The 54,971-nt window shown below is 65.4% G+C and carries 58 protein-coding genes and 1 tRNA gene; 25 read left to right on the forward strand and 34 right to left on the reverse strand.

Features of this window, described 5'->3' with window-relative positions; translation table 11 throughout:
• Positions 1-4,301 (forward strand): response regulator (locus AABA84_RS24030; RefSeq protein ID WP_338313418.1); only part of this gene is annotated, 4,301 nt, incomplete at its 5' end.
• 14 nt (positions 4,302-4,315) lie between these two features.
• Positions 4,316-5,803, forward strand: coding sequence for an HWE histidine kinase domain-containing protein (locus tag AABA84_RS24035; RefSeq protein ID WP_212247639.1), 1,488 nt, complete (start codon positions 4,316-4,318; stop codon positions 5,801-5,803).
• Here AABA84_RS24035 and AABA84_RS24040 read toward each other — a convergent pair.
• Complete coding sequence (locus tag AABA84_RS24040; RefSeq protein ID WP_028144049.1) at positions 5,800-6,021, reverse strand: hypothetical protein; 222 nt, start codon at positions 6,019-6,021, stop codon at positions 5,800-5,802. The genes AABA84_RS24035 and AABA84_RS24040 overlap by 4 nt on opposite strands.
• Before the next feature lie 142 nt (positions 6,022-6,163).
• Between AABA84_RS24040 and AABA84_RS24045 the strand changes: the two genes are divergently transcribed.
• Together AABA84_RS24045 and AABA84_RS24050 are read left to right on the forward strand one after the other, a co-directional pair.
• Entirely contained in the window at positions 6,164-6,421 is a 258-nt protein-coding gene (locus AABA84_RS24045) for a hypothetical protein (protein WP_212247637.1), read from the forward strand.
• A 97-nt stretch (positions 6,422-6,518) separates the two neighbouring features.
• Positions 6,519-6,767, forward strand: coding sequence for a hypothetical protein (locus AABA84_RS24050; RefSeq protein ID WP_212247636.1), 249 nt, complete (start codon positions 6,519-6,521; stop codon positions 6,765-6,767).
• 155 nt (positions 6,768-6,922) lie between these two features.
• On the opposite strand, the gene AABA84_RS24055 is transcribed toward AABA84_RS24050, so the two are convergent.
• From AABA84_RS24055 to AABA84_RS24065, 3 genes are read right to left on the reverse strand one after another with little or no spacing between them, the layout of a single operon-like run.
• Entirely contained in the window at positions 6,923-7,108 is a 186-nt protein-coding gene (locus AABA84_RS24055; protein ID WP_338313421.1) for a hypothetical protein, read from the reverse strand.
• A 45-nt stretch (positions 7,109-7,153) separates the two neighbouring features.
• Positions 7,154-7,363, reverse strand: a complete 210-nt coding sequence (locus AABA84_RS24060; RefSeq protein ID WP_212247634.1) for a hypothetical protein — start codon at positions 7,361-7,363, stop codon at positions 7,154-7,156.
• An 18-nt stretch (positions 7,364-7,381) separates the two neighbouring features.
• Positions 7,382-7,603, reverse strand: coding sequence for a hypothetical protein (locus AABA84_RS24065; protein ID WP_212247633.1), 222 nt, complete (start codon positions 7,601-7,603; stop codon positions 7,382-7,384).
• A 115-nt stretch (positions 7,604-7,718) separates the two neighbouring features.
• Between AABA84_RS24065 and AABA84_RS24070 the strand changes: the two genes are divergently transcribed.
• Both AABA84_RS24070 and AABA84_RS24075 read left to right on the forward strand, forming a co-directional pair.
• The gene (locus tag AABA84_RS24070; protein WP_212247632.1) at positions 7,719-7,913 is read left to right on the forward strand and encodes a DUF3072 domain-containing protein; all 195 of its coding nucleotides are present in this window, start codon (positions 7,719-7,721) and stop codon (positions 7,911-7,913) included.
• Positions 7,914-7,992: 79 nt separating this feature from the next.
• Positions 7,993-8,283 carry a DUF6496 domain-containing protein gene (locus AABA84_RS24075; protein WP_338308474.1) on the forward strand — a complete coding sequence of 97 codons (291 nt, stop codon included), beginning with the start codon at positions 7,993-7,995 and terminating at the stop codon, positions 8,281-8,283.
• A 14-nt stretch (positions 8,284-8,297) separates the two neighbouring features.
• Here AABA84_RS24075 and AABA84_RS24080 read toward each other — a convergent pair whose 3' ends face one another.
• Together AABA84_RS24080 and AABA84_RS24085 are read right to left on the reverse strand one after the other, a co-directional pair.
• Positions 8,298-8,660, reverse strand: a complete 363-nt coding sequence (locus AABA84_RS24080; RefSeq protein WP_212247630.1) for a hypothetical protein — start codon at positions 8,658-8,660, stop codon at positions 8,298-8,300.
• Positions 8,661-8,936: 276 nt separating this feature from the next.
• Positions 8,937-10,481, reverse strand: coding sequence for a Do family serine endopeptidase (locus AABA84_RS24085; RefSeq protein WP_338313424.1), 1,545 nt, complete (start codon positions 10,479-10,481; stop codon positions 8,937-8,939).
• A gap of 210 nt (positions 10,482-10,691) precedes the next feature.
• Between AABA84_RS24085 and AABA84_RS24090 the strand changes: the two genes are divergently transcribed.
• A complete protein-coding gene (locus AABA84_RS24090) occupies positions 10,692-11,528 on the forward strand; it encodes a universal stress protein (protein ID WP_212247627.1) in 837 nt (278 codons plus the stop codon).
• Positions 11,529-11,549: 21 nt separating this feature from the next.
• Here the strand turns inward: AABA84_RS24090 and AABA84_RS24095 are convergent, their stop codons facing one another.
• The 11 genes from AABA84_RS24095 to AABA84_RS24145 form a co-directional block, all read right to left on the reverse strand.
• Positions 11,550-11,762, reverse strand: a complete 213-nt coding sequence (locus AABA84_RS24095) for a hypothetical protein (RefSeq protein WP_063203548.1) — start codon at positions 11,760-11,762, stop codon at positions 11,550-11,552.
• A gap of 187 nt (positions 11,763-11,949) precedes the next feature.
• A complete protein-coding gene (locus tag AABA84_RS24100; RefSeq protein ID WP_338313491.1) occupies positions 11,950-13,821 on the reverse strand; it encodes a putative bifunctional diguanylate cyclase/phosphodiesterase in 1,872 nt (623 codons plus the stop codon).
• Positions 13,822-13,823: 2 nt separating this feature from the next.
• Positions 13,824-14,897 carry an FIST signal transduction protein gene (locus AABA84_RS24105; RefSeq protein ID WP_338313427.1) on the reverse strand — a complete coding sequence of 358 codons (1,074 nt, stop codon included), beginning with the start codon at positions 14,895-14,897 and terminating at the stop codon, positions 13,824-13,826.
• A 287-nt stretch (positions 14,898-15,184) separates the two neighbouring features.
• Positions 15,185-15,922, reverse strand: a complete 738-nt coding sequence (gene rpe, locus AABA84_RS24110; protein WP_338313429.1) for a ribulose-phosphate 3-epimerase — start codon at positions 15,920-15,922, stop codon at positions 15,185-15,187.
• A complete protein-coding gene (cbbX, locus tag AABA84_RS24115) occupies positions 15,919-16,851 on the reverse strand; it encodes a CbbX protein (RefSeq protein WP_338313431.1) in 933 nt (310 codons plus the stop codon). The genes rpe and cbbX overlap by 4 nt, the downstream gene beginning before the upstream one ends.
• 97 nt (positions 16,852-16,948) lie before the next feature.
• Positions 16,949-17,356, reverse strand: a complete 408-nt coding sequence (locus tag AABA84_RS24120) for a ribulose bisphosphate carboxylase small subunit (protein WP_212247617.1) — start codon at positions 17,354-17,356, stop codon at positions 16,949-16,951.
• 11 nt (positions 17,357-17,367) lie between these two features.
• Complete coding sequence (locus AABA84_RS24125; protein WP_028144065.1) at positions 17,368-18,828, reverse strand: form I ribulose bisphosphate carboxylase large subunit; 1,461 nt, start codon at positions 18,826-18,828, stop codon at positions 17,368-17,370.
• A gap of 38 nt (positions 18,829-18,866) precedes the next feature.
• Positions 18,867-19,952: a class II fructose-bisphosphate aldolase gene (fba, locus tag AABA84_RS24130; RefSeq protein WP_028144066.1), complete on the reverse strand. Its 1,086-nt coding sequence runs from the start codon at positions 19,950-19,952 to the stop codon at positions 18,867-18,869.
• Positions 19,953-19,964: 12 nt separating this feature from the next.
• A complete protein-coding gene (tkt, locus tag AABA84_RS24135) occupies positions 19,965-21,983 on the reverse strand; it encodes a transketolase (protein ID WP_338313433.1) in 2,019 nt (672 codons plus the stop codon).
• A gap of 16 nt (positions 21,984-21,999) precedes the next feature.
• Positions 22,000-22,875: a phosphoribulokinase gene (locus AABA84_RS24140; protein WP_212247613.1), complete on the reverse strand. Its 876-nt coding sequence runs from the start codon at positions 22,873-22,875 to the stop codon at positions 22,000-22,002.
• Positions 22,876-22,887: 12 nt separating this feature from the next.
• A complete protein-coding gene (locus AABA84_RS24145) occupies positions 22,888-23,925 on the reverse strand; it encodes a class 1 fructose-bisphosphatase (RefSeq protein WP_212247611.1) in 1,038 nt (345 codons plus the stop codon).
• A 118-nt stretch (positions 23,926-24,043) separates the two neighbouring features.
• On the opposite strand from AABA84_RS24145, the gene AABA84_RS24150 reads away from it, so the two are divergent.
• Positions 24,044-25,021: a LysR family transcriptional regulator gene (locus AABA84_RS24150; protein WP_212247609.1), complete on the forward strand. Its 978-nt coding sequence runs from the start codon at positions 24,044-24,046 to the stop codon at positions 25,019-25,021.
• A gap of 229 nt (positions 25,022-25,250) precedes the next feature.
• On the opposite strand, the gene AABA84_RS24155 is transcribed toward AABA84_RS24150, so the two are convergent.
• Positions 25,251-26,147, reverse strand: coding sequence for an NAD-dependent epimerase/dehydratase family protein (locus tag AABA84_RS24155; RefSeq protein ID WP_212247607.1), 897 nt, complete (start codon positions 26,145-26,147; stop codon positions 25,251-25,253).
• Positions 26,144-26,668 (reverse strand): dTDP-4-dehydrorhamnose 3,5-epimerase, encoded by a 525-nt coding sequence (gene rfbC / locus AABA84_RS24160; protein ID WP_338313436.1) that lies wholly within the window; start codon positions 26,666-26,668, stop codon positions 26,144-26,146. The genes AABA84_RS24155 and rfbC overlap by 4 nt, the downstream gene beginning before the upstream one ends.
• 152 nt (positions 26,669-26,820) lie before the next feature.
• On the opposite strand from rfbC, the gene AABA84_RS24165 reads away from it, so the two are divergent.
• A complete protein-coding gene (locus tag AABA84_RS24165) occupies positions 26,821-28,053 on the forward strand; it encodes a class I SAM-dependent methyltransferase (RefSeq protein WP_338313438.1) in 1,233 nt (410 codons plus the stop codon).
• Positions 28,054-28,067: 14 nt separating this feature from the next.
• Here AABA84_RS24165 and AABA84_RS24170 read toward each other — a convergent pair whose 3' ends face one another.
• The 5 genes from AABA84_RS24170 to AABA84_RS24190 form a co-directional block, all read right to left on the reverse strand.
• Positions 28,068-28,265, reverse strand: coding sequence for a hypothetical protein (locus tag AABA84_RS24170; protein ID WP_338313440.1), 198 nt, complete (start codon positions 28,263-28,265; stop codon positions 28,068-28,070).
• Positions 28,266-28,415: 150 nt separating this feature from the next.
• On the reverse strand, positions 28,416-28,835 hold the full coding sequence (locus tag AABA84_RS24175; RefSeq protein ID WP_338308482.1) for a DUF4118 domain-containing protein: 420 nt from the start codon (positions 28,833-28,835) through the stop codon (positions 28,416-28,418).
• Between the two features lie 146 nt (positions 28,836-28,981).
• A complete protein-coding gene (locus AABA84_RS24180) occupies positions 28,982-30,169 on the reverse strand; it encodes an MFS transporter (protein ID WP_338313442.1) in 1,188 nt (395 codons plus the stop codon).
• A gap of 49 nt (positions 30,170-30,218) precedes the next feature.
• Entirely contained in the window at positions 30,219-30,773 is a 555-nt protein-coding gene (locus tag AABA84_RS24185; protein ID WP_338313444.1) for a TetR/AcrR family transcriptional regulator, read from the reverse strand.
• Between the two features lie 1,165 nt (positions 30,774-31,938).
• A complete protein-coding gene (locus AABA84_RS24190) occupies positions 31,939-32,892 on the reverse strand; it encodes an N-carbamoyl-D-amino-acid hydrolase (protein ID WP_338313446.1) in 954 nt (317 codons plus the stop codon).
• 276 nt (positions 32,893-33,168) lie between these two features.
• Between AABA84_RS24190 and AABA84_RS24195 the strand changes: the two genes are divergently transcribed.
• The gene (locus tag AABA84_RS24195; RefSeq protein ID WP_028141616.1) at positions 33,169-33,393 is read left to right on the forward strand and encodes a hypothetical protein; all 225 of its coding nucleotides are present in this window, start codon (positions 33,169-33,171) and stop codon (positions 33,391-33,393) included.
• A 249-nt stretch (positions 33,394-33,642) separates the two neighbouring features.
• Entirely contained in the window at positions 33,643-33,969 is a 327-nt protein-coding gene (locus AABA84_RS24200; protein ID WP_212249366.1) for a hypothetical protein, read from the forward strand.
• Positions 33,970-34,000: 31 nt separating this feature from the next.
• On the opposite strand, the gene AABA84_RS24205 is transcribed toward AABA84_RS24200, so the two are convergent.
• The 4 genes from AABA84_RS24205 to AABA84_RS24220 form a co-directional block, all read right to left on the reverse strand.
• Positions 34,001-35,272 (reverse strand): MFS transporter, encoded by a 1,272-nt coding sequence (locus tag AABA84_RS24205; RefSeq protein WP_212249378.1) that lies wholly within the window; start codon positions 35,270-35,272, stop codon positions 34,001-34,003.
• A gap of 284 nt (positions 35,273-35,556) precedes the next feature.
• Entirely contained in the window at positions 35,557-36,915 is a 1,359-nt protein-coding gene (locus tag AABA84_RS24210) for a sigma-54-dependent transcriptional regulator (RefSeq protein ID WP_028141619.1), read from the reverse strand.
• Positions 36,912-38,699, reverse strand: coding sequence for an ATP-binding protein (locus AABA84_RS24215; protein WP_338313448.1), 1,788 nt, complete (start codon positions 38,697-38,699; stop codon positions 36,912-36,914). Before AABA84_RS24215 ends, AABA84_RS24210 begins: the two co-directional genes overlap by 4 nt.
• 295 nt (positions 38,700-38,994) lie before the next feature.
• Positions 38,995-39,071 (reverse strand) — tRNA-Pro (locus tag AABA84_RS24220).
• Positions 39,072-39,139: 68 nt separating this feature from the next.
• On the opposite strand from AABA84_RS24220, the gene AABA84_RS24225 reads away from it, so the two are divergent.
• The 6 genes from AABA84_RS24225 to AABA84_RS24250 all read left to right on the forward strand — a co-directional run bounded on the left by AABA84_RS24225 (position 39,140) and on the right by AABA84_RS24250 (position 44,932).
• The gene (locus tag AABA84_RS24225; protein WP_338313450.1) at positions 39,140-40,129 is read left to right on the forward strand and encodes an L-threonylcarbamoyladenylate synthase; all 990 of its coding nucleotides are present in this window, start codon (positions 39,140-39,142) and stop codon (positions 40,127-40,129) included.
• Between the two features lie 21 nt (positions 40,130-40,150).
• Positions 40,151-41,578, forward strand: coding sequence for an FAD-binding oxidoreductase (locus AABA84_RS24230; RefSeq protein WP_338313452.1), 1,428 nt, complete (start codon positions 40,151-40,153; stop codon positions 41,576-41,578).
• Entirely contained in the window at positions 41,575-42,036 is a 462-nt protein-coding gene (locus AABA84_RS24235) for a GNAT family acetyltransferase (RefSeq protein ID WP_212249362.1), read from the forward strand. Before AABA84_RS24230 ends, AABA84_RS24235 begins: the two co-directional genes overlap by 4 nt.
• A gap of 8 nt (positions 42,037-42,044) precedes the next feature.
• On the forward strand, positions 42,045-42,626 hold the full coding sequence (locus AABA84_RS24240) for an NUDIX domain-containing protein (RefSeq protein ID WP_212249361.1): 582 nt from the start codon (positions 42,045-42,047) through the stop codon (positions 42,624-42,626).
• 145 nt (positions 42,627-42,771) lie between these two features.
• Entirely contained in the window at positions 42,772-43,701 is a 930-nt protein-coding gene (locus AABA84_RS24245; protein ID WP_338313455.1) for a glycine reductase, read from the forward strand.
• 37 nt (positions 43,702-43,738) lie between these two features.
• Positions 43,739-44,932, forward strand: coding sequence for a CaiB/BaiF CoA transferase family protein (locus AABA84_RS24250; protein ID WP_338313457.1), 1,194 nt, complete (start codon positions 43,739-43,741; stop codon positions 44,930-44,932).
• Positions 44,933-44,953: 21 nt separating this feature from the next.
• Here the strand turns inward: AABA84_RS24250 and AABA84_RS24255 are convergent, their stop codons facing one another.
• A complete protein-coding gene (locus AABA84_RS24255) occupies positions 44,954-45,715 on the reverse strand; it encodes an SOS response-associated peptidase (protein ID WP_271593025.1) in 762 nt (253 codons plus the stop codon).
• Positions 45,716-45,778: 63 nt separating this feature from the next.
• Here AABA84_RS24255 and AABA84_RS24260 point away from each other — a divergent pair, with 63 nt between their 5' ends.
• The 4 genes from AABA84_RS24260 (at position 45,779) to AABA84_RS24275 (ending at position 47,735) form a co-directional block, all read left to right on the forward strand.
• Positions 45,779-46,279, forward strand: coding sequence for a hypothetical protein (locus tag AABA84_RS24260; protein ID WP_212249357.1), 501 nt, complete (start codon positions 45,779-45,781; stop codon positions 46,277-46,279).
• Between the two features lie 3 nt (positions 46,280-46,282).
• Complete coding sequence (locus AABA84_RS24265) at positions 46,283-46,717, forward strand: NUDIX hydrolase (RefSeq protein WP_338313461.1); 435 nt, start codon at positions 46,283-46,285, stop codon at positions 46,715-46,717.
• Between the two features lie 108 nt (positions 46,718-46,825).
• Positions 46,826-47,203, forward strand: coding sequence for a TIGR02301 family protein (locus AABA84_RS24270; protein WP_014497304.1), 378 nt, complete (start codon positions 46,826-46,828; stop codon positions 47,201-47,203).
• A gap of 265 nt (positions 47,204-47,468) precedes the next feature.
• A complete protein-coding gene (locus AABA84_RS24275; protein WP_018323382.1) occupies positions 47,469-47,735 on the forward strand; it encodes a hypothetical protein in 267 nt (88 codons plus the stop codon).
• Between the two features lie 191 nt (positions 47,736-47,926).
• Here AABA84_RS24275 and AABA84_RS24280 read toward each other — a convergent pair whose 3' ends face one another.
• The 5 genes from AABA84_RS24280 to AABA84_RS24300 all read right to left on the reverse strand — a co-directional run bounded on the left by AABA84_RS24280 (position 47,927) and on the right by AABA84_RS24300 (position 52,020).
• A complete protein-coding gene (locus tag AABA84_RS24280) occupies positions 47,927-48,247 on the reverse strand; it encodes a cupredoxin domain-containing protein (protein WP_212249355.1) in 321 nt (106 codons plus the stop codon).
• A gap of 8 nt (positions 48,248-48,255) precedes the next feature.
• Entirely contained in the window at positions 48,256-48,789 is a 534-nt protein-coding gene (locus AABA84_RS24285) for a DUF4142 domain-containing protein (RefSeq protein ID WP_212249354.1), read from the reverse strand.
• An 88-nt stretch (positions 48,790-48,877) separates the two neighbouring features.
• The gene (locus AABA84_RS24290; RefSeq protein ID WP_212249353.1) at positions 48,878-49,570 is read right to left on the reverse strand and encodes an RNA polymerase sigma factor; all 693 of its coding nucleotides are present in this window, start codon (positions 49,568-49,570) and stop codon (positions 48,878-48,880) included.
• A gap of 75 nt (positions 49,571-49,645) precedes the next feature.
• Positions 49,646-50,515, reverse strand: coding sequence for a sulfurtransferase (locus AABA84_RS24295; protein WP_338313463.1), 870 nt, complete (start codon positions 50,513-50,515; stop codon positions 49,646-49,648).
• A gap of 170 nt (positions 50,516-50,685) precedes the next feature.
• Complete coding sequence (locus AABA84_RS24300) at positions 50,686-52,020, reverse strand: dihydroorotase (protein WP_338313465.1); 1,335 nt, start codon at positions 52,018-52,020, stop codon at positions 50,686-50,688.
• Between the two features lie 101 nt (positions 52,021-52,121).
• Here AABA84_RS24300 and ygfZ point away from each other — a divergent pair, with 101 nt between their 5' ends.
• The 4 genes from ygfZ to AABA84_RS24320 all read left to right on the forward strand — a co-directional run bounded on the left by ygfZ (position 52,122) and on the right by AABA84_RS24320 (position 54,901).
• Complete coding sequence (gene ygfZ, locus AABA84_RS24305; protein WP_212249350.1) at positions 52,122-52,997, forward strand: CAF17-like 4Fe-4S cluster assembly/insertion protein YgfZ; 876 nt, start codon at positions 52,122-52,124, stop codon at positions 52,995-52,997.
• Positions 52,994-53,620: a DNA-3-methyladenine glycosylase I gene (locus tag AABA84_RS24310; RefSeq protein ID WP_338313467.1), complete on the forward strand. Its 627-nt coding sequence runs from the start codon at positions 52,994-52,996 to the stop codon at positions 53,618-53,620. Before ygfZ ends, AABA84_RS24310 begins: the two co-directional genes overlap by 4 nt.
• Positions 53,617-54,231, forward strand: coding sequence for an HD family hydrolase (locus tag AABA84_RS24315; protein WP_338313468.1), 615 nt, complete (start codon positions 53,617-53,619; stop codon positions 54,229-54,231). Before AABA84_RS24310 ends, AABA84_RS24315 begins: the two co-directional genes overlap by 4 nt.
• A 163-nt stretch (positions 54,232-54,394) precedes the next feature.
• Positions 54,395-54,901 carry a tyrosine phosphatase family protein gene (locus AABA84_RS24320; protein ID WP_212249347.1) on the forward strand — a complete coding sequence of 169 codons (507 nt, stop codon included), beginning with the start codon at positions 54,395-54,397 and terminating at the stop codon, positions 54,899-54,901.
• Positions 54,902-54,971 lie beyond the last annotated feature (70 nt).

Below are 54,971 nucleotides of genomic sequence, written 5' to 3' on the forward strand. Positions count from 1 at the left end.
ACAGCGTGAACTCGATGGCGGGCAACCTCACCGACCAGGTCCGCAACATCGCAGAGGTCGCGACCGCGATCGCGGGCGGCGACCTGTTGCACACGATCACCGTGGAAGTGGGCGACGAGATACTGCAGCTCAAGGACACGCTGAACACGATGGTCGACCAGCTCAACCGCTTCGCCGGCGAGGTGACGCGTGTGGCGCGCGAGGTCGGTACCGAAGGCCGCCTCGGCGGTCAGGCCAACGTGCCGGGCGTCGCCGGCACCTGGAAGGATCTCACCGACAGCGTGAACTCGATGGCGGGCAACCTCACCGCCCAGGTCCGCAACATCGCCGAAGTGACCACCGCCGTCGCGCGCGGCGACTTGTCGCGCAAGATCACCGTCGACGTGAAGGGCGAAATCCTCGAGCTCAAGAACACCATCAACACCATGGTGGACCAGCTCAACGGCTTTGCGGGCGAAGTGACGCGCGTCGCGCGCGAGGTCGGCACCGAAGGCAAGCTCGGCGGCCAGGCCGAGGTGCCGGGCGTTGCCGGCACCTGGAAGGACCTCACCGACAACGTCAACTTCATGGCCTCGAACCTGACGGCCCAGGTCCGCAACATCGCCGAGGTCGCGACCGCGATCGCCGGCGGCGACCTCTCGAAGAAGATCACGGTGGACGTGCGCGGCGAGATCCTGTTGCTCAAGGACACCTTGAACACCATGGTCGAGCAGCTGCGCTCCTTCGCCGCCGAAGTGACGCGCGTCGCGCGCGAGGTCGGCACCGAAGGCCGCCTCGGCGGTCAGGCCGTCGTGCCCGGCGTCGGCGGCACCTGGAAGGATCTGACCGACAACGTCAACCTCTTGGCCGCGAACCTCACCACCCAGGTGCGCAACATCGCCGAAGTGACCACCGCCGTGGCGCGCGGCGATCTCTCCCGCAAGATTACCGTCGACGTGAAGGGCGAAATCCTCGAGCTCAAGAACACCATCAACACCATGGTGGACCAGCTCAACGCCTTCGCCGGCGAAGTCACGCGCGTGGCGCGCGAGGTCGGCACCGAGGGCAAGCTCGGCGGCCAGGCGCAAGTGCCCGGTGTCGCCGGTACCTGGAAGGATCTCACCGATACCGTCAACTTCATGGCGGCAAACCTGACCGAGCAGGTGCGCGGCATCGTCAAGGTGGTGACCGCGGTCGCCAATGGCGACCTCAAGCAGAACCTCACCGTGAAATCGAAGGGCGAGGTCGCTGCGCTCGCCGACACCATCAACAACATGACCGAGACGCTCGCGACCTTCGCCGACCAGGTGACGTCGGTGGCCCGCGAGGTCGGCGTCGAAGGCCGGCTCGGCGGTCAGGCCAACGTGCCGGGCGCGGCCGGCACCTGGAAGGACCTCACCGGCAACGTGAACCTCCTGGCGGCCAACCTCACCTCGCAGGTGCGCGCGATCGCCGAAGTCGCGACCGCCGTGACCAAGGGCGACCTGACACGGTCGATCCAGGTCGATGCCCGCGGCGAAGTCGCCGAGCTGAAAGACAACATCAACACGATGATCACGAATCTCCGTCTCACGACGGACGTGAACACCGAGCAGGACTGGCTGAAGACCAACCTCGCCAAATTCACCAACATGCTCCAGGGCCAGCGCGACCTCACCACCGTCGGCCGGCTGCTGCTCACCGAATTGTCGCCGCTGGTGAACGCCCATACCGGCGTGATCTATCAGATCGAGAGCGAGGACAATCCGCAGCTCCTGCTGCTCGCCTCCTACGCCAGCGACGGCATCTATCCGTATCAGCGCGTGCTGCAGTTCGGCGACGGCCTGATCGGCCAGTGCGCGCTCGACAAGCGGCCGCGCGTGGTCGCGGACATTCCGTCCGACGTGGTGCCGATCAACTCGGCGCTGTTCCGCGTCGCGCCGAAGAACCTCGTCGTGCTGCCGGTGCTGTTCGAGGGCCAGGTCAAGGCCGTGATCGAGCTCGCCTCGCTCGTATCCTTCACGACCTCGCAGATGACGTTCCTGGAGCAGCTCACCGACTCCATCGGCATCGTGCTCAATTCGATCGAGGCGACGATGCAGACCGAAGGCCTGCTCAAGCAGTCGCAGCAGCTTGCCGGCGAGCTCCAGACCCAGCAGCGCGAATTGCAGCAGACCAACGACCAGCTCGAGCAGAAGGCGCAGCAGCTCGCCGAGCGCAACGTCGAGGTCGAGCGCAAGAACCAGGAGATCGAGCAGGCCCGCCGCGCGCTGGAGGAAAAGGCGACCGAGCTCGCGCTGACCTCGAAGTACAAGTCCGAATTCCTCGCCAATATGAGCCACGAGCTGCGCACGCCGCTGAACTCGATCCTGATCCTGGGGCAGCAGCTCACCGACAATCCGGACGGCAACCTCTCGGCCAAGCAGGTCGAGTTCGCCCGCACCATCCACGGCGCCGGCACCGACCTGCTCAATCTCATCAGCGACATCCTGGATCTGTCCAAGATCGAATCCGGCACGGTGACGGTCGATGCCGAGGAAATCCTGACCGCGAACCTGCTGGAGACCGTCGGACGGCCGTTCCGGCACGAGGCGGACAACCGCAATCTCTCGTTCAAGATCGACGTCGATCCGAACCTCCCACGCAGCATCGTCACCGACTCCAAGCGCCTGCAACAGGTCCTGAAGAACCTGCTCTCCAACGCCTTCAAGTTCACCGCCGAAGGCGAGGTGCGCCTGAATGTCACCGCCGCGGTCGGCGGCTGGGGAACGGATCATCCGGTGCTGAACTCCGCGCCAGCGGTGATCGCGCTCGAAGTGTCCGATACCGGCATCGGCATTCCCGTGGAAAAGCAGAAGCTGATCTTCGAGGCGTTCCAGCAGGCCGATGCCGGCACCAGCCGGAAATATGGCGGCACCGGCCTTGGGCTTGCGATCAGCCGCGAACTGGCAAGCCTGCTCGGCGGCGAAATTCATCTGCGCAGCTCCCCGGGCAAGGGCTCCTCGTTCACGCTCTATCTGCCGCTCAAATATTCCGGCCCGACGCTCGCACCGCGGGCCGCACCTGCGTCGCAGCAACACAATCAGCCGCCGGCGCTGCAGCCCGCCGCGCCGGAACAGCAGCGCGTCATCGAGCAGCTTCCCGACGACCGCCTCAACCTCGAACCTGGCGACAGCATCCTCCTGATCGTCGAGGACGACCCGCATTACGCGCGTGTGCTGGTCGACCTCGCGCGCGACAAGGGATTCAAGGTTCTGGTCGCCGCTCGCGGTGCGGAGGCGCTGGAGCTTGCCAAGCAGTACCAGCCGAGAGCGGTCTCGCTCGACGTGTTCCTGCCCGATATGCTCGGCTGGACCGTGCTGAGCCAGCTCAAGCACAATCCGCTGACCCGCCACATCCCCGTGCAGATCATCACGCTCGACGAGGACCGCCAGCATGCGCTGGCGCGTGGCGCGTTCTCGTTCGTCAACAAGCCGACGACGACCGAGGGCGTCTCGGCCGCGCTGACGCAGATCAAGGAATATGCACGGCCGCGGCGCAAGCGGCTCCTGATCGTCGAGGACAACGAGGCCGAGCAGCTCTCGATCCGCGAGCTGCTGCACCACGACGACATCGAGATCGTGACGACGGACACCGGCGCCGGTGCGCTCTCGACGCTGCGCGAGGCGCCCTGCGACTGCGTGGTGCTCGACCTCAGGCTGCCCGACATGAGCGGCTTCGAGGTGCTGGACCAGATCCGCAACGACGAGGCGCTGTCGAACATTCCGGTCGTCGTCTTCACCGGCCGCGAGCTTTCGGCGGAGGAGGATGCGGAACTCCACACCATGGCGCGCAGCATCGTGGTCAAGGGCGTGGAATCGCCGGAGCGCCTGCTCGACGAGACCGCATTGTTCCTGCACCGCGTGATCACGGAACTTCCGGTCGAGAAGCAGCGCATGCTGGAGAAGCTGAACAGTTCCGACGAGGACCTGATCGGCAAGACCGCACTGCTTGTCGACGACGACGCCCGCAACATCTTCGCGCTGTCGAGCGTGCTGGAACGGCGCGGCATGAAGGTGCTGACGGCCACGACCGGCCGAGAAGCCGTCACCCTGGTCGAATCCAATCCGGAGATCGCCATCGTTCTGATGGACATCATGATGCCGCAGATGGATGGCTACCAGACCATCGGCGTCATCCGCGAAAACCAGGCCTTCGCCCGCCTTCCGATCATCGCGCTGACCGCCAAGGCGATGAAGGGTGACCGGGAAAAATGCCTGGAGGCCGGCGCGTCCGACTATCTCGCCAAACCCGTCAACACCGATCAATTGCTGCTTGCGATCCGCATGTGGCTGCACCGATGAGTTTGGATCCGCGAATGGACCACGAAAAGGTCAACATCCTCCTCGTCGACGACCAGCCGGCCAAGCTGCTCGCCTATGAGGTGATCCTGAAGGAACTCGGCGAGAACCTCGTGGTTGCTTCGTCTGGACGCGAGGCGCTGGAGGTGCTGCTCAAGAACGAGATCGCGGTGATCCTGGTCGACGTCTGCATGCCCGAGCTCGACGGCTTCGAGCTCGCTGCGATGATCCGCGAGCATCCGCGCTTCCAGAAGACCGCGATGATCTTCATCTCCGCCATCCAAGTCAGCGACATCGACCGGTTGCGCGGCTACGAGATGGGCGCGGTCGACTATGTGCCGGTACCGGTCGTGCCGGAGGTGCTGCGCGCCAAGATCAAGGTATTTGCCGAGCTCTACCGCAAGACCCGCGAGCTGGAACGGCTGAACCAGGAGCTCGAGGATCGGGTCCGCGCACGCACGGCGGAACTGGAGAACTCCACCGCGAAGCTGCGCGAAAGCGAGCAGCGGCGCAGCATGGCCATCGCCGCCGGCAAGATGGGCTCCTGGGATTGGGACTGGATCAGCGGCGACTGGATGTGGGACGAGGGGCAATATCGCATCTTTGGCGTCGGCCCGGAGAGCTTCGAGATCAATCCGGCCAACGTTCAGGCGCTGTTGCATCCCGACGACGTCGATCAGTTGCGCAAGGCGATCGCCGAATTCAACAAGGGCACGCGGGCTTATGAGACCGAGTTCCGCATTGTGCGGCCCGACAGCGAGGTGCGCTGGTGCGTCGGCACGGCGGCCGCGACCGTCGACGATAACGGTCGCGTCGTGCGCGTAAGCGGTGTCACCGTGGACATCACCGAACGCAAGCGAGCCGAGGAACGGCAGAACCTGCTGGCGCGGGAAGTCGATCATCGTGCCAAGAATGCGCTGGCACTGGCCCAGTCGATCGTGCGCCTCACCCGGGCCGACGAGGTCAAGGCCTATGTCAGCGCCGTCGAGGGACGCATCAATGCGCTGGCGCGCGTGCACACCATCCTGTCGCTGTCGAGCTGGCAGGGCGCCGAGCTCTCCAGGCTGATCGACGAGGAGCTTGCGCCCTATTCGCTCGGCGGCCAGATCGTATTGGCGGGTCCGAAGGTCCAGTTGCTGCCGGCGACGGCTCAGACGCTGGCGCTCGCGTTGCACGAGCTCTTCACCAACTCGGCCAAGTATGGCGCACTCTCGACCAGGTCGGGACGGCTCACGATCGGCTGGCAGGTCGAGGACCAGCTGCTGACGCTGAGCTGGGAAGAATCCGGCGGTCCACTCGTCATGACCCCGAAATCTCGCGGCTTCGGCACGCGGAGCCTGCTTGCGAGCGTCGAGTCCCAGCTCGGTGGACAGGCGCAATTCGATTGGCGAGCCGAAGGACTGTTGTGTCGCCTCGAGGTGCCGCTGACACGCAAGACGGCGACGACCGCACCCGGAAAATTCGACGCCCCCGGCTCCGCCGAATTACAACGCGCCTCAGGCTAGCCCGACGCCGCCATCCTCGTTTGCCGCGGCGGCCGCGCTTCCTCGGCGAGGCGTCCTTCGAGCCAGGCTTCCGTTTGAGCGAGATCGCGTAGCGCCCTCGCGTAGCGGCGGGCTGCACTTCGCTCCGCGCCGCGCGGCAGTTTGCGGGCCTTGCGCAGCATGTCCGCAGCCGCGTTGCGATAGGCCAGCGAGCGGTAAAGAAAGACAACCTTACCCATATCGAATGTTCCCGTTTTTCTGACGCTCATCCTCGCAGCCCCGCCATGAACGGCGGATGAAGCCTGTGATGACAATTCCTTCATTCGTTTGGAACCGGTGAATATAGCCCGCGTTTGCATGCCAGTTCGGGATGCAGTTCCCATGCGTGCAAAAAAGTCTTCGGACGTGATCTCTCCCGCCGGCCTCATCAAGCTGATGACGCATGCGATGATGGGCGCAGCCCTCGGCCTCGCCTTCAGCCTCATGCTGATCCTGTCCAATCCCGCCGTCGCCAGCCTGCTCGATCACGGCGGAAGCCAGGCCGCGATCGTCTTCGCCCTCACATTGGTGACGACGTTCGCGATCGGCGCGACACTCACCGGGGCCGTGTTCATCATCGTTGAGGACAAGAAATCTTGAAGCCTGCGTGCGACGCGGCAGATGCGTTTTGTCAGGAACTCCTTCGGCCAATAGCGGTTGGCTGCCTGCGTCAATTTAACCCAGGGAGTTCCCCCGCATGACAACGACAAAGCTCGTTCTCACCGCAATGTTGGCCACCGGCCTCGCCGCCGCGCCGCTCGCCGCACAGGCCAAGTCGCACAAGGCGAAGCACGGATCATCGATGTCGTCCTCGCAGACCACCGGCGCCAACACCAAGGCCTCGAAGGGCGCGGACCCTTCCGGCCAGGGCGGTTCTGGTCCCGGCTCGGACCAGGGCGGCACCATGACGAACAAGAGCAGCAAGGGCATGAGCAACACCAAGTGAGCTCAGGCCGACATGACATAAGGCCCCGCGGCGACGCAGGGCCTTTTGCCTTGCTCGATCGGCAATTCCTTTAAAGCGCGATGCGGTTGTGATGAGTCGTCATCCGCCTTGGGTTTCCTTCCGGAAAACCACTGCGTGCTTTTCCGGACCATGCTTTAGCGCCACATCGTCGGCGCGCGCGTCAGCGCAATGCGGCCGGCGCGTTTCAAATCTTCGATGGAGCATGGTGCTGCTTGCGCGGCTTCGCGCAGCTTGGCGGCAACGCGCTCCCGCATCGCTGTGTCGGACGGAGCAACATCCGCGCAGACCTCGTCGAGAACCGTCCTCAACAGCGAGACCATCTCGGCATCCGGCGACGAGCTCCAGCGTGTCGCTTGCGCGCACGCTTAGCTGCGTCGGATGTCAGGGCTGTTAAGGCCGCGGTCCGCGGCCTTCGTCTTCACGAGTTGCTCGAGCTGCGCCCGCTTGCGTCCGATCAGAAGTTGGGCCGCAGCATCATCGAGCCCCGCACGCTGCAATTGCCGGATGGCAGAGCCCAATTCGAGAATCTCGGCGCGCAACCTCAAGATCCGGTACGTGTCCGGGTCTTCCTCCACGGCGCCCCCCAAAAGGTTTCAGCGCCGCGTGCTCGCGCGCTCGGGATTGCCTTCTGTCTTCACGAGACGAAGGCGCACCCGGTCGCGAACGTCAGGCAGGACGTCGCCGCCGCCGGCAGCCTTCCATTCGCCGATCAGCAGGTTGACCTTCCGGCGCAAATCCATCTGCGCCAGGGCCTGCTGGACGCAATCGCGGTCGCCGTTGATGAGATCGCGCACGGAGGCCTCGACGCCGGCCATTTCGAACCTCAAGGCGCTGATTTTACGTCGAATTTCATTAATTCTGTTGTCCATGGCTTGTTAGAACAAAATAAGAACATATAGTCAAGTCACGATTTCAGGACGGAGAAGCGGCATGCAGGTTCAGGGCAAATACGACGCCAGGGTTTTCCTCACCGAGCAGATGACCCGGACGCAGGGGCTCAGGCTGAAACGGCTGAGTGAAGAAGCGTATCAGCCCGCGCAATATGCGCGCGATCTGTCCTTCAGCGAGGCGGCACGGCGCATCCAGGTGCTGGAAGCCGAGATCGAGCTGGCGAATTCCTTCTAGGCTGCGTCTGGAACGCTGTGCGCGTCCTTCGGAACCATGCCCGGGTCGAAAGGTTCTCCCCGGCCAAGGGAGAACATGCATGGCACGCAAGGCAAAGAAGCGCCGCTACTCACGCAGCGCCGGCAGCGATGTCGAGAGCGAGATGCGCCGCTACAAGAAGGGCACCGCAAAGAGCGGTCGCAAAGGCCGCGGCGGACGCGTGAAGAGCCGCAAGCAGGCGATCGCGATCGGACTGTCGAAGGCACGCAAGAAGGGCAAGAAGGTCCCCAAGAAGGCTGCCAAGAAGACCTCCAAGAAGACGTCCAAGAAGAGGACGACCAAGAAGAAGACGACCAAGACATCGTCGAAGCGCAAATCCAGCAAGCGTTGACGCTGATCTGTCTCTCAGATCATGCTGCCCGGCATGAAGCAGCGGATCGAAACGCCGAACGCGGTCTTGACCGGCCACACCATGGTGCGGCCGGCGCGGTTCGGCTCGGTGATGACGGCTTCGTCCGGCACCTCGATCCACTCGCCGTCGAGACGCACGCGATAATGCCCGTTATGCGACTCCCAGTCGGGATCGGCGACGGCAAAACCATCCGCATCCGAGCAGCACGGACCAAGGTGGCTGCGCAGGCTGTCGAACCATGGCTTCAGGGGTGAGTCCGCGTAGCGGCCATCGTCCCGCCCGAGAGCGTTTCCGGCCGACAGCACGAATGGCGCCACGAGCAGCGCCCTCCTCAGCGAGAGCTTCAATCGATCCATGTCGGCACCGATCAAATGCGAACCAGCGGCCAGTTCCACAAAGCGGCGGCAAGTTCGAAGTTCCACGCTTGCAACCCGTCCCGGCGGCAACGTAGCCGCCGGCGATCTGCACGACTCGGAACTTTGATGAGCGAACACGGCTTTTTCGGACGAACCGCGTCATCGTCGCTGCCGTTGACGAGAATGTTATCGATCGCCTCCCGGGAGTCCTGAAGGCAAACGAAAAAGGCGGCCTCGAGGGCCGCCTTTCTTGATCTATGCCGATCGACGTTCGCCTCAGGCGAGTGGTACCGCGACGAAGCGGGTCGCCTGCGCGCTTCTGACCTGCAACAACACGCTGCGCTTGCCGGACGATTTGGCCTGCGCCAACTCCGAGCGAACGTCGCCGACATTGGCGACGGCCTTGCCGCCGACATTGAGGATGACGTCGCCGGTTTGGATGCCGCGCTGCGCCGCCGGCCCTTGCGGATCGACTTCGGTGACGACAACGCCCTTCTGGCCAGCACCCTGGACCTCACCGGCCGGAGCCAGGCCGAGCCCGAGACGCGGCGTGTCGGCGTTCGGCTGCGCCTTGCCCTCGCCGGCCTTGCCGTCTCCCTGGGCCTGCCGCTGGTTCGGCAGCTCGCCGAGCGCCAGCGTCACCGTTTTGCCGTCGCCCTTGTGGAAGACATCGAGCTTCACGGACGTGCCCGGTGCCAGGGTGGCGATGGTGCGGGCGAGGTCGCGGGAGTCCTTGATCGCGGTGCCGTTGACGGCGGTGATGACGTCACCCGCCTCGATGCCGGCCTTGGCCGCCGGGCTGCCATCCTGCGGACTGTCGACGATCGCACCGCGCGCCTCCTTCAGCCCGAGGCTGTCGGCAATCTCGGCGGTGACCGGCTGCACTTGCACGCCGAGCCAGCCACGGGTCACCGCGCCCTTGTCCTTCAGCTGCGCGACGACGAGCTTTGCAGTCGAGGCCGGAATGTCGAAGCCGATGCCGACCGAACCGCCGGACGGCGAGAAGATCGCAGTGTTCACGCCGATCACGTTGCCGTTCATGTCGAAGGCCGGGCCGCCGGAATTGCCCTTGTTGATGGGCGCATCGATCTGGATGAAGTCGTCATAGGGGCCGTTGCCGATGTCGCGGCCACTGGCCGAGACGATGCCGGCGGTCACGGTGCCGCCAAGGCCGAAGGGATTGCCGACCGCAACCACCCAGTCGCCGATGCGCGGCTTCTGGTCGGAGAATTTGACGAACGGAAAGTCCTTCTTGCCATCGACCTTGATGAGCGCGAGATCGGTCTTCGGATCGGTGCCAACGACCTTGGCGGTGTAGCTCGTGCCGTCATCCATGGTCACCTGCACCGACTCGGCGTGGTCGACGACGTGGTTGTTGGTCACGGCGTAGCCGTCGGCGGAGATGAAGAAGCCGGAGCCTTCGCCCGTGATCATCTGATGGCGCTGGCGCGGCATGCCGTTCATGCCGCCTGGGCCACGGAAGCCGAACTGCCGCGAGAACTGGTCGAACGGGGTGTCCTCGTCCAGATCCATCCGGTTCTGCTGCAGCATCGCGCTCTTGTCGTTGTCCTGGTCGATCTTGACCCGCACCGAGATGACGGCGGGTTTGACCTTGCTGACGAGGTCACCAAAGCCCGGCGGCGTCGCGGCGGATTCGGCGGCCTGGGCCGGGGCAATGAAGGAGCTCGGACCGAACGGCGAAGAGCCGGGAGCGGCCGCCAGCACGGCCACGCCGAGCGCGGCCACGGTGCCGAGCAGCGCAAGCCGGCGCGGCCTCAGGATCTTGCGGGACGTGGTGTCGGAATTGACGCGATCGTTCATGTCGAAATGTCCATGTTGGATAAGGTGTCGCCTTGCCTCCAACATGGCCATCGTCACCTTACGACGTCCCGTCCATCCGATTAAATCTTGGCAAAGAATGCGCGCGGGCCTCGCGGGAAAATCGTCCCTGCGCATTTGATGCAGCTCAACGCGGGTCCTTCGGGCAGTGAAAAACTGCGGCCACCGGATGATGTTCATCGGAGGCGCGCCATGTACAAAGACATTCTCGTCCACATCCCCACCGAACGCCCCATGCGCTGCGCGATCGAAGGCTCGATTTCGCTCGCGGCGCAGTTCAACGCCCATCTCGACGCAGTCGCGATCGGCTATGTCGCAACCAGTGCGGCCTACGTGATGGAGGGCGGCGCCGCGGTCGCGGCCGTGTTCGAACTGGAACGCGAGCGCGCGGTAGAGCGGGCCGAGGCCGCGCTCGCCGTGTTTGGCATCGAGGCGGCGAACGCCGGCATCTCCTACGGCTGCCGCGCGCTCGGCGCGATCCCGGTGGATGCAGCCGGCTCGCTCGGCGAGATGGCGCGGTTGCACGACCTCAGCGTCGTGCTCCAGCCTGATCCGGCGCAGGGCTCATTCGACAACGACGTGCCGCGCGAGATCCTGTTTCAGGCGGGCGGCCCGGTGCTGTTCCTGCCCTACACCTTCCATGGAGCGTTCAAGGCGGCGCGGATCGGCATCTGCTGGGACGGCAGCCGCCTCGCAGCCCGCGCCGTGCACGACGCCGCACCGTTCCTGGCCCGCGCCGACGAGATCGTGATCATCACCATCAACGAGGCCGACGCGGTCTCGGACGAAGCGTCAGCGAACGGTCTGGCAAGACATCTCGGCCGGCGCGGACTGTCGACCCGCACGGTCGGCCTGTCGGCGACGCGCGCCGACATCCAGCCGACCATCCTGTCGCTGGCGGCCGACGAAGGCCTCGATCTCCTGGTGATGGGCGGCTACGGCCATTCGCGGTTGCAGGAGCGCGTTCTCGGCGGCGTCACCCGCGCCATGCTGCAGGCCATGACGGTGCCGACGCTGATGTCGCATTGAGCCGGGCCGGCCCCGGCGCCGTCACGCCGCGACCGGGGTCTCCCATGTCGCGGGCGCTGCGGCGCCCTCGTCGTGTTGCACATTGCACGCGTCGAAATGCGCCTTGAGCTCGACCTCGGCGAGATATTCGAAATGTTCGGCCTGGCCGAGGAGTTCCCAGTTCTGAAGCGGCCGGTAGGCCGCCTGCTGACGACAGAGGGACGCCAGCGCCCGGTAGCGACGTACGTTCTCCATGAGACCCTCCCTCGCATTCACAAGGCTTATTGCCCCGATTTGCGTCAGGCCGATGGCGGTTGTGCAAAAGATTTGCTGCGCCGGTCGCGCGCCCAGCTTCGGCTCGTTCTTGGGAAGCGCGTATCCGGGCCGAGGTTCCAAACGTCGGTGAGACGGGCACTCGGTAACCCACCACCGGAGCCAAGCGCTAGGCGGAGAGCCGGCGCTCCACGGTCACGCCGACCAGGTCGAGATAGCGCTCGATCAGGTTGGGCCGGCCGACCAGATAGCCCTGCATCTCCTCGCAGGCCTCCCGCGCCAGGAAGGCACGCTGCGCTTCCGTCTCCACCCCCTCGGCAATGACCGGGATGTTCAGGGCGTGCGCGAGGCTCAGGACCGCGCGGACAATCTCGGCCGATTGCGGCGTCGCCTCGAGATTGGAGATGAAGCTGCGATCGATCTTGATCTTGTCGAACGGGAACGACTGGAGATAGGACAGCGAGGAATAGCCGGTGCCGAAATCGTCCATCGCGATGCGGATGCCGAGCGCCTTCAGCCGCCGCAGCAGATTGAGTGCGCGGGTGAAATCGCCGATCAGCACGCCCTCTGTGATCTCGACCTCGAGCCGCGTCGGCGTAAGCCCCGTCTCCAGCAGGATCTGGTGGATCGAACGTTCGAGATCGCCGGCCTGGAACTGGACCGGCGACAGATTGACGGCGACCTGCAGCGGCCGCGGCCAGGATGCCGCCTCACGGCACGCTTCGCGCAAGACCCATTCGCCGATCTGGACGATCAGCCCGTTCTCCTCGGCGAGCGGAATGAACTGGTCCGGCGGCACGAAGCCGCGCGTCGGATGGTTCCAGCGCAGCAGAGCCTCGAAGCCGATGACCTCGCCATCCACCCGCGCCTGCGGCTGGAAATAGACCAGGAACTGGTTCTGCTCCAGCGCCTGTCGCAGATCGTGCTGCAACAGCCTGCGGTCGCGCAGCTCCTGGTCCATCTCGGATTCGAAGAAGCGCACCCGGCCCCTGCCCTCGCGCTTGGCACGGTAGAGCGCCGAGTCGGCGTTGGCGAGCAGCGTGGCGGCATTCACGCCGTCGTCCGGATAGAACGCGATGCCGACGCTGAGGCCGACATGGGAGAGATAGTCGTCGACCTCCAGCTCCTGGCCGATGGTCTCGACCAGGCGTTCGGCGAGCGCCAGAACGTCATCGCGGCTGATGTCGTCGGGCATCAGGATCATGAACTCGTCGCCGCCGATACGGGCGACAAAGGCGCCGTCGGCCTCCTCGGCAAGCCGGTCCGCCGCCGCCCGCATCAGCAGATCGCCGACGGGGTGGCCGAACACGTCGTTGACTTCCTTGAAGCGGTCGAGATCGAGGCTGAGCACGGCAAAGCTGGTCGCCGCCTCCTGCGCCCGCTCCAACCGTTCGCCGAGCACGGCGTTGAAGGCGCTGCGGTTCGGCAGGTCGGTCAACGCATCATGATGTGCAAGATGGCTGATCCGCGCCTCGTTCGTGATCCTCTCGGTGACGTCCTCGATCACGCCGACCAGGTATTGCGGCGCACCGCCGCCATCCCTGACCAGCAGCTTGCGCGAATTGACGAGACGATCGCGGCCCTTCACGCCGACTTCGAGCAGATGCCCCTCCAGGATCATCGGCCCGCCGCTGTCGACGACGCGGCGATCCTGCTCGTTCACGACGCGGGCAATATGGTCCGGGAAGATCTGCTGCGGAGTCTTGCCCAGCATCGCCTCGCGCGGCATTCCGTAATACTCTTCGCCGGCGCGGTTGAGCAGGACGTAGCGGGAATCCTTCGCATCCTTGGCGAACACCGCGATCGGGATGTTCTCGATGATACAGTCGAGGAATTCACGCGCCCGCCGCAGATCCTGTTCGGCGCGCTTGTGCGTCTGTTCGAGTTCCTCGATCATCAGCTTGATCGCACGGTCGGTGCGACGGCGATCGCGATCGCCCTCCTCGTAGGCCGCACTGACGAGCTCGCAGAGCTTGGTCAGGTCGACCTGTCCGGACTCGTCCGTCGACTGACGAATCTGTCTTGCGAGCAGCCGGTGCATGGTCAAGCCGCCGCCTCCGCGATGACAGTGACGGTCATGGTCTGGTTGTGCAGCTCGCAGCGACCGGACCCGGCCGGCGGAGCGATCTCGCCGTAGGAGTAGAATCCGATCCGGACGACGTCCTCGCCGAGCTCGGTGGCGACCGCATCCAGCTCGTCCTGCGTGCGCTGCCCCATCACCCTGCGGCGGCCAGTACAGCTCACCAGGATCGCAAGCTTGTCGCCGTCAACGCCCTCCGCGAGTGCGCTACGCGCCTGCCGACCGGCTTCGCCGGCACCGGCGGCAAGACTGTCGAAATTGGCCCGCATCAATTGCGCGGTGCATCCTTCCGGAATGTCGGCGGCGAACGTCAGGGTGCGGGCATTGCGGTCCACCGCGAACACCGAGCGTACGATCTGCCGGTCCGGCTCGGCCTCGTCGTGAATGCCCAAGGGGAATGCCAGACCCGAACCCGGCATCGCTTCGGCCTCTTCTTCGCCGAGATAGCGGGTGTAGAGGTCCAGCGGCGGCTCGCCGTCGAGTTCCACGACCACGGATCCTTCCGACTTCGTCACCCTGCGGCGCGGGCCGAACACATCCCAGCCGCCGGCACAGCCATGCGCGAAACGGAACGAGGCGCCGTAGAATGCGATCGCGGCGACACGGTTCGGCGTCGCCTCGGCGTCGGCCCCGACGAGCGTCTGTTCAAATCGGGTGCCGTCGCCGGCGAGGCCGCCCGTGACAGGCAAGTCCGGTCCCAGAACCTCGGTGATTCCGGCAAGCAGTTCGCCGCCGTTCACCGCCAATCCGTCGGACAGGACAAACAGACCCGCCAGATCCGCCGCCAGCACCTGGCGGGCAAGGCGCGCGCCGCAGGCCCGCGACGCATCGCGGGTTTCGACGACCTCCTGCACCAACCGCACTTGCGTATGGGCGAAACGCAAGGCGACAGCGATGACTTCGTCATCGCAGATGTCGTCGCCATGAATTTGTCCACCGGTGCTGCAGCCGACGATATGGCTGTCGGGATAAAGGCCGCGCAGCTCGCGATAGCGTTGGCCGTCCACCAGTTGCTCGCGGCTGCCGAAATAGAGCACGAGCTGAGGAGGCTCGCGCAGGGCATCCGCTCCGCGCCAGCCATGGGCAGCATTCCAGTGACGATATTGAATGTGCATCCCACGCTCTCTGCAGCTCTTGAACCACAGATTGTGGAGCGGCGCATTGCGTCGCCGTTAACCGCGCATGTACTTCGACACCGTTGGTTACCCCGGCATGAAAATTATCGCCCGAGTCGCGCTGGATTCTCCGTAAGATCCCGGGAACAATCCGGTCCTTGAGGCCTTCGCTAATTTGGCGCAATCAGCCTTGTGATGCCGTCCGTAATCTACCGGGTGCGCGCGCTTTCCCCGAGGCGCATCGGCTGCACGGCATGATCCCGCAGCTTTGGCACCCGGCCGGTCTCGGCGGCGACGCGAATGGCCTCGATATTTGCGGCATACTCCGCAACGCTCTTGCCGCGAAACACCGCGGAACCCGCCACCAGCGTATCGGCGCCCGCGGCGGCCACGGCAGCGGCATTGTCGCGCGTGACACCGCCGTCGACCTCGAGCCGGATCGGCCGGTCGCCGATCATGGCTTTGATCCGCTCGATTTTCGGAAGCTGGGATTCGAGGAACGACTGACCGCCGAATCCCGGATTGACCGTCATCACCAGCACGAGATCGATGCGATCGAGCACATAGGCGATCGCACTCTCGGGCGTCGCGGGACACAGGCTGACGCCGGCCTTCTTGCCGAGCGCGCGGATGGCTTGAAGCGAACGGTCGAGATGCGGGCCGGCTTCGGCATGAACCGTGATGACGTCGGCCCCCGCCTTCGCGAACGCCTCGAGATAGGGATCGACAGGCGCAATCATGAGATGCACGTCAAAGATCTTCTTCGTCATCGGCCGGATCGCCTTGATGACATCGGCGCCGAAACTGATGTTCGGCACGAAGTGGCCGTCCATGACGTCGCAATGGATCCAGTCGGCGCCGGCCGTGTCGATTGCCGCGATCTCCTCGCCGAGGCGCGCGAAATCCGCGGCCAGGATCGAGGGAGCGATGATGATCTCTCTGGTCATGGCTTTGCACTCCGCGCGTCGGCGCCGCCGCTGAAGACACGGCTCGCCAGAACATCCATGGGGTCGATGGTTTCGAGGTCGTCGACGTCGAGCATGCGATCGAGATCGGACACCAGCCGATCGGCCTGCCGCAAGCGGATACGGTCGACGGCGTTGCGGATCGAGCGCGCATTGGAGAAGAACGGCTGCGTACGGCGTAGTGCGATGTACTTCTCGAACGCCTCACGTGCCGCCGCCGAGAGGCGATAGCCCCGCTCCTTCAGCATCAGCTCGGCGATGACCAGCAGCTCGTCTTCCGCATAGTCCGGAAATTCGATGTGGTGGGCGATGCGCGAGCGGAAGCCGGGATTGGAGGCGAAGAATCTCGTCATGCGCTCGCCATAGCCGGCAAGAATCACGACGAGGTCCTCGCGCTGGTTCTCCATCACCTGGAGCAGGATCTCGATGGCCTCCTGACCGTAGTCGCGCTCGTTGTCGGGGCGATGCAGATAATAGGCCTCGTCGATGAACAGCACGCCGCCCATCGCCTTCTTCAATATCTCTTTGGTCTTCGGCGCGGTGTGGCCGATATACTGGCCGACGAGATCGTCGCGCGTCACCGAGATCACCTGTCCGCGCCGCACGAAACCGAGGCCGTGCAGGATCTTGGCCATGCGCAGCGCCACAGTCGTCTTGCCGGTACCGGGGTTGCCGGTAAACGACATGTGCAGCGTCGGCGGCGCGGAGGCCAGGCCCGCGCGCTGCCGGATGCGCTCGATCAGCAGCAGCGAGGCGATCTGGCGCACGCGGTTCTTCACCGGCTTCAATCCGATCAGCTCCCGCTCGAGCTGCTGCAGCGTGTCGGTGATCCCGGCCGCTTCGGCTTCCTTGCGGAGATCGAATTGGGTCTCGCCGGGCTCAGTCGTCGTTGCGTGGGGAACATCCAGCATCGGTACCTCGAAGAAAGGAGCTTCGCCGCGGGGGAGCGGCGAAGCAGTGGTCCGCCAAGGATGCGGAGCAGGGAGAGCTCCGCGCGGAGCGGATGACTTAAGTTGGCGCGTGCGCGGCCGGCCGGCGCACGGTGGTGTAACGGATCGCGCGGCCACCGACTTCCTGCCGCACCAGCTCGAACTCCGCCTCATGCGGCGGCCGATTGACGAGGAAGGAGATCCGCACCGATTCCCAGCCGTGGCTGGAATCGAAGCCGCAGATGCGGATGTAGCTGTTACCGTACACCCTGCGGCACTCCGCGAGCTCCATCATCACGCCGGCGGCGTCCTGAAGGTCGAACATCGGCAGGCCCCACATCTCCCAATAGGTATTGCGGGGATGGGGATCATCGGTGAACTCGATATTCACCGCCCAACCGTTTCCAAGACAATATTGCACCTGCTTGTAGATCTGGTCGTCAGTGAGATCGGGCAGGAACGAAAAGCAACCCTGAGTGAGTTTCATGCTGCGTCTCCTCAAACGGTTTCGAGCGCGGTCGGCACGAAGTCCGGCGTGTCGGTGGATTGATAGTTGAAGGTCACGTCCTTCCAGACCTCGAGCGCCGCCTTCAGCGGCGTGCAGGTCTCGGCCGCCCTGGCCAGGATCTCCGGGCCCTCGTGGACGTAGTCGCGCCCCTCGTTACGGGCGAGGATCATAGCCTCCAGCGCCACGCGGTTGGCGATCGCGCCGGCCGCGATGCCCATGGGATGGCCGATGGTGCCGCCGCCGAATTGCAGCACGACGTCTTCGCCGAGCAGATCGAGCAGCTGATGCATCTGGCCGGCATGGATGCCGCCGGAGGCGACCGGCATCATCTTGTTCAGGCTCGCCCAGTTCTGGTCGAAGAACAGGCCATGCTCGAGCTTGGTCGGGTTGAAGTCTTCGCGGCAGACGTCGTAATAGCCGCGCGTGGTGTTGGGATCGCCTTCCAGCTTGCCGACCACCGTGCCGGCATGGATGTGGTCGACACCCGCGAGCCGCATCCACTTGGCGATGACGCGGAACGACACGCCGTGGCTCTTCTGCCGCGTATAGGTCGAGTGACCGGCGCGATGCAGATGCAAAATCATGTCGTTGCGCCGCGCCCATTTGGCCATCGACTGGATCGCGGTGTAGCCGATCACGAGGTCGATCATGACGATGCACGACCCGAGCTCCTTGGCGAACTCGGCACGCTCGTACATGTCCTCCATCGTGCCCGCGGTGATGTTCAGGTAGGTGCCCTTCACTTCGCCGGAGGCCGCCTGCGCGCGGTTCACGGCCTCCATGCAATAGAGGAAGCGATCGCGCCAGTGCATGAAGGGCTGCGAGTTGATGTTCTCGTCGTCCTTGGTGAAGTCGAGACCGCCCTTCAGCGCCTCGTAGACCACGCGGCCGTAGTTGCGGCCCGAAAGCCCGAGCTTCGGCTTCACCGTCGCGCCCAGCAGCGGCCGGCCGAACTTGTCGAGCCGCTCGCGCTCGACCACGATGCCGGTCGCCGGTCCCTGGAAGGTCTTCACATAGGCGACGGGGAAGCGCATGTCTTCCAGACGCAGCGCCTTGAGCGGCTTGAAGCCGAACACGTTGCCGATGATCGAGGCCGAGAGGTTCGCGATCGAACCCGGCTCGAACAGGTCGAGGTCATAGGCGATGTAGGCGAAATACGAGCCCGGCGTGCCCGGCACCGGATCGACGCGGTAGCATTTCGCGCGATACTTCTCAGCGGCCGTGAGGCGATCGGTCCACACCACGGTCCAGGTCGCGGTCGAGGATTCACCGGCGACGGCCGCGGACGCTTCGATCGGGTCAACGCCTTCCTGGGGCGTGACGCGAAACAGCGCGATGACGTCGGTGTCCTTTGGCGTGTAGTCAGGCTCCCAATAGCCCATGCGCTTGTATTCCATGACGCCCGAGCGATAGCGCTCTTTGCCGCGGACCGTGCCGGTATGTGCGTTCATGTCTCTCTCCTGCTGTTTTCTCTGTTGTTTCCGATTGACTAGGCCGCAACGGGCTCGCGAGCATCGACGCGCGGATCGAGCTCGCCGGCGCGATAGCGCCGCGCCATCTCGCTCAAGGGAATGACCTTGATCTTGCTGGCATGGCCCGCGGTACCGAACTGCTCGAAACGGTCGCGACAGAGTTCGCGCATCGCGTCCATCGCCGGCTTGAGGAATTTGCGCGGGTCGAACTCGGAACGCGTTTGCGCGGCGACCTTGCGGAACACCGCTGTCATCGCCAGCCGACAGTCGGTGTCGATATTGACCTTGCGCACGCCGCTCTTGATGCCGCGGACGATCTCCTCGACCGGCACACCCCAGGTCTGCGGCATCTCGCCGCCGAACTGGTTGAACATGTCCTGCAGCGGCTGCGGCACCGAGGAGGAGCCGTGCATGACGAGGTGCGTATTCGGCAGCCGGCGATGGATCTCCTCGACCACCCGCATCGCCAGGATGTCGCCATCAGGCTTCCGGCTGAACTTGTAGGCGCCGTGCGAGGTGCCCATCGCGATGGCGAGCGCATCGACCTTGGTGGCCCGGACGAAGTCGACAGCCTGGTCGGGATCGGTCAGAAGCTGGTCGTGGCTGACCGTGCCCTCGACGCCGTGACCATCCTCCTGCTCGCCGCCGCCGTGCTCGAGCGAGCCGAGCACGCCGAGCTCGCCTTCGACGGAGGCGCCGACCCAGTGGGCGAGATCGACGACGCGGCGGGTGATCGCGACGTTGTAATCGTAATCGGCGGCTGTCTTGGCGTCGGCCTTGAGCGAACCGTCCATCATGACGGAGGTGAAGCCGTGGGCGATGGCGGACGCGCAGGTCGCTTCGTCATTGCCGTGGTCCTGGTGCATGCAGAGCGGGATGTCGGGATAGGTCCGCTCCAGGGCGTCGATCATGTGCGAGAGCATGAGATCGCCGGCGTAGCTGCGCGCGCCGCGCGAAGCCTGGATGATGACGGGCGCATCGACCTCGGCCGCCGCCTGCATGATCGCGATGCCCTGCTCCATGTTGTTGATATTGAATGCCGGCACCGCGTAGCCATGAGAGGCGGCATGGTCGAGCAGTTGGCGAAGTGTGATACGGGCCACGAGAAGTCCTCCTTATTGGCTCTTGCGGGCGATCGCCCGGCGGGCGGCTTCCGCAATGCTTTGCGGTGTGATGCCGAATTCGCGGTACAGCACCGGCGCCGGCGCCGAGGCGCCGAAGCCGCGCATGCCGACGAACTCGCCGTCGGAGCCGATCCACCGCAACCAGTCGCCCTGCACCGCCGCCTCGATTCCGACGCGCGGCGCGGTTCCGAGCACGCTGGCGCGGTAATCGTCCGGCTGCTCCTCGAACAGGGCGAAGCAAGGCGCGGACGCCACGGCGGCGCGGATGTGCTCGGTCGCGAGCAGGCGGGCGGCTTCCATCGCAATCGACACTTCCGAGCCGGTTGCGATCAGCGTCACGTCGCGGCCGCCGTCCGGCGAGACGACGAGATAGGCGCCGCGTGAGACGCGGTTTCTGCCGCGCGCATCGCTGCGGAAGGTCGGCAGCGCCTGACGCGACAGGCACAGCACGGACGGACGATTCTCTGAATTGAGCGCGCAGTCCCAGGCTTCCAGCGTCTCCACTGCGTCGGCGGGGCGGAATACCAGCAGGTTAGGGATCACGCGCAGCGCGGCAAGGTGTTCGACAGGCTGATGCGTCGGACCGTCCTCGCCGAGCCCGATGGAATCGTGGGTCATCACATGGATGACGCGCAGCCGCATCAGGGCCGCAAGGCGGATCGCCGGCCGGCTGTAGTCGGAAAACGCGAGGAACGTGCCGCCATAGGGGATGAAGCCGCCATGCAGCGCGAGGCCGTTCATCGCGGCGGCCATGCCGTGCTCGCGAATGCCGTAGTGGATGTAGTCGCCGGCGAACGCCTCGCGCTTGACGGGGACTTGCACCTTGGCGTGCGTCAGGTTCGAATGCGTCAGGTCCGCGGAGCCGCCGACCAAGCCGGCAATTGTCCCGGCGATGCCGTCGAGCACCTGTTGCGAAGCCTGCCGCGTCGCGAGCTTCGGACGTTCGGATGCAAAGCGTTCGCGCAATTTCGCCGCGGCCAGCGCATAGGCGGCCGGCAGGGCAACCGCCTTGCCTTCGACGAACATGTCGCGCTGCTCGGGCGTCACGCATTCATAGCGATCGAGCCAGGCGAGCCGATCGACCTGGCCGCGTTGCCCGATCATCCGCCACGCCTTCTGGATCGTGACAGGCACCACGAAGGGCTGATAGTCCCAACCCAGCGTCCGGCGCGCTGCAGCGGCCTGCTCGGTCCCGAGCGGCGCACCATGGGCTTTCTCCGTGCCCTGCCTATCGGGCGCGCCGTAACCGATGACGGTGCGGCAGGCGATCAGCGACGGTTTTGCCGTCTCCCGCTCCTCCGCGATCGCCTGCGCGATCGCTTCGGGATCGTGTCCGTCGATGCCGCGCACCGACCAGCCCGACGCCGCGAAACGCGCGAGCTGGTCGTCGGACGTTGCCAGCGAGGTCGGCCCGTCGATGGAGATTCCGTTGTCGTCGAACAGCACGATCAGGCGGCCGAGCCCGAGATGGCCGGCGAGCGAGAGCGCTTCCTGGCTGAGGCCCTCCATCAGGCAGCCGTCACCGGCGATCACATAGGTGAAGTGATCGACGAGACCGTCGCCATGCCGCGCATTGGCCATCCGCTCGGCGAGCGCCATGCCGACCGCGGTCGCGATCCCCTGCCCCAGCGGCCCTGTCGTCATCTCGACGCCCGGCGTGTGGCCGTATTCCGGATGCCCCGGCGTCTTCGAGCCCCATTGCCGGAACGCCTTGATGTCGTCGAGGCTAACGTCGCCGCCGGTCAGATGCAGCAGCGCATAGAGCAGCATCGAACCATGGCCCGCCGACAGCACGAAGCGGTCGCGATCCGGCCAATTAGGATGCGCCGAATCGAATTTCAGGAAGCGCGAGAACAGCACGGTTGCGACATCGGCCATGCCCATGGGAAGGCCGGGATGACCCGACTGCGAGGTCTCGATGGCATCGACCGCAAGGAAGCGGACGGCGTTGGCGAGATCATTGTGCGTGACCGCCGTGAGGTCGGCTTCGGCATGAACCGAGATGTTCATCGGATTCTCTCCTCGTTCACTTCAAGCTGCGCTTGCGCTCGATCAACTGCATGATCAGCGGCGTCAGGATCAACTGCATGGCGAGATCGAGCTTCGCGCCGGGACACACGATCGAGTTCGCGCGGGACATCCAGCTCTGCGGCAACATCGAGAGCAGATAGGGGAAGTCGATGCCGCGCGGATTCTTGAAGCGGATCACCACCATGGATTCGTCCGGCGTCGGGATCCAGCGCGCGACGAACGGATTGGAGGTGTCCACCGTCGGCACGCGCTGGAAGTTGATGTCGGTTTCGGTGAATTGCGGGCAGATATAGTGGATGTAGTCGGGCATCCGCCGCAGGATGGTGTCGGTGACGGCCTCGGTCGAATAGCCCCGCGCGCTGCGATCGCGATGCAGCTTCTGGATCCATTCGAGATTGATGACCGGCACGACGCCGATCTTGAGGTCGGCATAGCGCGCGACATTGACCTTGTCGGTGACGACGGCGCCGTGCAGGCCCTCGTAGAACAGCAGGTCCGAATTCTCCGGCAGCCGCTTCCAATCGGTGAAGGTGCCGGGCGCCGTGCCATGCAGTGCGGACTCCTCGGCGTCATGCACGTAGTGCCGTGTCGTCGCGGTGCCGGTCTCGCCATAATCGCGGAACGCGCGCTCCAGCTCCTCGAACAGGTTGGTCTCGGGGCTGAAATGGCTGAAGTGCTTGTTGCCGCGATCGGCCTCCTTCGCCATCTGCGCGCGCATCTCGACGCGGTCGTAGCGATGGAAGGCGTCACCCTCGATGTAGGCCGCGTTGACTTTCTCGCGGAAGAAAATCTGCTCGAACGTCTTCTTGACCGAGGTGGTGCCGGCGCCGGAGGAGCCGGTGATAGAGATGATGGGATGCTTCCTGGACATCGGACGCCCTCCTCACAGCCGGAAGAATCCGCGCCGCGCGAACAGCGGCGCTGAGACGCTGGCAACCAGCAGCGGATCGCAATGCAGTTCCTCGACCCGGCGCACCTCGTTGCTCGAGCCCATGATCAGCGGCACGCGCTGGTGCAGGTTCTGCGCCGAGAGATCGAGGATGCGCTCGCGTCCCGTTGTGGCGGAGCCGCCGGCCTGCTCGATGATCATGGCCATCGGATGCGCCTCGTAAGTCAGGCGCAGGCGGCCGTCGCCATAGCCGGGGCGCGCGTCCGAGGGATAGAGGAAGACGCCGCCCCGGGTGAGGATGCGATAGGCCTCGGCAACCAGCGAGCCGACCCAGCGCATGTTGAAATCGTGGTTGGCGGGCCCTTCGACGCCGGCGAGGCACTCGTCGACGAAGGCACGCACCGGCGAATCCCAGTGCCGGCGGTTCGACGCGTTGATCGCGAACTCCTCGCAGGCCTCGGCGATCTGCGCGCCGCTGCGCGCGAGGCGGAAGCAGCCCGCCTTGCGATCGAGCGTGAAGATGTCGACGCCCTCGCCGAGCGTCAGCACCAGCGAGGTCTGGGGCCCGTAGGTGACGAAGCCTGCCGCAAGCTGCGCCGAGCCGCGCTGATGGAAGGCGAGCGAGAGGTCGTCCGGCGCGGGCAGGATCGAGAAGATCGTGCCGACCGTCATGTTGATGTCGATGTTGGAGGAGCCGTCGAGCGGATCGATCGCGATGCAGATGCGGCCGTCGCGATCGCAGATCTGGGCTTCGCGCATCTCTTCCGAGGCGAGCGCTGCGATCGGCAGCTTGCTGAGATAGCGGCGCAGGATCGCATCCGCCTGCACGTCGAGATCGCGCTGGACGTCGCCGTCGCTGTTGCGGCCGGTGGTCAGGCCGGAGGCGTCGGCGAGATCTCCGGTGGCGATCAGGTCGGCGATCTCGATGGCCGCCGCCGCGATGGCATCGACCGCGGCCGCCACCGCAAGCGCGTGAGGCGCGGTCTCGGAATACCGTTGAAGATGGTCGTCCAGCCTCAGTTGCCCGGTCATCTGCGCATCCCCTCTGCCGGCGCCGTATCCAGTTCCCTCCCCTCTGGAGGTCGGTACGGTCAGTCCCGGCATCAGGAGATTGACAGGGGCAGCTTAATAAGGAAAATTTCTATTCATAATGAGCGTCAAAGAATTTTCTTATAATGGCCCCAGCCATGCGGCGGCCCAGCTCCGGCATCTGACGATCCGGCAGCTGCGCTCGCTTGCGGCGCTCTCGGCTAAGGGCAGCGTGACGGCGGCGTCCGGCCATCTCGGGCTGACCCAGCCGGCCGTGACCCAGCAACTCCGGCAGCTTCAGGACCTCGCTGGCCTGCCGCTGGTGCAGCGGACCGGCGACGGCATGCTGCTGACGGAGGCCGGCAAGGAGGTGCTGACGCTGGCCGAACGGGTCGAGGCCGCCATCATGGACTGCCAGGGCGCGCTCGACCTGCTCGCGGGGCGGACCGGCGGCACCGTGCATCTCGGCGCGGTCTCGACCGCGAAGTATTTCGTGCCGCATGCGATCGCGGCGTTCTCCAAGCGGTACCCCAAGATCGAGATCAAGCTGACCATCGGCAATCGCGAGGAGATCCGCGAGGCCATGCACGGCTACGACCTCGATTTCGCGGTGATGGGTCGGCCACCGGCCGACGTCACCGTCGACGTCCGCCAGCTCGGGCGCAATCCGCACATCATCGTCGCACGCAAGGGACACTGGCTGGAGAACGATTCCGGCCTCAACCTCACCGACCTCGTGCACGAGACCTTCCTCACCCGCGAACCCGGCTCGGGCACGCGGACGCTGATGGAGGGCATGTTCCAGAAGTCCGACCTCGAGCCGATCATCGGCATGGAGATGAGCAGCAACGAGACCATCAAGCAGGCGGTGATCGCCGGGCTCGGCATCGCCTTCATCTCGGCCCACACGGTGGCACATGAGCTCACCGAGGGCCGACTCATCGTGCTCGACGTCGCGGGCCTGCCGATCGTGCGGCAATGGTACGTGATCCGCCGCAGCGACAAGGTACTGCTGCCGCCGGCGCAGGCGATGTTCGATTTTCTGGGCTCGGAGGGGTCGAACTATCTGCCCGAGGTGCCCGAGTTCAGCGCACGATAACCGGCCGGCACTCAGCTCATCAGCTTCATGGCGACGGTCGCCGCCAGGATCACGATGATCTGGAGCAGACGCTCCGTCGTGAAGATGCGGTTGAACGTGGTCATCGCTTGCCCCGGCCGACGTGAAGGAGATTTCGGTCGGCCTGTTGCTAGCACAGGCAGGCAGCCAGACAACTCCGTAATTGCCACGGGTGCCGCTTGCCGCCGGCCTGTTGCGAGGAGACCGCACGTCATCCCCTCCCCGGCAGACGGTCGATCCACCATGCCAGAGCGCGCGCGGCGCCCTCCTCGAATCCGATGACCGGCACGCCCGCGATCACGTCGCGGAGGCGGCGGACGTCGGCGGCAATGATCGGTTCGGCGTCGACGCCCGTTGCATCGACGGCGCCGAACCTGACCAGATGGCGTGCTTTGAGGAGACCTGCGACATGCTCGATCACGCTGCGCAGGCTGCGCACTTCGCCGCTGGCGAGATTGACGACACCAGAGAGCTCGCTGTCGAGCACGGCGGCGATCATCCGCGCGAGGTCATCGACATAGGCGAAATCGCGCAGCTGCCCGCCATGCGAGCAGTCGAAGTTTTGTCCCGCGCGAAGGCTTCGGATCAGCGCAGGGATCAGGCGCGCCTCGGGCTCGTGCGGGCCGAACGGGACAAACACGCGGCCCCAGACGGCGCCTGCCGCGATGTAGGCTTCGGCCGCAGCGAGCTTGGCTTGACCGTACAATGTCGTGGGGCGGCATGGGCTGATGCGCTCATCACATGGGCCGCTCTGCGGTCCGTATTCGAGGCAGCTTCCGATGCCGAGGATCCGGCTGACGCCGCAGGCCCGCGCGCGCGACAGCAGGTCAATGCTCGCCTCAGCCCAGAGCCGGTTGACCGGATCTTCGCGATAACGGCCCGGCCGGACTTCCCAGGCGAGATGAACCAGGTGCGTCGGACGCGACTCAGACAGCGCGTGCACACGGCCGGCTTCGGTGAGGAGATCAGCCGCATGCCAGATCACGCCCGCCGCTGCCGGTTGAGCCGAGCGCGCGACGCCGTGGACCTCCAAGCCGCGATCGACCAGCACAGGCAACAGCGCACGGCCCAGGAATCCGGAAGCGCCCGTGACCAGCACCCGCGTCATGCGAGACACGGCAGCGCGCGGTCGCGCGCGGACAGAATAGGATCGGCAAGCGGCCAGTCGATCGCGAGCGATGGATCGTCCCAGCGAATGCCGGCCGCGCCTTGCGCGTCATAGGGCACATCGATGCAATACATCAGCTCGGTCGCATCGACGAGCGTCTGGAAGCCGTGCGCGCATCCGGCGGGAATGAATACGGCATTGCCACGGCCGGCGGCGAGCTCGACCGAGCACCATTGTCCGTAGGTCGGCAGCGACCGGCGCAGATCGACGATCACGTCGAAAGCGCGGCCGGCAACGCACCGCACCAGCTTGGCCTCCGGCCGGCCGGCCTGGTAGTGCAGGCCGCGCAACGTGCCGGCGCGCTCGTTATGCGAGAGGCTCTGTTGCGCGAAATGCGTCGGCAGGCCCTGCGCCGCGAAGGCCTCAGTATCGAACAGCCGGGCGAAGAATCCGCGCGCGTCGGTCTCCGGTTCGATGCCGATCTCAACCACGCCTGGCAGCGCCAATGCAGTGAACTTCATCCCGGGCCCCCGCACCGCGACGCCGCCATTGCGAACGTCGGTTCACCGAAACGCCTTTTGGGTTGCATCATGCGCAACGTTGTCGGAATTTCCGTGGCTTGAGAGAATTCACTAACAGCCGCGGCACGACGGCACAACGGGACGATCCGTTCATGGACAGGCACCGATGCCACTTTTGCACGCGGGAGCTCGACGAGACCTTCGTCGATCTCGGCCTGTCGCCTTTGGCGAATTCTTATCTGCCGCCGGAGCGGGCGGATGCGACCGAGCCAACCTATCCGCTGCATGCCCGTGCGTGCGGCGCCTGCGGGCTGGTGCAGCTTCCGCAATTCGAGCCTGCGGCCAACATCTTCGACCAGTATCTCTATTATTCGTCCTATTCCGAGAGCTGGCTGCTTCATGCGGAGAGCTACGCCGCCGAGATGATCGTCCGCGCGAAGCTCGGAGCAGCGTCCGAGGTGATCGAGATCGCCAGCAATGACGGATATCTGCTGCAGTATTTCCAGCACGCCGGCATCCGCGCGCTCGGGATCGAGCCGGCCAGCGGCCCGGCGACAGCTGCAATCGCCAAGGGGATCCCGACCCGGACCTGCTATTTCGGTCGCGACGTCGCGACCGCGCTGCGCGCGGAAGGCCACAGGCCCGAGCTGATCGTTGCCAACAACGTGTTGCCGCACGTCCCTGATATCAACGATTTCGTCGCGGGCCTGCGCATCCTCCTGCCCGAGACCGGGCGCGCGACGCTGGAGCTTCCGCATCTGTTGCACCTGATCGGAGCCATCCAGTTCGACACGATCTATCACGAGCATCTGTCGTACTTCTCGCTGGCGACCATCGAGACAGTCTTTCGCGCACATGCGCTGCGCGTCTTCGACGTGGATGAATTGCCGACCCATGGCGGCTCGCTCCGTCTGCACGTCTGCAGCGAAGCTGCGCCTCCGAGCGGCTCGTCTGCACTCGAGAGCTTGCGCCAACGCGAGACCACGGCGGGGCTCGACCGGCCCGCGATCTATCGTGACTTTCAGGCCAAGGTGGCGGCGAAGCGCGAGACGATCCGCGACTTTCTCGTCGCGGCGCGGCGCGCGGGCAAGACGGTGCTGGCCTACGGCGCGCCCGCGAAGGGCAACACGCTGCTCAATTATTGCGACGTCACGCGCGAGCTGATTCCGTTCACCGTGGACCGCAATCCGCACAAGCAGGGTCTGCTGCTTCCGGGAACGCATCTGCCGATCCGCAATCCCGCCGCCCTGATCGCGGCCAGGCCCGACTACGTCTTCATCCTGCCCTGGAATCTGAAGGACGAGATCATCGCCCAGCTGGCGGAGGTTCGCGCCTGGGGCGGACAATTCGTGGTGCCCGCGCCCGATCTGACCATCATATCGTGAGCGATGGTTAACGATCAGGCTGCAAGCGGGGCGGCGAAGTCCGCGCGTGCCGCGAAATAGGCTTCCAGCTCCAAGAGCGCCCGCGCTTCCCAATCGCTCGCCTGCTCCAGCAGCGACCAGCTCTGGCCCGGGCGGAACGCAGCGGTCTGGCGATAGAGCGATGCGATGCCGCGGTAGCGGCGCACATTCTCCAAGATGGCGTGACCGTTCATGTCCGAAAACTCCCTCGTCATTCCCGGGGGAGAAACTGCGGCCAAATCTTTTTCGAAAAGTTAGCGGCGCGCAGCAAGCTCGCGGATGGTTGCCGGACTGTTGCGCGCACGCAACGTGCACGGTCGCGCAAGGACGACCTCGAGAGCGAATTATTGCGGATTCGTTGCCGCGCTTTCGCCCGGGGACTTCAGCCCGCCCCGGCTGACGATCCTCATCATCTCGCGGCAGAGATCGGCAAGGCCAATCAGCAGCACGGCGAGCAGGCAGAACAGGTTGATGGAATCGGTATTTGCGCTGGATAGCGCGTTGAACTCGAAGAAGGGCGGAATGAATGCCCACCACACGAGGGGAATGGTGAACAGCGCGGCAAACCCCGCCGCCGGCGTGCCTGCTACAAGGCCGAGCACGAACAGGCCGGGCAGGAACGCTGCAAAATAGAGCTTTGCGCCGAGCGCAACGCAAACGCCCTGAAACGCAGCCGACATGGCGACAACGACGCATCCGAGCAGAAACGCCTGCCACGACCATGGCCGTACCCGCGGTACGCCAAACAGCCCCGCACGCCTCATCAGCCTCCCCCTGCCGCCCATTGACCGGGCCCGCTTGAGACCAAAGTACTACAGCAGCACCGAAATCGCGAGATGCAAATTGCATCACCCGGCTGCCTCCCGCGGCCTGGTAAACGGCCGCATCGCACAATTGCTGCGACCGCCGTCTATTCCATCGCCGCATAGAGCAAGCCGATGACGGGCAGAGCGAGGCCGATGGCCGATGCGAGCGTCCAGCCGCCTTGCGCGAAGGCCCAGGCGCCGATTGCGGAGCCGGCGGCGCCGGCCGTGAAGAACGTCGCCATGTAGAGGCCGTTGAGGCGGCTGCGGTGCTCGTGCCCGAGCGCGAAGATGGCGCGGAAACCGAGCACGACGTTGCCCTGGACACCGACGTCGATGGCAATTGCCGCCACGACCAGACCGACCAGGTTCAGCATCGAGCCGGGCGCGCCGATATAGGTCACGAGGAAGCCCCCGGCCGCGAGCAGCATCGCGACCAGTGTCGCGATGCGGCTGTGGCCGCGATCGGCGAGCCGTCCGGCGATTGGCGCCGCGAACACGCCGGCCACACCGGCCAGCGCGAACAGCGCGATGCCGCGCTGGGTGAAGCCGAACGCATCCGCGAGCTGAAGCGGCGCCACTGTCCAGAACAGGGTGAAGCAGCCGAACAGGCTGGCCTGATAGAGCGCCCGGCGCCGCAGCAGCGGCGTGGCCCGCACCAGATGCGGCATCGACAGCAACAGCTCGCCATAGTGCATCCGCGTCACCGGCCTGCGGATCGGCAGCGTCATCCAGAGCACAGCCGTCAGCACGATCATCAGCGCGGCGGAGGCGAAGAACACTGCGTGCCACGACAGCGCCGAGGTGACGAAGCTCGACACCGGACGCGCCAGCATGATGCCGAGCATCAGGCCGGTCGAGACGTTGCCGACGACGCGGCCGCGAATGGCTTCCGGCGCCAGATGCGCGGCATAGGGAATGATGATCTGCACCGCGACCGAACCGAGGCCGATGAACAGCGCGGCGATCAGGAACGGCGTCGCATGGGTGGCGAACGCGGCGGCGAGCAGGGCCGCCGCGCCGAGCGTGATGACGGAGCAGATCAGGATGCGGTTCTCGACGAGATCGCCGAGCGGCACGATCAGCAGCAGCCCGGTGCCGTAGCCGATCTGCGTCATGGTGACGATCAGCCCGCTAGCTGCGTGCGACAGGCCGAGCGCGGCGCTGATCGGGGCGATCAGCGGCTGCGCATAGTAGATGTTGGCCGCGATCATGCCGCAGGCCGCGGCAAGCACGAAGGTCAGGCGCTGCGACACCGCATCCGGCGCGGTCTCGATCGTGGCATTCATCGTCATTCGTTGACTCCAGAATAGGGAACGATCGTTCCCTAAAGTGACAAAAAATTCAGGCGAGCAGCTTCATCGCGACACCGACCAGCCGCTCACCGTCGAGCGTCAGGCGCGCCTTGCCGACGACGCGCATTCCCTGCGTGATGCAGATCATCAGCCGCGCGGTGTCGTCGGCATCGACATGGCGCGGGATCGAGCCGTCGGCCTGCCCCTCGCGAATGAGGCCGGCGATGAAGTCTTCGTTGATCTTGAGCTGCGCACCGACGCGGGCGGCGACGACAGAATCGACCGCCGACAATTCGACCGCGCTGCCGACCACGAGGCAGCCGCGCCGTCCCTCGGCGCCCTGGGACTGCGCGACATAGGACAGCAGCACGTTGCGGATCCGATCGCGGCCGTTTGTGCCGCGCCGGGCGGCGCTGCGGGTCTGCTCCTGGCGCAGCGCCGTATAGCGCTCGAAGGCGGCCAGGAACACCGCATGCTTGTCGCGAAACGCCTTGTAGATGCTTCCCGTCGCCAGCCGCATCGCCGCGGTAAGGTCGCCGATGGAGGTCGCATGATAGCCGCGCTCCCGAAACACCCGCACGGCGCGGTCCAGCGCCGTGGCCATGTCGAATTCACGGGGACGACCGGGCGGACGGGGGGCAGACTGGGATCGGCGGACGGCTTTTTGCATCGCGGCATAATAGGGAATGATTGCTCCCTAATAAAGACACGTGGTTGTGATGGGGTGGGATCGCGTCCAGGCGCGCGTGTCCCGGACGCGCTGCGGCACGCAGTGACGCTGCGCAGAGCCGGGACCCAGAAAGCGACAGGGCGCGCTGCGGATGGATGGGCCCCGGCTCTGCAGCGCACCACTTCGTGCTGCGCAGCGTCCGGGGCACGAGAGCGGAGTGAGGCGCACGTCTGCCTTCACATCGTCGTTGCGAGGAGCCCTTGCGACGAAGCAATCCAGAGTCTTTCCGCGGAAAGATTCTGGATTGGAGTGTGGGGCGGTAGGTTGCTTCTCCAAATGACGCCGTCATTCCCCGCGAAAGCGGGGAATCCAGTACGCCGCAGCTTCTCGGTTCAATCATTACGGCCTCTGGAATACTGGATCGCCCGGTCAAGGCCGGGCGATGACAGCGCGTATGTGGTTGCAGACATGCCTTCGCAGCCTCGCGGCGGATTTCGCCCGAGCTTTGCTTCATCTTTCGCCCCTCCAATCCAAGAGGGCGCAGGGAAGACCGGGTGCCGGCTCGCACCCGCGGTCCGCTGCGCGAAATGCACACGCAGAAAGAACCGCACAGCAGCATACAGGTGGTGCCGATCACTCGGCCTTCCCTGCGCGATGGTCGGACGGCTTATGCCGTGATCTCCCGGGAGCCGAGTTCCCTCTGGCCTCCCTCGCCCCGCGAATTGGATGATGCAGTCTGCCCGGTTGGGCTCGCTCGCATCTTCGCGGAAGCTTGACCGTAGCAACGACGGCCAGGACCACACGGTTTTGCCGTACGCGTTCAGCGTCGCTCGTCCGCACGCGGTTTCGGGCTCACAGGGACTACCCGCCCTGCCCGCTACCATCTCGTGCCGACGCTGCCGCGTCCACCGCAAGCCCGGCTCGCGAAACGTGACGACGCGCGATCGCCCCTCAAGGTCAAGCCGGGATGGACGACACATACGCCGAAACCGAATTTCGGTAAAGTGGAATATTTTTCCGCGCGAGGATTGACAGAGGGCGACACAGGTCCGGCCTCGTAGCCCGGATGGAGCGCCAGCTCCATCCGGGCTACGGGAGATCACTCCGGCACCGGCATTCCGTCCGCCATGATGGATCGCCCCTTCCGTTCCACGATCATCCCATAAGCCTGCGGCTGGCGGTGAAGGTCGAAATTGAAGGTGGTGCGCTTGTAGGAGTTGCAGAGGTCGAGATCGCAGCGCGCCAGCGCGATCTCGTCGCCCTTGGTCGTGCATCGCGCGATGATCTCGCCCGAGGGCGCGATGATGCAGCTGCCGCCGATGTGATCCACCCCCTCCTCGACGCCGGCCTTGGCGACGCCGACCACGAAAGTGCCGTTCTGGTAGGCGCCGGCCTGCATCACCAGATGGTTGTGGAACAGCGAGAGATCGTCATGCTCGGGCGCGGGCGGATTGTGCACCGGCGTGTTGTAGCCGATCAGCACCATCTCGACGCCCTGCAGGCCCATCACCCGGTAGGTCTCGCTCCAGCGGCGGTCGTTGCAGATCGCCATGCCCATCACGCCGCCGAAGGCCTCGGTCACGCCAAAACCGCTGCCCGGCTCGAAGTAGCGCTTTTCCAGATGCTGAAATTTCCGCCACGGCTCGGGCTCGGCATGGCCGGGCAGATGGACTTTGCGATACTTCGAGACGATCGCGCCGCTCTTGTCGACCAGAATGGACGTGTTGTAGCGCCGGACAATTCCGTCCTCGACCGTCAGCTCGGCATAACCGAGATAGAAGCCGATGCCGATCTCGCGGGCGAGATCGAACAGGGCACGCGTCTCCGGCCCCGGCATCTCGCGCTCGAAAAAACTGTCGATCTCGGCCTGATCCTCAAAATACCAGCGCGGAAAAAACGTCGTCAGCGCAAGCTCGGGATAGACGATCAGATCGCAGCCGCCGGCTTTCGCCTCGCGCATCAAGGCCATCAGCCGGGCGACAACTTCCGTCCTGCTCGCGGTCCTTGCGATCGGGCCAAGCTGGCCGGCTGCGATAGTTACGAATCTCGCCACGCCTCATTCCCTCGTCTTCCGGAGTGCATCGGGCCTTGAGCCTATCGAGCAGCGCACCGCGCGCACAGGCCGGCTCGACCCATCGTCGCGACGAGGCACAATCAAATTCCATGCCTGTGGGTATCATTGTGCAGCGTCCGGCGGCCGCGCATCAGAATTCCGGAACTTCGTTGCGAATCTGCAACGGTTCCCCACCGTCTGAAGCCGGACAAAACAAACTCCCATTCCGGCCACGAACCGCTCTCACAAGGCCGTGAGACTATCAGGGGAACGACGATGCGCGCACAACGCGTTTGGAAAGTGAATGGGGACGCCAGCATCGGGCAGCTCCAATCCAGACTGGACGATCTGAACAAGCGTCTCGGTCAGCTCGAAAACCAGCATCCGGAGAGCTGGAAGCTGGAAGAACTGAGAGCAAGCGCGCTCAGCCTGTCGCGCGAGATCGACGATATCCGCTGCGCCGAGGCCACGGCGGCACTGAGCGAGTTGCTGCGGAAGTAGTCACCCCCTGGCGATTCGGCATTGCGTAGGATGGGTAGAGCGCAGCGAAACCCGTCGCTCCCTCTCGGTCGCGCGAGGAACCAACCTCTCTCGCCGTCATTTCCATGAGAGCATGGAGCACGATCATGACCAGGCACCTGACGCGAACCCATCTCGCGCGCGGCGTGGCCGGCGCGGTGTCCACGTTGGTCCTGTGCGCGACGGCGGCCTTCGCCCTCGCGCGCCATTTCGCATTGTAAGGGATTTCGCATGACGTCCGATCCCGAAGAGCAGGTGCGGCTGCAAGGCTTTGGCGAGATGACGCTACGCACGGCAATCGCGACACTGACGACGCTCGCGCCGCGCGAACGCTCGGAGACTGCGATCTTCCGCGTCCGCGACGGCGTCCGGCTGGCACAAAGCGAGATCGCCGAACTCGCCTCACACTGGGACATCGAGCCCGCGCCCAACGTGCGATCTCCGAGGCTGGTCCCGGAGCAGCACTGGCCGGACATCGTGCGCGGCATGGTGCGCGAGGCCCCGCTGCCGGCGCTGATGGTGGCGTTTCTGGTGGGCGTGGTGGTGGCAAGGCGGTGAGGAACCCCACCGCCCGCCCGGGGATCCCGACCTATTCGTGACGATCCATCGCGGACGTCGCCTTGGTGTCGCGCATCGTCAGATAGACCAGCAGCGAAACCGCGATGCAGCCGGTCAGATACCAGTAGAACCAGCTTTCGTGGCCGATCGACTTGAACCATAACGCGATCGATTCGGCGGTACCGCCGAAGATCGAGACGGTCAGCGCATAGGGCACCCCGACGCCCGTTGCGCGTACGCTGGTCGGAAACAGTTCCGCCTTCACCACCGCATTGATCGCGGTATAGCCCGACACGATCATCCAGGCGGCGGCGATCAGCAGGAAGGCGGAAAATGCATCGTGCGTGGCCTGCAGGGTCGTCAGCAAGGGAATGGTGAACAACGTGCCGGACACGCCGAAGCCGATCAGCAGCCATTTGCGCCCGATGCGGTCGGAGATCGCACCGTAGACCGGTTGCAGCACCATCGCGAAGACGAGGCTTCCCGCTGTCACCATGGTGGTCTGGTCGTCGGTCAGCTTCACCGACAGGCGGAGGAATTTCTGCATATAGGTGGTGTAGGTGTAGAATGCCGCCGTGCCGCCCATGGTCAGCCCCACCACGAGCATCAGCTCGCGCGGGTAGTTCAGCAGCGCGCGGATCGAGCTGGATTTCTTCACCGCGGCCTGGCTGCTCTTGAAGGCGTCGGTCTCGTGCAGATTGCTCCGCATCAAGGCCGCGACGACCGCGAGCACGGCACCGAACGCAAACGGCACGCGCCAGCCCCAGGCCCGGATCTCGTCAGTCGAGAGAAACACCTTCTGCAGGAGAAGCAGCACGAGGATGGCGCAGAGCTGCCCGCCGATCAGGGTCACGTACTGGAAGCTGGAGTAGAAGCCGCGATTCTTCTCGTCGGCGACCTCACTGAGATAGGTGGCGCTGGTGCCGTATTCGCCGCCGAGGCTCAGCCCCTGCAGGACCCGCGCAAGGCCAAGGATGACGGGAGCGGCCAGACCGATCGAAGCATAAGTCGGTGTCACCGCAATGATCAGCGACCCGAAGCACATCATCACGACGGACAGCGTCAGCGCGTTGCGCCGGCCATAGCGATCGGCCAGATGGCCGAACATCCAGCCGCCGAGCGGGCGCACCAGGAAGCCCGCAGCAAACAGCAGCGCCGCATTGAGCTGCTGCACCACCTCGTCGCCATCAGGGAAGAACGCCTTGGCGAAATACAGGGAGAACGCCGCATAGGCGTAGAAATCGTACCACTCGACGAGATTGCCGACCGAGCCGACGAAGATCGCGCGCAACCGGCGCTTCATGTCGGTGATATCGGCACGCTGCTCCGTGACGGGCGCTCCGACAGTCTGAATTGAGGCTTCCTGTGAACTCACGACGTCCTCCGCAGATTTATTGGAAAACCGGATGGCTTCGGCGCTGCTTCAGCAACGGCCGTGCCAATCGTGAGCGGCACGCGAAAACGGTGGGAATTGCCGTAAATTGCGCAGCTTTTTGAGGATGACGGCCACGCGAGGGCGGGAGCGTCGGCAAGAATCCGCCGATGCAAATGTCGACATCGGCGGATTTCCGCCGATCAATCGCCGGCTCAGGGCTCCTTGCGGCCGGGCCGCGCCAGCGCGTATTTCGCCATCTTCTCGTTCAGCGTCCGGCGCGGCACGCCGAGCTCCTCGGTGACGGCGGCAATCGACCAGTCATGCTCGCGCAAGGCGGCCTCGATCAGCGCACGCTCGTAGGCCGCAACACGGTCGGCGAGCGACCGCTGCGGCGCTCCCGGTTCGCCGCGTCGAAGGATCTCGGCGACGCTGCGACCGGTCGCGACCAGTCCCAGCGCATAGCGTTCGGCGACGTTCTTCAGCTCGCGCACATTGCCAGGCCAGTCATGGGCGAGCAGCGCATCGAGATCGTCCGCCCGCAGCGGCGACATCGTGCGGCCCGCGCCCTGGGCGGCAGCGGCGGCAAAATGCTCGAACAGCAGCAGGACGTCATTGCCGCGCTCGCGCAGCGCCGGCAGGTGAACCTCCGCCGCCGCAAGACGGAAGTAAAGATCGGAGCGGAAGCGCCCCTGGCGGCTGTCGGCCGCGAGATCACCCTTGGCTGCCGCGATGACGCGAACGTCGACCGGCAGCAGCTTGTTGGACCCGACCCGCTCGATCGCGCGCTCCTGCAGCGCCCGCAGGATCTTGGCCTGGAACGGAAGCGGCATGCTTTCGATCTCGTCGAGCAACAGCGTGCCGCCACTCGCGTGCTCGAACTTTCCGATGCGGGCGCCACGTGCGCCGGTGAAGGCGCCGGCCTCATGGCCGAACAATTCGCTTTCGAACAATTCGGCCGGGATCGCGGCGCAGTTCACGGCAACGAAAGGCGCCTTCGCGCGCGGGCCGAAATCGTGCAGGGCCCGCGCCACCACCTCCTTGCCGGTTCCGGTCTCGCCGGTGACGATCACGTCGCGATCGTGACCGGCGAGCTCGAGCACGCTGGCACGCACCGCGACCATCGGCTTCGACAGGCCGATCAGGCGGGCATCGATCTCGCCGGGCGCGGCGAGACGATCCGAGAGCTGGCGAAGCTGCAATTTCAACTGTCGCCGCTCGATCGCGCGGGTCATGACTGCCGAGAGCAGCTCGGGATCATGAGGCTTCTGCAGGAAATCGTAGGCGCCCTCGCGCATCGCAGCGACCGCCAGAGGCACGTCGCCATGCGCGGTCAGGAGCACGACGGGAATATCAGGATCGGCGCGGCGAATGTCGCGCATCAACTCGAGCCCGGATCGCTGCGGCATGCGAAAATCGGTCAGCACGGCGTCGGGCGGAGTTTCCTTCACGAGGCGCATGGCCTCGTCCGCGCCCGCGGCAACCCGGACCGTGAACCCACCCAGCTCCAGCCACTGCCGCACCGAATTGCGGACGATCTCCTCGTCATCGACGACGAGCAAGGACCCGCTCATGCCTGCAGTTCCGATTGCTGGGAAACCGGCGCGACATCCACGACCGGAATGACGACCTTGAAAGTCGAGCCTTTGCCCGGCGCGCTCTCCACCAAGATATCTCCTCCGAACTCCCTGACGATTCCGTACGAGATCGAGAGCCCGAGGCCAAGCCCCTCGCCGATCTCCTTGGTGGTGAAGAACGGGTCGAACAGCGATTTGAGGTGCTCGGGTGCGATGCCGGCGCCGGTGTCGCCGACCTCGATCACAGCGCTGTCGTCGCGGCGGCCGAGCCGGACCTGGAGCACCCGCCGCTCGCAATCGCGCATCGCATCGATCGCATTCGACAGCAGATTGACGACGACCTGCTCGAGCCGGATCGGATTGGCAAGGCTATGGAGCGGCTCGGCAGGCGCCTCGCGCACCACCTCGATATGCTCGTGGTCGATGCGGTATTGCAACAGGCGGACCGCATTGTCGATGACAGGCGCCAGCTCTACAGCGCTGCGCGTCCCAGTCTCCTTGCGCGCGAACATGCGCAGGTGATCGATCAGTGCCATCATGCGCTCGGCGATCGATGACATCAGGTCGAGGTTGGCGGCCGCGCGATCGACCTCGTTGCGGCGGAGCAGGACGCGACTGCTCGCGACATAGGTGATCAGCGCCGCGAGCGGCTGGTTGATCTCGTGCGCGACGCCGGCAAGCGCCTGGCCGAGGCTCGCGAGCTTGGCGCTCTGCACCAGGCTTTCCATGGTCCGGCGCAGCTCTTCGGTGCGCTCGGCCACGCGCCGCTCGAGAACGTCATGCGCCTCGAGCTTCGCCCTGACGGCCTGCCGCCGCTGCCAGGCAACCAGCACGACCAGCAGCGAGGCGACGAGAGCCAGGACGCTCGCGATCGCGACGGTCGCCGCACTGCGCTTGGCATCCGCGACGTCCGAGAACAGGAGCAGCTTCCAGCCCTGATCGTGCGGATGGACCTGAAGGGCGTATTCCCCGAACTCGGCATTGCCGCGGCCTCGCGCGCGACCGATCTGGATGCGCTGACGGTCGCGCTCGGGCACGAAGATTGGAGCGGCGTCGATCGCCTGACCGAATTGCTGTACGGCGTTCAGTTCAGCGAGCCGCTCGGCAGGGATCGGGAGCAGGGGACGATATTTCCAGTCCTCGCGGCTGGCGAGGAAGATCACGCCGTTCTCGTCCTCCATCGCCACGAGGTCGCCGGCCCGCGCCCAGTCGGACTCGAGCGAACCGAGATCGATCTTGACCACGGCGACGCCGAGGGTTTTGCCGCCCTCCACGATCCGATGCGACAGGAAATAGCCGGGCTGTCCCGTGGTGGCGCCGACGGCGTAGTAATGGCCCTCGCCGGCGCGCATGGCGTCCAGGAAGTAGGCGCGGAACGCGTAATTGTGTCCGACGAAACTCGAATCCTGGTCGAAATTGCTCGCCGCCAGAGCGAGACCGGTGCTGTCGAGGACATACAGCTCGGCCGATCGAGCTCCCTGGTTGAGCGATTTGAGGTAGCGATTCGCGGCGGCGGTCGCCGATGCGTCGTGGGGATCGCGGTAGAGCTCGCGGATGGGATCGGCGAGCGACAGAACCGCCGGCAAATAGCGATAGCGCGCGACGGTCGCGTCGAAGGTGCTTGCAATCAGCGCAAGCCGGTCATTGCCCTCCCGCTGCATGCGCGCAAACCCTGCATCCAGCGCGAGAACGTAGGCCAGCCAGCCCACCGCCGCGATCACCGCAAGCGAGAGAGCGCCCGTCAGCGTGTGCCGCCGCAGAGCTGGACGAGGAGTTTGCATCTGGGCTCCGGACCGGGACGATATCGCTAGGTAGCATATCGCGCGACCGGCGCCCGAGGGGAACGCCGCGCGGAAAAGGGGCTGCTGGGGGCATGCCGAGCCGTCCGGTCGGTCGGGTCCGGCCCCTTGGGCCGCAACAAGCCATGCCGCCGCAACAGACCGCCCCGCCCGTGCAAATCGGCCGTGGACCCGATCTGAAAATCGTTGCAGAAAGGCGCTCCCGAGGCGCTGGCGGCCGGTCCGCCAAGCCTCTGGAAAACGTCAACTTTTGGGAAAACGTCAACTTTTGGAAGAATGGTCGGAGTGGCAGGATTCGAACCTGCGACCCCTGCGTCCCGAACGCAGTGCTCTACCGGGCTGAGCCACACTCCGACAAGAAGGCGGCTTATAGCGGCGGGTTCGGCGCACTGCAAGCGGCCGGCATGAGGAATTTTGTCCCTGTGAAAACGGGTCTTGAAACGCTGATTTTACCGGCCGGCGAGGCCGGCGCCGAGGCTGCGGCCCGCACGCTGGCCGCCGGCGGGCTGGTCGCGTTTCCGACCGAGACCGTCTACGGGCTCGGGGCGGATGCGGCCAATGCCGCCGCGATCGCCCATCTCTACGCCGCCAAGGGGCGGCCGGCTTTCAATCCGCTGATCGCCCATGTCGCCGATATTGCCGCCGCACGGCGGATCGGCCGGTTCGACGCCCGCGCGTTGAGGCTCGCGGAAGCGTTCTGGCCGGGGCCGCTGACGCTGGTGGTGCCGAAGGCGGAGGACTGCCCGGTGGTGGATCTCGCCACCGCGGGCCTCGACACGGTCGCGATTCGCATCCCCGCCCACGAGGTGGCGCAGGCGATCCTGCGCGCCTTCGGCGGCGCCGTGGTGGCGCCGTCCGCCAATATCTCCGGCCACGTCTCGCCGACGCTGGCGGCCCATGTCGAGAGCGACCTGGCGGGGCGGATCGACCTGATCGTCGACGGCGGGGCTGTTACGGTCGGCGTCGAATCGACCATTGTCGGCTGCCTCGACGCGCCGATGCTGCTGCGCCCCGGCGGGCTGTCGCGCGAGCGGATCGAGGCGGTGCTGGGTACGCCCCTGGCGCGGCCGCCGGTGGAGGCCGAAAGCTGCGACAGCCAGCCGCTGGCACCGGGCATGCTGGCCTCGCATTACGCGCCGCGCGCCAGCGTGCGGCTTCGCGCGCAGGACGTTGCGGCCGGCGAAGCGCTGCTGGCGTTTGGCTCTGAGCGCCTGCCTGGCGTCGATGCTGCCGTCGCTGTCATGAACTTGTCGCCCACCGGTGATCTCGATGAAGCCGCCGCCAATCTGTTCGGCTATCTTCGCGCCCTCGATGCGAAGGGGCCACGGGCCATCGCGGTGATGACGATCCCCGAAGACGAACTGGGCGAAGCGATCAATGACCGGCTGCGCCGGGCTGCGGTGGCGAGATAAGAGCGAAGTAGAGACGAGACAATGAACATCAATAAGCCTGCGATCCCTCCGCTTGCGCCCGAGCTGATCGAACAATTTCGCAAGATCGTCGGCGACAAGCACGCGATCACCGATGCAGCCGACATCGAGCCTTACGTCACGGAGGAGCGCAATCTGTTCCACGGCCGCTCGCCGCTGGTGCTGCGTCCGGGCTCGACGGCGGAGGTCTCCGCAATCTGCAAGCTCGCCTCAGAACACAAGATCGCGCTGGTGCCGCAGGGCGGCAATACCGGGCTCGTCGGTGGGCAGACCCCGCACAATGGCGAGGTGGTGGTGTCGCTGCGCCGGCTCGACAAGATCCGCGAGGTCGACACCGCCTCCAACACCATGACGGTCGAAGCCGGCGTGGTGCTGCAGATCGCGCAAGCGAAGGCGTCCGACGTCGACCGGCTGTTTCCGCTTTCGCTCGGCGCCGAGGGCAGCTGCACCATCGGCGGCAATCTCTCCACCAATGCCGGCGGCACCGCGGCGCTCGCCTATGGCGTGGCGCGCGAGATGGCGCTGGGGCTGGAAGTCGTGCTGGCCGACGGGCGCGTGCTCAACGTGTTGTCGAAGCTGAAGAAGGACAACACCGGCTACAATCTGCACAATCTCTTCATCGGCGCCGAAGGCACGCTCGGCATCATCACGGCAGCGACGCTGAAGCTGTTTCCGAAGCCGCGGGCGATCGAGACCGCCTATGTCGGGCTGAAATCGCCGGAAGCGGCCTTGAAGCTGCTGACGATCGCGCAGAGCGAGGCCGCGAGCGCGCTGACGAGTTTTGAGCTGCTGTCGGAGATGGCGGTCGATTTCTCGGTGCGGCACGGCATCGACGTGCGCGATCCGCTTAGCGAGAAGCATCCCTGGTACGTGCTGATGGAGTTGTCGTCCCCCGGCGACGATGCCCGCACGCCGCTGGAGACGATCCTCGCCCGCGCCATGGAAGAGGAGATCGTCGACGACGCCGTGATCGCGGCCAACCTCAGCCAGCGCAACAATTTCTGGAAGCTGCGCGAGGAGATGTCGGCGGCGCAGAAGCCGGAGGGCGGCTCGATCAAGCACGACATCTCGGTGCCGATCGCCGCGGTGCCTGAATTCATCGCGGAAGCCAACGCCGCCGTGGTAAAACTGATCCCAGGCGCGCGGCCGGTGCCGTTCGGCCATCTCGGCGACGGCAATCTGCATTACAATGTCAGCCAGCCGATCGGGGCCGACACCGCGGACTTCCTGGCGCGCTGGCACGACATGAATGCCGTCGTGTTCGAGATCGTGCTGCGCATGGGCGGCTCGATCTCGGCCGAGCACGGCATCGGCGTGCTCAAGCGCGACGAGCTGCCTGACGTCAAGGACAAGACCGCGATCGAGCTGATGCGCGCCATCAAGGCGATGCTCGATCCGCTCGGCATCATGAATCCGGGGAAGGTGCTGTGAGCGCGTCGTTCTCGCCTGCTCCGCTTGCGATCGACGCCATCGGCGATGCCGATGTCGAAGAGGTCGTCGCGCTGTGGCAGCGCTGCGGCCTGACGCGGCCCTGGAACGATCCGCATGCGGATATCGCCTTGGCGCGGCGGCGGGAGAACTCGACCGTGCTGGTCGGCCGCGATGGCGGCGCGATCGTGGCGACCGTCATGGTCGGCCACGACGGCCATCGCGGCTGGGTCTATTACGTCGCGGTCGACCCCGACGGACGCAAGCTCGGCCATGGCCGCCTCATCATGGCCGCAGCCGAAGACTGGCTGCGCGCCGCCGGAATTTCGAAACTGCAACTCCTCGTCCGCCGCGAGAACGCACAGGCCAATGCGTTCTACGGCGCGCTGGGCTTCGAGCTATCGACGTCCGTGATGTTCCAGAAGTGGCTCGACGGCCGCGCGACCACGCCAAGCAACTGAGATCAACCATGACCATTTCCGACCGCGTCCGCATCAAGGACGTCCGCGTGCTCTCGGACGGCTGGACCACGCTGAAGACCACCACGTTCGAGTACCGCCGCGCCAGCGGCGAGTGGCAGACGCAGCACCGCGAGACCTATGAGCGCGACAACGCCGCCGCCGTGCTGCCCTACAACCTCGCTGGGCGCACCGTGATCCTGGTGCGCCAGTTCCGCCTGCCGGCCTTCATCCGCGGCTACGACGACCTGCTGATCGAAGCCGCCGCCGGCGTGCTTGACAACGCCGAGCCCGAAGAGCGCATCCGCGCCGAGGCCGAGGAGGAAACCGGCTACCGCCTCCACCACGTCCACAAGGTGTTCGAGGCCTTCATGAGCCCCGGCGCCATCACCGAGAAGCTGCATTTCTTCGTCGCCGAGTACGAGCCTTCGATGCGGGTCAGCGACGGCGGCGGCCTCGAGCACGAGGGTGAGGACATCGAGGTGCTGGAGCTCTCGATCGACGAGGCGCTGGCGATGATCGCCGACGGCCGCATCATCGACGCCAAGGCAATCATGCTGCTGCAATATGCGGCCCTGCATATTTTCAGGTGACGTGCTTACCCTCCCCCTCCAGGTAAGGGTCAGAGGCGCCGCCCCACCTCATTCTGCAATTCAGGCCTGCGCCGCCCTGCCCCCGGTTGAGCAACCCCAAAACTATCTCTAGTCTGTCGCCAACCAAGAACCAGGAGACGCGCCCATGTCCGCTTCGCGCGACGACGAATTCGGCTTTGCGCCCGACTATGATTCCCCCGTCCCCTACATGCAGCGCACCCGCGATTATTACGCGGCGATCGGCTACACCACCGCGTATCGCTGGGCGCATCACACCGAAGCGCCGTTCCAGCCGCTGAAGAAGCCGCTGGCAAAGTCGCGCGTGACCATCATCACGACCGCTGCGCCGTACGATCCCAGCAAGGGCGACCAGGGACCGGGCGCGGCGTATAATGGCGGCGCCAAGTTCTACCAGGTCTATGACGGCGACACGTCGAAAGAGCACGATCTGCGCATCTCGCATATCGGCTACGACCGCAAGCACACCTCGGCGACCGATAACGGCACCTGGTTTCCGCTGCCGCAGCTCCTGAAGGCGTCCGCCGCCGGCCGCATCGGCGAGGTCGCGCCGCGCTTCTTCGGCGCCCCGACCAACCGCAGCCATCGCGTCACGCTCGACACGGATGCACCGGACATCCTGGCACGCTGCCTTGCGGACAAGGTCGATGTCGCGGTGCTGGTGCCGAACTGCCCGGTCTGCCACCAGACCACGGCGCTGGTGGCGCGGCATCTCGAGCAAAACGGCATCCCGACCGTGATCATGGGCTGCGCCAAGGACATCATCGAGCACGCCGCCGTGCCGCGCTTCCTGTTCTCCGACTTCCCGCTCGGCAATTCCGCCGGCAAGCCACACGACGTCGCCTCGCAGGCGCAGACGCTCGAGCTGGCGCTCAAGCTGCTGGAGAGCGCGAGCGGCCCGCAAACCACGATGCAATCGCCGCTGCGCTGGAGCGAAGATGCCTCCTGGAAGCTCGACTACAACAACGTCGCGCAGCTTTCGCCGGAAGAGCTGGCGCGGCGCCGTGCCGAATTCGACAAGCAGAAGGAGATCGCGCGCGGCAACCGCGCCGCCTGACGTCCTCCGACAACGACAACAAAAAAGGGAGAGCGACGTGACGCGACCGTTCGAGGGCGTGAAGATCCTGGATTTCACGCAAGTGCTGGCCGGCCCCTATGCGAGCTACCAGCTCGCGCTGCTGGGGGCTGACGTCATCAAGGTCGAGCGGCGCGAAGGCGAGGACATGCGCCGCACGCCGCTCAGCCGCGAATGGGCCGACCGCGGCCTCGCGCCGGCGTTCCAGGCCGTCAACGGCAACAAGCGCAGCCTGACGCTCGATCTGCAGAAGCCGGAGGCGATCGCGATCGTGAAGAAGCTCGCAGCGACCGTCGACGTCGTCATGGAGAATTTTCGTCCGGGCGTGATGGACAAGCTCGGCATCGGCCATGAAGCGCTGTCCGCGATCAATCCAAAACTGATCTATTGCGCTGTGTCCGGCTTCGGCCAGACCGGCCCGGATCGCCTGCGGCCCGGCTATGACGGCAAGATGCAGGCGCTGTCGGGCATCATGGCCATCACCGGCCATCCCGAGACCGGACCGACGCGCGCGGGCTTTGCGGTATGCGACGTGCTGTCGGGCGCGACCGCCGCGTTCGGCGTGTCGAGCGCGCTATATCAGCGCGACCGCACCGGCAAGGGGCAGTTCGTCGATGTTTCCATGCTGGAGGCGACGATGGCGTTTCTGTCGGGCCAGATCGCGGACTGGTCGGTCGCCGGCCATCGCCAACAGCTCTCGGGCAATCAGGCGGTGAGCCGCAGGACCACGGCGAATTTGTTCAAGTGCGGCGACGGCCACATCCTGCTCGCCGTCAACAACGAGAAGCAGTACCGCGCGCTGATGAGCGCGCTCGGCCGCGAGGACACGCTGAGCGACCCGCGCTTTGCCGACTGGTTTTCCCGCAACGAGAACGAACCCGCGCTGCGTGCCATCATCGAAGCGGCGCTGGCGGCAAAACCGGCGCGCGAATGGGAGACGATCCTGGAAGACGCCGGCGCGCCCTGCGCCAGCATTTGGAAGGTCGAGGAGGTGATCGACCATCCGCAAATCAAGGCGCGCGGCGCGATCCAGCAGCTGGATACGCCCTACGGACACCTGCGCTTTGCCGGCAGCGGCTTCCAGCTCGCCCATGGCGGCGGCAGGCTGGACCGGATGGCGCCGGAGCTCGGCGCCGATACCGATGCCGTGCTGGGCGAGCTGGGGTTTGATGCGGCGGAGATCGCGGGGCTGCGGGCACGGGAGATTGTTTAAGACTCCGCTGCCGTAGGGTGGCTAAAACAACGACCCCTGCCCGTCATCAGATGACGCCGCCGCCTTCCGCGCCGCCTTCTTCGGCTTCGCCGCCTCTGCTTCCGCCGCCATCTCCTCCGCGCTGATCGGCAGCAGCAACTGATCGTCATCATTGGCGACGCGGTTGACGCGGGTCGAGACCGGGTGCCAGGCGAATTCGCCGATGCGCGGCGCCGTCATCAGCGGCAGGATCGCATCGACCTCGTCGCCCCTGATGTCGAGCCAGCGCTCGAAATCGCGCGGGCTGATGGTGACGGGCACGCGGTCATGCAGTGCGGCGAGATCCTCGCCCGCCGCGGCCGTGACGATCGCGACCGTATCGACTTCCTCACCGTTCGGCCCCGCCCAGGTCTCGAACAATGCAGCGAAGCCGAGCGGCGCACCGTCGGCGCGGTGGATGAAGAAGGGCTGCTTGCGGCCGTCCGCCACCTTCCATTCGTAATAGCCATCGGCCGGGATCAGGCCGCGCCGCCGGCGAATCGCGCGTTTGAAGGCGGGCTTCTCCAGCACCGTCTCGGAGCGCGCATTGATCAAGAGCGTAAAGCCCTTGGGGTCCTTGACCCAGCCTGGCAACAGGCCCCAGCGCATCAGGCGAAAATGCCGCGCGCCGTTCTCGGCCAGGACGACCGGAATCGGTTGTGTCGGGGCCACATTGTACCGGGGCGGGAAATTCGGCTGCTCGATGTAGCCAAACAGTTGCCGCAAAGCCGCGGGGGCCGAAGTTATGACGAAGCGTCCACACATCCCAGGATGTCTATATAGGGTCCGTTCAGGTCCTTTTAACCCCGAACGTTAACACTGCGGCAGATGAGCTCAACGGCCTCCCAACCCGCGCGGACGCAAGCACAGACGGGCCCCGAGGCCGCCGACTGGGCCGAACGGCTGCGCGTGGCCAATATCAACCCGCGGACCGGGCTTGCCACCGACTATCTCAACCATTTCAATGAAGCCGTGATGCTGCTGGAAATGGTTCCGGACATGCCGGAATGCGCGGAAGATTTTTTGACCTGGTCGCCGCTGTCCTACGCCGAGCATTTCACGGCATCGAACTTCAAGGCGCGGGACCTGGCCATCGAGGCCTATGAGAAGGCCAACCCCAACGTGCGCGCCCAGTTCGACCACATCACCGATACCATGACCTCGATCCTGTCTGCGGTCGGCTCGGCCATGCGCGAGGTCGAAAAGGACACGACCCGCGTCCGCCTCGCCGAGCAGGCCACGCTCTGGGTCAAGCCGCTGATCGCCGCCTGCGGCGGCATCATCAATGGCGGGGCGGAAGCCGACGTCGACACCATCATGGCGAACTGAGCTGTGGTTGCGGTCGTCCAGCCCAGCCATCCCCAGCTCGCCGTCAGCGCCGCCATTTTCCGCGACGGCAAGGTGCTGCTGACCCGCCGCGCCCGTTCGCCCGCCAAGGGCTTCTATTCGCTGCCCGGCGGCCGGGTCGAATTCGGCGAATCGCTGCATCAGGCCCTGAGCCGCGAGGTCGACGAGGAGACCGGGCTCGACATCGCGATCGTCGGCCTCGCCGGCTGGCGCGAGGTGCTGCCGGCGGCGGCCGGCGCCGGCCATTATCTGATCATGTCGTTTGCCGCCCGCTGGGTGGCCCGGGAGCCGGTCCTGAACGACGAGCTCGACGACTACCGCTGGATCGCCCCCGACGCTCTGGCGGGCCTCGGAGACCTCAAGCTGACCGGAGGACTGGAGGAAGTCATCCAGTCCGCCGCGCGGCTGATTGGAGCTTAAAACTAGCCCCGAACTCCGCTGCACTCCCAACCGTCGAGGGAGCGCACCGACTGCGCGGCAGCTTCCGTGCCTTGCTTCTCCGCATCGGAGAAGGCATACACCCGGCCGATGTCCACGCGATTTCTGGCCATTTTTGCCCTGATTCTCGCCTGCGCCTCCGTGCCCACGAGGGCCCAGGACGTGGCGGCGCCGTTCGACGCCGATTTGCAGCGGCTGGCCGAGATCCTCGGCGGGCTGCACTATCTGCGCGGCATCTGCGGGTCCAACGAGGGCAACAAATGGCGCAACGAGATGCAGGCGCTGATCGATGCCGAAACCCCTTCCGGGGAACGCCGCACCCGCATGATCGCCGGGTTCAACCGCGGCTATAACGGCTTTCAGCAGACCTATCGCAGCTGCACGCCGGCCGCGACGGTGGCGATCCGCCGCTATATCGAGGAAGGCTCGAAGATCTCGCGGGATCTCACGGCGCGCTACGCGAACTAGCTGTCATTCCGGGGCTCGACGAAGTCGAGAGCCCGGAATCCATTCATCCGCCGCCTCTGCGGCCCGATGGATTCCGGGCTCGCGCTACGCGCGCCCCGGAATGACAGCGCGGCTCGACCTGAGGGCCCGACGGGAACCCTGTCATCGACTTTGTACACAGCCGTTAACCGTTCCTAAAGATGTGGCCTAGCGGTCGTTAATGCGCGTGCTACACCTCTCGCACAGCGCATCGCCGTGGATCGCGCCCCAGCCCCGATCGAGTTTCATGAGCCAGCCGATTTCCTACGCCCCCGACCGCGCGCCGCTGCCCGATCACGAGCAGAAGCAGGCCGCACTGAGTTATCTCAACGAGGCCTGGGCCGAAGCGCGCCATGAGGGCGTCGACGGCGACTGCCTGGCGCAGGCGAGCCTGTTTGCGGCCTTCGCCGAGCTCGTCGGCACCTACGGCGAGGACGCGGTCGCCAAATTCGTCGAGGGCTTTCCGGGCCGCATCCGCAACGGCGAGTTCTCGGTCACGCTCGCAAGGCAGTAATCCCTCGTCACGAAAATGACCCCGCCACGCGGGCGGGGCCAGTCAACGGATGAATGACTTTGCGAACGGATTTGGCGAAAGCCTTCGCGAAGTCTGCCGCGTTTATCGCACGGAAGTGGCTTACCGCGGATAAGCATTAGTCTCGCGGTGGCCGGGAGATATTCCCGCGGCGATCAGGAACCTCCCTCCCCTCACGGCTCGACCTTGAGCGTCGCTTTCATGTTGGGATGATAGCGGCAGTAATAGTCGATCACTCCGGCCTTCTTCAGAACCGATGTCGCCGATTTCTTCGGCGGCAATGTCACGTCGAAATCGCCATTCTTCGCCGTGGCGGTGTGGGCGAAGACGTCCTTGTTGATCCAATTGATGGTGTCGCCGACCTTGGCCGACACATCGGCCGGAGATATCTCGAGGTTCTCCATCGTGATCTCGATGGTCGCGGCGCGCGCCGGGGCGACCATCGCCGCAAGGACAAATGCTATGGCGATCGAAGCCAGTCGCTCCGGCATCATTGCCTCCCCTATTTCAGCTCGGCCGCGACGTGCTCGGCGTGCTGCTGATGGCCCTGGAAGATCTTCAGGCCGGTTTGCAGCAGGCTCTTCAGCTCGGCATTGTTGGCGGACGGAATCAGCTGGGTCTCCAGCGCGCCGTTGACCGCCTTGTGGTAGGCGACCTCGTTGGCGACATAGGCCTTGTCGAAGGCGGCGCCGCTGAGCTTGTCGAGCTCGGCCAGCTTGTCGCTCGCCTGCTTCGACAGCGCCTTGCTGGTGTCGTTGTCTTCAGGGGTGACGTTCAGCTTCTTGACCAGCGCGAGCGCCTGCTTGTTGACCGCCTCGTGGTCGCGCAGCATGTCCTCGGCAAACGCCTTGACGTCCTTGTTCTGTGCCTTCTTCTGCGCCTGCTTGGCGGCGTTGATGTCGATCACGCCGGCGGTGTAGGCGATGTGAGCGATCTGGGGATCGGTGGGCTTGTCGGCTGCGCCGGCGCTTTGCAGCAGCGCGGGGCCAGACAACAGAATTGCCGCGGCGATCGCCGCGCTCCGTCGGGTGAACATGGCTCGATACTCCTGTGGTGCCGGACGTTGGCCGGCGCGTTGCTTCACAGGGATTGGATGCGACTTTCGAGCAAACGTTCCCGAAAAATTACGCCCCGACGCCGAGGCGCCTGAGCACCGCCTCGGTCAGGCGCTCGCAGCGCTGTCCGGCGAACGGAAACGCGTCCATCACGACGGGACCGATCTTCTTCTCGACGTTCTCGCGCAGCAGGGTGCGCGCACGGTGCAGCCGCGTCTTGACGGTCTCCGGCTTGATGCCGAGCAGCCCGGCCGTCTCCTCCATGCTCATGGCCTCCATCACCCGCGCGATGAAGACCATGCGGTAGACGTCGGGCAATTCATCGACCGCGTGTTCGACGACGCGCTGGATCTCGCGTTGGGCCATGGATTTTTCCGGATCGGTTGCGGCGGACGAAAGGGGAAACTGGATGATCTGTGCTTCCAGCGTTGCCTCCGGCACCGATCCCAGCTCGACCTGCGGCTTCCGACTGCGCAAGCGTCCGAGCGCCTCGTTGATCGCAATGCGCGACAACCAGGTCGACAGCGCGGCTTCACCCAGAAAACCGTCGAGATGTGTGAAGGCGCGGACGTAGGTTTCCTGCACCACGTCCTCGGCCTCGCTGTCGCTGCGCAAGATGCCGCGGGCGAGCCGATAGAGCCTGCGGTTGTTGGCCTGCATGATCTCGCGGAGCGCAGCCTCGTCACGGCGCCGCGCGCGCTCGATCAGCTCGGATTCCGATGTCCTGACGCCGGCGGGCAGGCCGGCTGCGGTCCCTGGCATGGCGGGCACCCTGTCTCCATTGGTTCCAGACATTGGATGCCGGCCGGGGGAAAAGGTTCCAGACTTTTCTCGAGCCTAATCCGTCTCGATCGGCAGCGCCGGATCCCTCGCCCATTCGCCCATCGAGGCGTCATAGAGCGTCAGTCTGTCGTAGCCGAGCTGCGTCAGCAGGAACAGGTCGATGGTCGCCGAGATGCCGCCGCCGCAATAGAGAATTACGCTCTTGTCGCGCGTGACACCGTGGGCCGCGAATTTCGCTTCGGCGTCCGCCAGGCTGGTCAACGTCTTGTCGGCGTTCACGAGCGTTGCGGCCGATACGTTGACGCTGCCGGGAACGCGGCCGGGCCGGCCGTAGCGGCTCGGCTCGAGGCCGCGATGAAACTGCGGCCCGAGCGCGTTGACAATGACCGTCGAGGGATCGCCGATCCGCGCCTTCACGGTCGTCTTGTCGACGAAGAAACCGGCGCGCGGCGCGGCCTTGAAGGTGGTGGCCGGATATCCCCTCGGCGCGCCTGTCTCAATCGGCCGCCCCTCTTCCTTCCATTTGTCGAAACCGCCGTCGAGCACATGGGCATCGACGCCGAGCGAGCGCAGCATCCACCAGAACCGCGTCGCCCACATCATCGTCCCGATGCTGTAGAGCACGATGGTCTTGCTTGCATCGAGGCCGTGGCGGCCGAAGGCGGCCTCCAATTGGGCGACATCGGGCATCATGAAGAATTGTTGCGCGGAGGTGTCGGAGAACTCGCCTTGCAGATCGAGGAAGTCGGCGCCCGGAATGTGGCCGGCTTCGAACGTCTTGTCGCCGGGGACTGCGCGATAGGGTACGTCACTGCCCGGCGGCACCGGCTCGTTGTAAGTCGTGCAGTCGTAGAGGCGCAGGCTGGACTCGCCCAGGATGGCGGCGAGCTGCTCGGTCGATATGAGAGCGGCTGGCTGGGACATTGGACCTCTCCCAATTTGAGCTTGTGCGTCGTGGCACACTGTCATTGCCCGCGAAGGCGGGCAACCCAGTATTCCAGAGGCAGCAGCCGTATCAGCCAACTATCGCCGCGGAGTACTGGATGCCCCGGTCAAGCCGGGGCATGACAGCGGAGGGAGAGGCTTGACTACTCCTACGGCTTCAGCGTTTCCAGAAACCGCACCGCTTCGCCTTGCGCGGGCGTCACCAGCTCGCCCTGCCACATCACGCGGCGGCCGCGGATGAAGGTGCCGACGGGCCAGCCCGTGACGCGCAACCCGTCATAGGGGGTCCAGCCGGCCTTGGACGCCACCCATTCGTTGGTGATGGTCTCGCTGCGCTTCAAGTCGACGATGGTGAAATCGGCATCGTAGCCGGCGGCAATGCGGCCCTTGCAGGCCATGTTGTAGAGGCGCGCGGGGCCGGCGCTGGTGAGATCGACGAAGCGCGCCAGCGACAACCGGCCCGCATTGACGTGATCGAGCATCAAGGGCACCAGCGTCTGCACGCCGGTCATGCCGGAGGGCGAAGCCGGATAGGTCTTCTGTTTCTCCTCCAGCGTATGCGGGGCGTGGTCGGAGCCGAGCACGTCGATGATGCCCTGCTCGATGCCGCGCCAGATGCCGGCGCGGTGATCGGCACCGCGCACCGGCGGGTTCATCTGCGCCAGCGTGCCGAGCCGCTCGTAGCATTCGGGCGCAGCGAGCGTGAGGTGGTGCGGCGTCGCTTCGCAGGAAGCGACGTCCTTGTGATCGCGCAAAAACTCGATCTCTTCCTTGGTCGAGATGTGCAGCACGTGGATGCGCTTTCCGGTCTCGTGCGCGAGCTTGACGAGACGCTGCGTCGCCATCAGCGCCGCAGTCTCATCGCGCCAGACCGGATGCGAACGCGGGTCGCCTTCGATGCGATGCGACTTGCGGTCGTTGAGACGGTATTCGTCCTCGGCATGGAAGGCCGCGCGGCGGCTGATCACCTGGAAGATGCGGCGCAGGCTTTCATCGTCCTCCACCAGCAGCGCGCCGGTCGAGGAGCCGATGAACACCTTGACGCCGGCACAGCCCGGTGCACGCTCGAGCACCGGCAGGTCCTGCACGTTCTCACGGGTGCCGCCGATGAAGAAGGCAAAATCGCAATGCATGCGGTGATGCGCGCGCTTCACCTTGTCGGTGAAGGTGGCCTCGGTCACGGTGAGCGGCGCGGTGTTCGGCATCTCGAACACGGCGGTGACGCCACCCATCACGGCGCTGCGCGAACCGGTCTCGAGGTCTTCCTTCTGCTCCAGCCCGGGCTCGCGGAAATGCACCTGCGTGTCCATCACGCCGGGCAGGATGTGCAGGCCCTTGCAGTCGATGACCTCCGCGGCGGAGCTCTGCGACAGCGGGCCCAGCTCGGCGATGCGGCCGCCCGTGATGCCGATATCGCGAACATTCTCGCCGTCCTGGTTGACGACGGTGCCGCCCTTGAGGATCACATCGAAACGCTGGGTCATGGCTGAAGGCCCTTCTCATCCCCAAGCGCAGGGCTCGAGGTCTTGTCGTTTATGCCTCGCGGGCTTACGTTCCGGAGCAACATGTCGCAAGAGATTTTCGCATGAAATCAGCGTTTCTTCCCGACCGGGGCGTGGTCAAGGTCGCGGGCGAGGATGCGCGCAACTTCCTCAACGGCCTAGTCACGACCGACGTCGACAGATTGAAGCCGGGCCTGGGGCGATTCGGCGCGCTGCTGACGCCGCAGGGCAAGATCATCGTGGATTTCCTGATCACCGAGGTGCCTGCGGGTCACGGCGGCGGGTTCCTGATCGACTGCCCGAAGGCGCTCGCCGAGAGCTTCGCCACCAAGCTGAAATTCTACAAGCTGCGCGCCAAGGTCACGGTGGAAAACCTCGATCTCGGCGTGCTCGCGGCCTGGGACGGCCAGCCTGCGGCGCAGCCGGACCTCGCCTTCACCGACCCGCGCAACGAAGCTCTCGGCACCCGCATCCTGATCCCCGAAGATCTCAAGCAGAAGCTGTCCGACCTCATCGGCGCCGAGCTGGTCGATGCGGCCGACTACGAGGCGCACCGCATCGCGCTCGGCGTGCCGCGCGGTGGGCTCGATTTCATGTACAGCGATGCGTTCCCGCACGAGACCAACATGGACCGCCTTGCCGGCGTCGATTTCGACAAGGGCTGCTATGTCGGCCAGGAAGTCGTCTCGCGCATGCAGCATCGCGGCACCGCCCGCACCCGCAGCGTGAAGGTGCTGCTCGACGGTCCCTCGCCCGAAGCCGGCGCGACCATTCTCGCCGGCGACAAGCCGGTCGGCACCATCGGCTCGACATCCGGCGGAAAAGGCATTGCCCTGGTGCGCATCGACCGTGTCGCCGACGCGCTCGATGCCGGCCAGCCGCTCACCGCCGGCGGCCTCGCCTTGAAGCTGGCAGAACCCGACGTCGTCCGTATTCCTGCGAAGCAGCCCACCGCATGAGCCGAGCCCCCCGCCTGCATCCCGACGGAAAGACCCGCTGCCCCTGGCCGGGCGATGACCCGTTTTACGTTGCCTATCACGACACCGAATGGGGCGTGCCGGAGTATGACGACCGCGCGCTGTACGAGAAGCTGATCCTCGACGGTTTCCAGGCCGGCCTGTCCTGGATCACGATCCTGCGCAAGCGCGACAATTTCCGCAAAGCCTTCGACGATTTCCAGCCGGAGAAGATCGCGCGCTACAATGCCAAGAAGATCCATGCGCTGATGAACGATGCCGGCATCGTGCGCAACCGCGCCAAGATCGACGGCACGATCGCGAGCGCAAAATCGTATCTGGACATCATGGAGAGGGGCCCGGGCTTCTCGCAGCTGCTGTGGGACTTCATGGGCGGAAAGCCGCTCGTCAATCATTTCAAGACCACCGCGAGCGTGCCGGCTTCGACGCCGCTGTCGGTGCAAATCTCGAAGGAGCTGTCCTCGCGCGGCTTCAAGTTCGTCGGCCCGACTATCGTCTATGCCTTCATGCAGGCGACGGGCATGGTCAACGACCACCTCGTCGACTGTCACTGTCACGCCAGCTGCAGCAAGACGCAGCGCAAGCCGCGCCTCAAGGTCAAATGACGGCCAAGAAGACTGCACGCGACGTGGCGTCCCGCGCCTGGCAGCGCATGCTGTCGGGCCGGCGGCTCGATCTGCTCGATCCCTCCCCGCTCGACGTCGAGATCGCCGACATCGCACATGGGCTGGCGCGCGTCGCGCGCTGGAACGGGCAGACCGTTGGCGCGCACATCTTCTCGGTCGCGCAGCACACGCTGCTGGTGGAGACCGTGCTGCGGCACGAGATGCCGCGTGTCGACCAACGCATGCGGCTTGCAGCCCTGCTGCACGATGCGCCCGAATATGTCATCGGCGACATGATCTCGCCGTTCAAGGCGGTGCTCGACGGCCACTACAAGGCGGTGGAGAAACGCCTGCTCGGCGCCATCCACATCCGCTTCGGCCTGCCGCCGGTGCTGCCCGAGGAGGTCACGCTGGCGATCAAGGCTGCCGATCGGGGCGCGGCCTATCTGGAAGCGACCGAGCTTGCCGGCTTCAGCGAGAGCGAGGCGCGGCGCCTGTTCGGCAAGGATCCCGGCCTCTCCGACAGCGTCCGGCGCGACTATCTGACGCCGTGGACGGCGGCGCGAGCCGAGAAGCAGTTTCTGGAGCGGTTTGGCGCGGTGTTTGCGTAGGTGCCGCAGGGCGGGCAAAGGCGCGCTTGCGCCGTGCCCACGTCCTTTCGCGTTTGCGACAAAGGTGGTGAGCACGCTTCCGCCTTCGCTCTTCGAGCTACGGCGGACATGTCGCTTTGCCCACCCTACGGCACCGGCTATAATCGCGGCAAAAAGGTCCGCCATGATCCACGTCTGTTCCCTCGCCGCACTTCCCGAAACCGTCCGCCTTACCGGGGCCAGCCACGTGCTGACCGTGATGGCCAATGTCGAGCAGGTGGCACGGCCGGTGTCCGTGCTGCCCGCCAACCATCTCAAGGTCTCGATGGACGACATCACCGAGGAGATGGATGGTTTTACCGCACCGTCCGAGACGCATATCGATCAGGTGCTGAACTTCGTGCGCGGCTGGGACCGAGCTGCGCCGCTGGTGGTGCATTGCTATGCCGGCATCAGCCGCTCCACCGCGAGCGCGTTCGCGGCGGTCTGCGCACTCAATCCGAACCGCGACGAGCTCGAGATCGCCAGGAAGATCCGCACGGCCTCGCCGATCGCCTCGCCGAACCGGCGCATCGTGGGCCTTGCTGACCGTGCCCTGGGACGCAATGGCCGCATGCTGCGCGCGCTCGACGAGATCGGCCCGGGCGCGATGATGGTCGAAGGCCGTCCCTTCGTGATCGAGCTCGAATGAGAACGCGCCACAATAGAGGTGCGCTCCCTCTCCCGCTTGCGGGAGAGGTGCAGCGAGTTCTTGGCAAGAT

This window comes from Bradyrhizobium sp. TM239, assembly GCF_036247985.1.
GTDB lineage: Bacteria > Pseudomonadota > Alphaproteobacteria > Rhizobiales > Xanthobacteraceae > Bradyrhizobium > Bradyrhizobium ottawaense.

Excerpts from the sequence above, each read along its gene's own strand:
- ygfZ (WP_212249350.1), top strand. The coding sequence starts at position 52,122 with ATGAAATCAGCGTTTCTTCCCGACCGGGGCGTGGTCAAGGTCGCGGGC.
- AABA84_RS24070 (WP_212247632.1), top strand. The coding sequence starts at position 7,719 with ATGCAGGTTCAGGGCAAATACGACGCCAGGGTTTTCCTCACCGAGCAG.
- AABA84_RS24285 (WP_212249354.1), bottom strand. The coding sequence starts at position 48,789 with ATGTTCACCCGACGGAGCGCGGCGATCGCCGCGGCAATTCTGTTGTCT.
- AABA84_RS24170 (WP_338313440.1), bottom strand. The coding sequence starts at position 28,265 with ATGAACGGTCACGCCATCTTGGAGAATGTGCGCCGCTACCGCGGCATC.
- AABA84_RS24050 (WP_212247636.1), top strand. The coding sequence starts at position 6,519 with ATGACAACGACAAAGCTCGTTCTCACCGCAATGTTGGCCACCGGCCTC.
- AABA84_RS24300 (WP_338313465.1), bottom strand. The coding sequence starts at position 52,020 with ATGACCCAGCGTTTCGATGTGATCCTCAAGGGCGGCACCGTCGTCAAC.
- AABA84_RS24095 (WP_063203548.1), bottom strand. The coding sequence starts at position 11,762 with ATGGAGAACGTACGTCGCTACCGGGCGCTGGCGTCCCTCTGTCGTCAG.
- AABA84_RS24310 (WP_338313467.1), top strand. The coding sequence starts at position 52,994 with ATGAGCCGAGCCCCCCGCCTGCATCCCGACGGAAAGACCCGCTGCCCC.
- AABA84_RS24075 (WP_338308474.1), top strand. The coding sequence starts at position 7,993 with ATGGCACGCAAGGCAAAGAAGCGCCGCTACTCACGCAGCGCCGGCAGC.
- AABA84_RS24140 (WP_212247613.1), bottom strand. The coding sequence starts at position 22,875 with ATGTCCAGGAAGCATCCCATCATCTCTATCACCGGCTCCTCCGGCGCC.
- AABA84_RS24120 (WP_212247617.1), bottom strand. The coding sequence starts at position 17,356 with ATGAAACTCACTCAGGGTTGCTTTTCGTTCCTGCCCGATCTCACTGAC.
- AABA84_RS24275 (WP_018323382.1), top strand. The coding sequence starts at position 47,469 with ATGAGCCAGCCGATTTCCTACGCCCCCGACCGCGCGCCGCTGCCCGAT.
- AABA84_RS24100 (WP_338313491.1), bottom strand. The coding sequence starts at position 13,821 with ATGCACCGGCTGCTCGCAAGACAGATTCGTCAGTCGACGGACGAGTCC.
- AABA84_RS24280 (WP_212249355.1), bottom strand. The coding sequence starts at position 48,247 with ATGATGCCGGAGCGACTGGCTTCGATCGCCATAGCATTTGTCCTTGCG.
- AABA84_RS24175 (WP_338308482.1), bottom strand. The coding sequence starts at position 28,835 with ATGAGGCGTGCGGGGCTGTTTGGCGTACCGCGGGTACGGCCATGGTCG.
- AABA84_RS24260 (WP_212249357.1), top strand. The coding sequence starts at position 45,779 with ATGAGCTCAACGGCCTCCCAACCCGCGCGGACGCAAGCACAGACGGGC.
- AABA84_RS24085 (WP_338313424.1), bottom strand. The coding sequence starts at position 10,481 with ATGAACGATCGCGTCAATTCCGACACCACGTCCCGCAAGATCCTGAGG.
- tkt (WP_338313433.1), bottom strand. The coding sequence starts at position 21,983 with ATGAACATCTCGGTTCATGCCGAAGCCGACCTCACGGCGGTCACGCAC.
- AABA84_RS24230 (WP_338313452.1), top strand. The coding sequence starts at position 40,151 with ATGAACATCAATAAGCCTGCGATCCCTCCGCTTGCGCCCGAGCTGATC.
- rpe (WP_338313429.1), bottom strand. The coding sequence starts at position 15,922 with ATGACCAGAGAGATCATCATCGCTCCCTCGATCCTGGCCGCGGATTTC.
- AABA84_RS24185 (WP_338313444.1), bottom strand. The coding sequence starts at position 30,773 with ATGGCCACGGCGCTGGACCGCGCCGTGCGGGTGTTTCGGGAGCGCGGC.
- AABA84_RS24165 (WP_338313438.1), top strand. The coding sequence starts at position 26,821 with ATGGACAGGCACCGATGCCACTTTTGCACGCGGGAGCTCGACGAGACC.
- AABA84_RS24045 (WP_212247637.1), top strand. The coding sequence starts at position 6,164 with ATGCGTGCAAAAAAGTCTTCGGACGTGATCTCTCCCGCCGGCCTCATC.
- AABA84_RS24315 (WP_338313468.1), top strand. The coding sequence starts at position 53,617 with ATGACGGCCAAGAAGACTGCACGCGACGTGGCGTCCCGCGCCTGGCAG.
- AABA84_RS24320 (WP_212249347.1), top strand. The coding sequence starts at position 54,395 with ATGATCCACGTCTGTTCCCTCGCCGCACTTCCCGAAACCGTCCGCCTT.
- rfbC (WP_338313436.1), bottom strand. The coding sequence starts at position 26,668 with ATGAAGTTCACTGCATTGGCGCTGCCAGGCGTGGTTGAGATCGGCATC.
- AABA84_RS24245 (WP_338313455.1), top strand. The coding sequence starts at position 42,772 with ATGTCCGCTTCGCGCGACGACGAATTCGGCTTTGCGCCCGACTATGAT.
- AABA84_RS24125 (WP_028144065.1), bottom strand. The coding sequence starts at position 18,828 with ATGAACGCACATACCGGCACGGTCCGCGGCAAAGAGCGCTATCGCTCG.
- AABA84_RS24155 (WP_212247607.1), bottom strand. The coding sequence starts at position 26,147 with ATGACGCGGGTGCTGGTCACGGGCGCTTCCGGATTCCTGGGCCGTGCG.
- AABA84_RS24200 (WP_212249366.1), top strand. The coding sequence starts at position 33,643 with ATGACGTCCGATCCCGAAGAGCAGGTGCGGCTGCAAGGCTTTGGCGAG.
- AABA84_RS24195 (WP_028141616.1), top strand. The coding sequence starts at position 33,169 with ATGCGCGCACAACGCGTTTGGAAAGTGAATGGGGACGCCAGCATCGGG.
- cbbX (WP_338313431.1), bottom strand. The coding sequence starts at position 16,851 with ATGCTGGATGTTCCCCACGCAACGACGACTGAGCCCGGCGAGACCCAA.
- AABA84_RS24090 (WP_212247627.1), top strand. The coding sequence starts at position 10,692 with ATGTACAAAGACATTCTCGTCCACATCCCCACCGAACGCCCCATGCGC.
- AABA84_RS24240 (WP_212249361.1), top strand. The coding sequence starts at position 42,045 with ATGACCATTTCCGACCGCGTCCGCATCAAGGACGTCCGCGTGCTCTCG.
- AABA84_RS24210 (WP_028141619.1), bottom strand. The coding sequence starts at position 36,915 with ATGAGCGGGTCCTTGCTCGTCGTCGATGACGAGGAGATCGTCCGCAAT.
- AABA84_RS24150 (WP_212247609.1), top strand. The coding sequence starts at position 24,044 with ATGAGCGTCAAAGAATTTTCTTATAATGGCCCCAGCCATGCGGCGGCC.
- AABA84_RS24180 (WP_338313442.1), bottom strand. The coding sequence starts at position 30,169 with ATGACGATGAATGCCACGATCGAGACCGCGCCGGATGCGGTGTCGCAG.
- AABA84_RS24145 (WP_212247611.1), bottom strand. The coding sequence starts at position 23,925 with ATGACCGGGCAACTGAGGCTGGACGACCATCTTCAACGGTATTCCGAG.
- AABA84_RS24295 (WP_338313463.1), bottom strand. The coding sequence starts at position 50,515 with ATGTCCCAGCCAGCCGCTCTCATATCGACCGAGCAGCTCGCCGCCATC.
- AABA84_RS24055 (WP_338313421.1), bottom strand. The coding sequence starts at position 7,108 with ATGGTCTCGCTGTTGAGGACGGTTCTCGACGAGGTCTGCGCGGATGTT.
- AABA84_RS24040 (WP_028144049.1), bottom strand. The coding sequence starts at position 6,021 with ATGGGTAAGGTTGTCTTTCTTTACCGCTCGCTGGCCTATCGCAACGCG.
- AABA84_RS24065 (WP_212247633.1), bottom strand. The coding sequence starts at position 7,603 with ATGGCCGGCGTCGAGGCCTCCGTGCGCGATCTCATCAACGGCGACCGC.
- AABA84_RS24035 (WP_212247639.1), top strand. The coding sequence starts at position 4,316 with ATGGACCACGAAAAGGTCAACATCCTCCTCGTCGACGACCAGCCGGCC.
- AABA84_RS24080 (WP_212247630.1), bottom strand. The coding sequence starts at position 8,660 with ATGGATCGATTGAAGCTCTCGCTGAGGAGGGCGCTGCTCGTGGCGCCA.
- AABA84_RS24270 (WP_014497304.1), top strand. The coding sequence starts at position 46,826 with ATGTCCACGCGATTTCTGGCCATTTTTGCCCTGATTCTCGCCTGCGCC.
- AABA84_RS24255 (WP_271593025.1), bottom strand. The coding sequence starts at position 45,715 with ATGTGTGGACGCTTCGTCATAACTTCGGCCCCCGCGGCTTTGCGGCAA.
- AABA84_RS24290 (WP_212249353.1), bottom strand. The coding sequence starts at position 49,570 with ATGCCAGGGACCGCAGCCGGCCTGCCCGCCGGCGTCAGGACATCGGAA.
- AABA84_RS24215 (WP_338313448.1), bottom strand. The coding sequence starts at position 38,699 with ATGCAAACTCCTCGTCCAGCTCTGCGGCGGCACACGCTGACGGGCGCT.
- AABA84_RS24205 (WP_212249378.1), bottom strand. The coding sequence starts at position 35,272 with ATGAAGCGCCGGTTGCGCGCGATCTTCGTCGGCTCGGTCGGCAATCTC.